Source organism: Paenibacillus sp. FSL R5-0407 (assembly GCF_038009185.1).
Taxonomy (GTDB): domain Bacteria; phylum Bacillota; class Bacilli; order Paenibacillales; family Paenibacillaceae; genus Fontibacillus; species Fontibacillus vini.
Genome location: NZ_JBBPAX010000001.1, coordinates 837,501 through 895,171 on the forward strand (window position 1 = coordinate 837,501; position 57,671 = coordinate 895,171).

Consider the following 57,671-nt stretch of genomic DNA (forward strand, 5'->3'; position numbering starts at 1 on the left):
TCTAGCCAGGTGAAGGTGCCCGTACCGCAAACCGACACAGGTAGGCGAGAAGAGAATTCTAAGGCGCGCGGAAGAACTCTCGTTAAGGAACTCGGCAAAATGACCCCGTAACTTCGGGAGAAGGGGTGCCCCGGTAGTGTGAATAGCACGAGGGGGCCGCAGTGAAAAGGCCCAAGCGACTGTTTAGCAAAAACACAGGTCTGTGCGAAGCCGCAAGGCGAAGTATACGGGCTGACGCCTGCCCGGTGCTGGAAGGTTAAGGGGAGTGGTTAGGGGTAACCCGAAGCTATGAACTGAAGCCCCAGTAAACGGCGGCCGTAACTATAACGGTCCTAAGGTAGCGAAATTCCTTGTCAGGTAAATTCTGACCCGCACGAATGGCGTAACGACTTGGGCGCTGTCTCAACGAGAGATCCGGTGAAATTTTAATACCTGTGAAGATGCAGGTTACCCGCGACAAGACGGAAAGACCCCATGGAGCTTTACTGCAGCTTGATATTGGACTTTGATACGATTTGTACAGGATAGGTGGGAGCCTAGGAAGCCGGAGCGCCAGCTTCGGTGGAGGCGCCGTTGGGATACCACCCTGATCGTATTGGAGTTCTAACCTGGTACCGTGATCCGGTACGGGGACAGTGTCAGGCGGGCAGTTTGACTGGGGCGGTCGCCTCCTAAAGAGTAACGGAGGCGCCCCAAGGTTCCCTCAGAATGGTTGGAAATCATTCGAAGAGTGCAAAGGCATAAGGGAGCTTGACTGCGAGACTGACAAGTCGAGCAGGGACGAAAGTCGGGCTTAGTGATCCGGTGGTACCGCATGGAAGGGCCATCGCTCAACGGATAAAAGCTACCCTGGGGATAACAGGCTTATCTCCCCCAAGAGTCCACATCGACGGGGAGGTTTGGCACCTCGATGTCGGCTCATCGCATCCTGGGGCTGAAGTAGGTCCCAAGGGTTGGGCTGTTCGCCCATTAAAGCGGTACGCGAGCTGGGTTCAGAACGTCGTGAGACAGTTCGGTCCCTATCTGTCGTGGGCGTAGGAAATTTGAGAGGAGCTGTCCTTAGTACGAGAGGACCGGGATGGACGCACCGCTGGTGCACCAGTTGTTCCGCCAGGAGCATAGCTGGGTAGCTACGTGCGGACGGGATAAGCGCTGAAAGCATCTAAGCGTGAAGCCCCCCTCAAGATGAGATTTCCCAACTAGTAAGACCCCTTGAAGACCACGAGGTTGATAGGCCTGAGGTGGAAGTGCAGCAATGTATGGAGCTGACAGGTACTAATCGGTCGAGGGCTTATCCAAAACAACTCCAAAAAGTGGCGTCAGGCTGAACAAGCCGATATGAGCACTTGAGGAGACTAACCGCAAATTCACGTTTCGTATCCAGTTTTCAAGCGATTAAGATGCTTGAACCGTTTGGTGGCGATGGCGGAGGGGTTCCACACGTACCCATCCCGAACACGACCGTTAAGCCCTCCAGCGCCGATGGTACTTGGACCGAAGGGTCCTGGGAGAGTAGGACGCCGCCAAGCAACGAAAAAAAGCACTGCCGATCATCTCGGTGGAGCTTTTTTTGTTGTTGGTGCTATCTAATCACCAACTTAACTGTAAAACCTGCAGTTATTTTCGCAAGATAAGCTCATTCTAGACAAATAACTGTAAAACCTACAGTTAATTCTGCGATTTTAGCTCGGAATGGCCCAAATCCTCCAAAATAGCTGTAGTTTTTGCAGTTAATTTAACCCGGGAAGCTGAGGAAGCAAAATTAGCTGTAGTAATTACAGTTAATTAAGCAGGGGGAAGGCGCTAAGTTGCTTAAGTGCTGGGCAACAGGGCTGCAAAGAAGCAAAGAAGCAAAGAAGCAAAGATGCAAAGATGCAAAGACGGTTAGCTGCTAAGACGCTAAGTATCTTAGCTGTTTAGACGCAAGCAGATTAGTTGACCTTAAGTACTCTGTCTACATGGGTTACTAGAACCGAATACATAAGGGTCCTGGGAGAGTAGGACGTAGCCAAGCAACGAAGAAAAGCACCGCCGAGATGATCGGCAGTGCTTTTTGCTATTCTATTAGTTAAGACGAAACACGCTGGCCCCGCTTAAAGCCTCAGCGCTGCAGTTGCCATGTTTACATCGTTACAAAGGAGTTGTTCTAAATTATACGCAGGATAGTAGCCCTTGGAGCACATAAAGTTAAATATCATGGCATGAAGATCGATAGCACAAATTAATTGCTTCTGGAAGGTTTCTCGCAAAATAGGGGTGGCCGTTTCGGTAATTGCAATCGAATAGTTGCGGACTGCCGTTTTGGCAAAGCCAAGCAGGCTGGCAGCATCAAAGGCGGTCATATCGGGCATATGGCTTCGATTCATCGTCGGTGCCAGTGGATAGAACTTAAGGAGTTCCTGCAGATTTTGCTCCAGCATGCAGATCGTTTCCTTGTAAAGCGAGCAAAGGACCGGGTCTTTGATGGTGGGCAGTTTTTGTTTAAATGCAACTAAATTTACGGATTGAAAAGCTACCAGTTCGTGAAGTTCCATCGTTTCATGCCAAGCCAAATGCTTCGGGCTACCTTGGTATAGGCTCACGTTGTCACACTCCAATAGAGAAATTTGATTCAATATATGCATTCGCCCAGATTTGGTGATTCCAGTAACTAGGAATTAAAAGTAAAAACTTACCTTTATCAGAAAACCTAATCGGTTCTATAAAATGATTCGAATTGACCAATTTCGCGAGCTATGATAAGTTCAAGTAAGTATAATTCTGATCATATTAGTAGGAATTGAATTTATGGAAGCTACGTGAGGTGGATATGTTGGAATTTCAAGTTACGAACAGTCCTTTTAATCAAGAGCAAGCGGAATTGTTGAACCGTCTGTTGCCTTCGCTGACGGATACGCAGCGCTTATGGCTTAGCGGGTATTTGGCTGCGGTGCAGGGAACGGCAGCAGCTGCAATCTCGGCTCCGGCTGGAGGAGCCCAAGGGTTAGCAACAGCAGGATCGACAGTAGACTCGGGTCCTGTGGTATCCAAAGAGGTCACGGTATTGTTTGGCTCGCAGACCGGAAACAGCAGTGGATTGGCCAAAAAGCTCGGCAAGCGTCTTGAAGAGCAAGGGTTTCAGGTAACGCTTAGCTCAATGGGCGACTTCAAACCTAATACCCTGAAGAAAATCGAGAATCTCTTAGTCCTGGTAAGCACGCATGGCGAAGGAGAACCGCCGGATAGCGCGATTGCCTTCTATGAGTTCTTGCATAGTAAAAGAGCACCGCAACTGGACAATTTGAGATATTCGGTGCTTGCACTCGGGGATACGTCTTACGAATTCTTCTGCCAGACCGGCAAAGATTTCGACAAACGTTTGGCGGAGCTCGGTGGTAAAGAGCTTGCTCCTAGAGTCGACTGTGACGTCGATTTTGCGGAGCCGGCTTCGGAATGGATGAATCAGGTGCTCGGCGCATTGGCTCAAGGCGCGGGGAACGGAGCGGGAGCGGTTGCTTCCGGTGCGGCACCAAGCTCTGTCGTAAGCGAAGCGGAATCGGAATACTCCCGGAGTAATCCTTTCCAGGCTGAAGTCTTGGAAAATCTCAATCTCAATGGTCGTGGGTCGGAAAGGGAAACACGTCATGTCGAAATCTCGCTGGAGGGCTCGAATCTTCAGTATGAGCCGGGCGACAGCCTGGGGATCTATCCGGAGAACCATCCGCGCCTGGCGGATGAATTGATCGAAGCGATGGGCTGGGATGGTAATGAATCCGTATCCGTCAACAAGCAAGGCGAAACGAGGTCCTTGCGGGAAGCGCTGCTGCGGTATTATGAAATTACGGTGCTGACCAAGCCGCTGCTAAATCAGTTGGCGGAACTGACCGGAAACTCCAGTTTAAAAGACTTGCTCGATCCCTCCAAAACAGAGGAATTAAGAACCTATCTGAGCGAACGGGATCTGCTCGATTTGGTGCAGGATTACTCTCTAAAAGGAATTCCGGCCGGACAGTTCGTATCGTTGTTGCGTAAGATTCCGCCGCGCTTATATTCGATTGCGAGCAGCCTGAAGGCCAGCCCGGATGAAGTCCATGTGACCGTTCGCGCAGTGCGTTATGAAAGCAACGGCCGCAACCGCTACGGCGTTTGCTCGGTGCAGTTGGCCGATCGCATTCAGCCGGGAGATTCCTTGCCGGTGTTCATTCAGCACAATCCGAATTTCAAGCTGCCGGACAATCCGGAAACGCCGGTTATTATGATCGGTCCCGGTACGGGAGTCGCTCCATTCCGAGCGTTCCTCAGCGAACGCGAAGAGACGGGAGCGCAGGGGAAAACCTGGCTGTTCTACGGGGATCAGCATTTTTCGACGGATTTCTTGTATCAGGTGGAATGGCAGCGCTGGTTGAAAGAAGGCGTGCTGACCCGGATGGATGTAGCTTTCTCCCGCGATACAGAGCAGAAAGTATACGTTCAGCACCGGATGCTGGAAAAGAGCCGCGAGCTCTACGAATGGTTGCAGGAAGGCGCAGTGATATACGTTTGCGGCGATGAGAAAAAGATGGCCCACGACGTGCACGCGGCGCTTGCCACGATTCTTGAGCAGGAAGGTCGGTTCAGCCCTGAGGAAGCATCGGAATATTTGACCCGGATGCAGCAGCAAAAACGTTATCAGCGGGATGTCTATTAATTCCCTGACCGTGAGAGGAGAAAGATCGAATGTCTGAGAACAATTTATTGTCGCCGAACAGTGCGCCGCACAGCGACGTGGAAGATATAAAAGTCAGAAGCAATTATTTGCGCGGCCAGCTGGAAGAGGTACTCGAGGACCGTATTACGGCCTCGATTCCGGAAGATGAAAACCGGTTGATGAAATTCCACGGCAGCTACATGCAGGACGACCGGGACCTGCGTAACGAGCGCAGCAAACAAAAGCTGGAACCGGCATACCAATTCATGCTGCGGGTACGGGCACCGGGCGGCGTGGTAACGCCGGAGCAATGGCTGATGATGGACCGGGTCGCTCAAGCATATTCCAGCGGGACGATTCGCTTAACGACGCGGCAATCGGTTCAATTGCACGGCATCCTGAAATGGAATATGAAAAAGACGATTCAGGAAGTGCATAACTCGATGCTGACCACTTTGGCGGCTTGCGGTGACGTCAACCGTAACGTAATGTGCAACCCGAATCCGAACCAATCGGATATTCACGCGGAAGTGTACCATTGGGCAAGCCGGCTTAGCGAGCACCTGGAACCGCAGACCAAAGCTTATCATGAGATTTGGCTGGACGGCGAAAAGGTATTGGACAGCCGGGACAACGGAACGGAAGAGGAGCAGGAGCCGATCTACGGCAAGGTCTACTTGCCGCGGAAATTCAAGATTGGCATTGCGGTACCGCCATCGAACGATGTGGATGTATTTTCCCAGGATTTGGGACTTATTGCGATCACCGAGAACGGCAAACTAAAAGGATTCAACGTCGCTGTCGGCGGCGGGATGGGCATGACGCACGGAGATGTGAAGACCTATCCTCAAGTGGCCCAGGTGATCGGCTTCTGTACGCCGGAGCAAGTCATCGATGTTGCGGAAAAGACCGTGACGATTCAGCGGGATTACGGAGACCGTTCCGTTCGGAAGCATGCCCGGTTCAAATATACGATTGACGACCGCGGCATCGATTGGTTCGTTGACGAGCTGACCCGCCGCCTGGGATGGACACTGGAAGCTGCGAAGCCTTATCAGTTCGACCATCATGGCGATCGCTACGGCTGGGTAAAAGGTAACGGCGGCAAATGGCATTTTACATTGTTTATCGAGAACGGCCGGATTAAAGATGAAGAAAACTACCTGCTGATGACCGGACTGCGGGAAATCGCCAAGCTGCATACCGGGGATTTCAGGCTGACGGCGAATCAGAATCTGATCATTTCAAATGTAACGACCGCAAAAAAGAAAAAGATCGATGAACTCATCGCTAAGTATGGAATTACGTCCGGCGAGCATTATACTGCGCTCAAACTCAATTCCATGGCTTGCGTGGCGCTTCCTACTTGCGGGCTGGCCATGGCCGAGTCGGAACGCTATCTGCCGACATTGTTGGGCAAGATGGAGCCGCTGCTGGAGGAGAACGGTCTGCGGGAGGATGAGATCGTCATCCGGATGACCGGATGCCCGAACGGGTGCGCGAGACCGGCGCTGGCTGAGCTTTCTTTTATCGGCAAAGCACCGGGCAAGTACAATATGTACCTCGGCGGCGGTTTTGCGGGAGAGAGACTGAACAAGCTCTACAAGGAAAACATCGGGGAGACGGAAATCTTGGATTCTCTGCGGGTTCTATTTGCCCATTATGCCAAGGAACGGCGTGAAGGAGAGCATTTCGGCGATTTCACGATTCGTGCCGGGTACGTCAAGGAAGTCCGTTCAGGTCAGGATTTTCATGCTTAATGAACATGACGAGTATAGCTTGCTAATATCATGAATTTTTAATTTTCCAAGGGAGTCTTTGCCGGGTTTTACGGCGGGGCTCTCTTTTTTATAGGCAGATGGTTTATCAGTCATTTATGAGGGTTTTATCATTGTCCGGCGATTTTGTTAAAATAGGAGATAAGCTAAGATAAACGAAGACAGGGAGTCTGGAGGGAAATAAACTGGAAACTTACGCATGTCTCTATATCATCCGCGGGGAGCCGTACCGTCCGGGTACCTGCCTCAATCTGAGCCAGCCGGAGACCGAAGTGGGCAGAGGCACTAAAGATAATGCGCCTGGGATCGCCTTTACGAATATTTTTGTATCCCGGCATCATTTGAGCATTCGGCAAGAGGGAGAGAAGGCGGTACTTTATGATTTGGGCAGCCGGCACGGGAGCGAGGTCAACGGAGTACCCGTAATTCCGCATGCACCTTATGTGCTGGAAAATAACGACCGGATTCAGTTGGCGCGTGGAACCATAATTATGCATTTTTCATATGCCTCAGCTGAACAGACGCTTGAGTTTGAATCTATCCGGGAAGTGCCTGAAGCGGAGGAACGTGAAATAGGCCAAGTATCCATCCTATGGGAAAAACGGGAGTGTCAGGTTGACGGACGCAAAATTCCGATGTCGGAAAAAGAATTTCTCTTGCTCCGCCTGCTCCATCAGCATATGAACCGGCTCGTGACCATCGCGGAAATCAAAAGCATCGTTTGGCATGACCGGACCTGGGGGACCGACGGATTGCCTGATGTGACGGCGGATGAAATCAATGCGCTCATGTACCGCATTCGGAAAAAATACGGTAAAGATACCTTTCAGATTACCTCTGTCCGCGGAAACGGCTATATTCTCGAAAGCGACCCGAACCATTAGGTCGAATTGGAGTAGTCGTTACGTGTTTCTATTTTGGAGGACACGAAAATGAACTTGTTAAAACGCTGGATCAGACGGAAGCGGTTTTGGATCGCAGTCGGATTGCTCCTGTTCATCTGGATCAATAATACTTCGCTGTTTATTGGAAATTATCATGAGGATGAGGGTCCCAAATTGCTGGCCCACCGTGGTTTGGCACAAACCTTTTCCATGGAAAATATTCAGAATGATACCTGCACGGCGGAACGGATTTATGAACCTGAGCATCCTTATCTGGAGAATACGATTTCTTCCATGAGAGCGGCGTTTCTGGCAGGTGCGGATATGGTGGAATTGGATGTTAAGCCGACAAAAGACGGCCAATTTGCGGTGTTTCATGATTGGACTCTGGAGTGCAGGACCAATGGGCAAGGAAAAACCGTGGATTATACAATGGCGGAACTGAAGCTTCTGGACATCGGGTACGGCTATACGGCAGACGGAGGTGCAACGTATCCGTTCCGGGGGAAGGGAACCAATTTGATGCCCTCTTTGACGGAAGTGCTGAGACAGTTTCCCGATCAGAACTTTTTGCTACATATCAAAAGCAATGATGCAGAAGAAGGAGTTCTGCTTGCGGAGTATTTTAGCGGGATGTCTCGGGAAAAGCTGGAGCGATATACCGTATATGGCGGTGACGAGCCGATCGCGGCCCTAAAGGAGAAATTACCCGATATGCGGGCGATGTCCAAGCAGACGCTCAAGGAATGCCTTATCTCCTACGAGGCTTCAGGCTGGACCGGTTATATTCCTTCGGCATGCCGGAATACGGAATTGCATATTTTCGAGAAGATCGCCCCGTGGATTTGGGGCTGGCCGGATAAGTTTCTTAGCCGGATGGAACGCGCGGATACGAGGGTTATCGTGGTGGGGGGAGACGGAAGCGACTTTTCCAGCGGTTTTGACAGTCTGGAGGATGTAAAGCGGCTTCCTTCCTCGTATAGCGGTTGGATCTGGACGAACCGGATTGATCGTCTGGCAGGCCTCAAGGCACATTAGACCAAGGAAAACGAATGCGCTCAAACCGCTGGTGCTGTTTCTACTTGACTAATTCGGACCGATCCTGTATTTTAACCAATAATAAACTCATATTGATTAAAATGCTTAGACCAAGGCCCCATCGTTTATCATTCGCGATAACAGAGAGGAATTCCGCAGGCTGAAAGGCTTCCCGCCGCGACCGGACGTTGACCCTACCTTGTGAGCAGTAACGGAGACTGGGGATTATACCAATTAGCCGTTGCCGGCAGCTGCCTTTATTTAATGAAGGACCGTTGCTATGCCGACGGTTAAACAAGGGTGGTACCACGACACATTCGTCCCTGACGAATGTGTCTTTTTATGTTGAAAGGGGAGTTTGATCATGCGCCAAAGCCAATTATTACTGAATACACTGCGGGAATCGCCGGGCGATGCGGAGGCTGTTAGCCACCAATTGCTGCTTCGCGCCGGTCTCATCCGACAGTTGGCCGCCGGGATTTACACGTATATGCCGCTTGGCAGACGGGTGCTGCGCAAAGCGGAGCAAATCGTACGGGAGGAAATGGACCGGGCCGGAGCACAGGAACTGCTGATGCCGGCCATGCAGCCTGCTGAACTATGGGAGGAATCCGGCCGTTATGAGGTATATGGTCCGGAGTTGATTCGTTTGAAGGACCGCCATGGACGGGAATTCGCATTGGGGCCGACTCATGAAGAGGTAATCACTTCGCTGGTCAAACAAGAAATAAGCTCATACCGGAGATTGGCTGTTACTTTGTATCAAATCCAGACTAAATATCGTGATGAGCGTCGCCCACGTTTCGGACTGCTGCGTGGCAGGGAGTTCCTGATGAAGGATGCGTATTCATTCGACCCGGACTGGGAAGGATTGGACCGTTCCTATTGGGAGATGTATCATGCCTATCATCGGATATTCGAGCGCTGCGGCTTGAACTTCCGCGCGGTGGAGGCGGATGCGGGAGCGATCGGGGGCGAAGGGGGAACCCATGAATTCATGGCTTTAGCCGATATCGGTGAGGATACGATTGCCACATGTACGTGCTGCGACTATGCCGCTAATCTCGAAAAGGCAGAATCGGGTTCTAACTTCAAAACTGTTATCGGAGCTGGAACTGAGGACTTAGGGCAGCCGGAAAAGTTCCATACACCGGCCATCAAAACGATCGATCAGCTTGTATCCTCGTTAGGAGTAAGGGCAGCGGAGATCATGAAAACGGTGCTTTTCGCGGTTGACGGAGAACCGGTAGCTGTAGTCGTGCGCGGGGATCAGGAAATCAATGAGCTGAAAGTAAAAAGTTTCCTGGGCGCCGAGATGATTGAAATCGCCGATCCGGAGTCGGTGCAGGCTTGGACTGGAGTTCAGGTAGGTTTCATCGGTCCCTACGGTTTGACTAATATCTCTGTTCTATTAGATCACTCAGCGGCAGAAATGGAACATGGAATTGCCGGGGCCAACGAGTTGGATTATCACTACCGGCAGCTTGTTCCTTCCAGGGATTTGACGCATTCCAAGGTGGGGGATTTTCGCACGGTACAGGAAGGCGAACCATGTCCTCGCTGCGCCGATGGAACCTTGAAATTCTACCGCGGCATTGAGGTGGGACATGTATTCAAGCTGGGGACCAAATACAGTGAAAAGCTGGGCGCGACGTTTCTTGACGCTTCGGGCAAGGCCCAAACGATGATTATGGGCTGCTACGGGATCGGGGTTTCCCGTATTTTGTCCGCTGTCATTGAGCAGAACCACGACGACAACGGGATCGTCTGGCCACTGGCATTGGCGCCATACCATGTGCACCTGGTGCCGGTTTCGGTGAAGGATGAAGAACAGGCTCGGCTCGCTGAAGAACTGTATCAACGCTTGCAATCGAAAGGTGTTGAAGTGCTGCTCGATGATCGCGATGAACGGGCCGGGGTTAAATTCAAGGATGCTGATCTGATCGGACTCCCGGTGCGAATCGTGATCGGCAAGGATGCCGTAGCAGGTCTGGTTGAATATGCGGAGCGTCATTCTCCTCGTGATAAAATGTCGCTTAGTGCCGATGACGCTGTGGAACGAATTCTGGGAATGCTTAATACGGCTAATATTGGACATTAGGATGAGCCTTTCCGGGCTGGCGCTTTTTTCTCAGCTGCTATATAATTTTAAGGCGATATGGATGGAGCCCGTCCATCGATCTTAAGTTTAGAGAGGTACTGCGAAGATGAATGCAATTGAAGTGAAGGATTTGCGCAAAACGTTCAAGGTTCAGAAGAACCGCGAAGGCTTGAAGGGCGCTTTTCAAGATTTGTTCAAGCGGCAGTACAATGAGGTCGCCGCTGTAAAAGATATTTCGTTCCAAATTCCTCAAGGAGAAATCTGCGGATATATCGGCGAGAACGGCGCCGGTAAGTCGACGACGATTAAAATGTTGACCGGAATTCTAGTTCCGACTTCCGGCCATCTATCGGTCGGCGGATTTGTTCCATATGAGGAGAGGGAGAAGTTCGTTCAGCATATCGGCGTGGTATTCGGACAGCGGAGTCAGCTGTGGTGGGATATCGGGGTGATCGAATCGTTCCAGCTACTTCGCAAGGTATATAAGGTGTCGGAACAGGATTTCAAGCGCCGGCTGGACGAATTGGTGGAACGGCTTCAGCTGCAGGATTTGCTAAACCGTCCCGTGCGTAAGCTCAGTCTCGGTCAGCGGATGCGCTGCGAGCTGGTGGCTGCACTGCTCCATAATCCGTCCATCGTGTTTTTGGACGAGCCGACGATCGGACTGGACATTGTGGTCAAATCGGAAATCCGCGAATTCCTGAAGGATATGAACCGTGAGCATGGCACAACGATTCTTCTTACGACCCACGATCTTCAGGACATCGAGGCGCTTTGCTCCCGAGTGATTATGCTGGATGATGGCCGGATCATTTATGACGGCGGGCTGGAAGAACTGAAAAACCGCTGGGGCACCGGGCGGGAAGTCCAATTCCAGTTCGGAACGGGAACGAAGCTGGCTCAGCTTCAGACCTGGACGGCAAGACTGCCTGTGGAATGGTCGGCGGAGAATGATTTAGGCGCCAAGGTCTGGATCCCGTTAGAAATCAATGTGTCCGACGTGCTCGGACAAGTCGTCGGGAAGGCGGACATTACCGACATCAAAATCGTCGAGACAAATACGGACGATATCGTTCGCAGCATTTATCAGTCCGGTTCCGCCGAGAAGAAAACGGACGCGAACGATGTGACCGAGGACGAGAGCGTGATGACTCATGTTTAGCGGAGCCAGCGCGTATATCGATTTTATCCGAATCCGGTTCTTGACGATGCTCGCGTATCGGGTCAATTACTATACCGGCATTCTGATTTATACGCTCAATATTGGAGTGTACTATTTTACCTGGAAAGCGATCTACGGAGGCGGCGGGGAGCTGGGCGGGTTCACCGCTTCGCAGATGACCACGTACTTGGCTGTTTCGTGGATGGCCCGCGCGTTTTATTTTAACAACCTGGACCGTGAAATCTCGACGGATATCCGGGACGGAAGCATCGCGATTCAGTTTATCCGGCCTTATAACTACATCATGGTTAAAATGATGCAAGGTTTTGGTGAAGGCTTGTTCCGGTTCATGCTGTTCATGATCCCGGGGATGGCGATCGCCATGCTGCTCTTTCCGGTGAAGCTTCCGACCGCGCCCGAGGCGTGGGCAGGGTTTCTTGTCATGCTGTTTTTCAGCTTTCTGATCAATTCTCAGCTTAATGTGATTACCGGACTGATGGCTTTTTTCGTGGAAAATAATGAGGGCTTTATGCGTATGAAACGGGTTGTCGTCGACCTGTTCTCCGGCCTGATCATTCCGATCAGTTTGTTCCCGGGCTGGCTTGCCGACATTATGGGATTTTTACCGTTCCAGGCGATAACTTACTTGCCGGGTTCCGTGTTTACCGGACGGATTCAAGGCGTAGGCATCTGGCATGTGCTAGGGATTCAGGTGCTCTGGTTCCTGATCTTGCTGATCCCGATGGTCTTGCTGTACCGGATGTCGCGGAAACGCCTGTTTGTGCAGGGAGGTTAAAGGAATATGTCATATTACTTAGGGCTCATCGTAGAGTATTTGAAAAACTATATCAAAACCCGGATGACTTACCGGGCGGATTTCTGGGTTGAAGTCATTTCTGATCTGCTGTTCCAGGCAACGAACCTGATCTTCATCTTTGTAATCTTTATGCATACCGACAGTCTTGGCGGCTGGAGCCAAGGTGAAGTTGTGTTCGTTTACGGATTTTTCATGGTGCCTTTTGGTGTGTTCAGCTGTTTCATCAATTTGTGGGGCTTCAGCGAACGCTATATTGTCAAAGGGGAAATGGACCGGGTCATGACTCGTCCGGCGCATAATCTGTTCCAGATCTTTTTGGAAAATGTCGATCCGCCTGCGCTGGTAGGCTCCATCATCGGGATCGTGATCATGGCGATCAGCGGATCGCAGTTGGGCCTGCCGTTTGAATGGTGGACCATTCCCGCCATGCTGGTGCTGACGATTAGCGCGGTAGCGATTTATACGGGGATTTACACGGCTCTGACGTCGCTGTCTTTCTACTCCGATGCACCGACCGGCATTCTGCCGTTGATGTTCAACGTTCAAGGTTACGGGCGTTACCCGGTAACCATTTACAACCGCGCCATTCAGGTGCTGCTTACCTGGATACTGCCGTTTGCCTTCGTCGGCGTCTACCCGGCGTCGTTATTTCTGGAGCGCGAGGAGATGAGGAACATGGCGTTTCTCACTCCGGTCGTGGGCGGGGTGTTCCTCGCCATCGGTTTGACTGCCTGGAACTATGGAGTTCGGCGGTATCGGGGCGCAGGGTCTTAATAAATGCAAACCCAAGAGGGGGAGATCCCTTCTTGGGTTTTTTTGTTGGAGGAATATGGATATAGATTGGCGAATTTAGAGGAGGTGCCAATAACTAGAAAGGACTTTATTCTATGCTAAAAAATCCATCAGGAATCATTTTAATCACAGGCATCATGGCTAGCGGAAAATCGACGGTTGCTGAGCTGCTTTCCGAGCGATTCGAAAAGTCGGTGCATGTCAGAGGAGATATTTTTCGGCGAATGGTCGTTAATGACAGAAGAGAAGTAAGCCCTGACGCGGAAAAAGACGAGCTGGAGCAGCTGCTGCTTCGATATCGCCTGGCTGCCCACACGGCGGATGCTTATTTCGATTCGGGATTTACGGTTGTCGTTCAGGATGTCGTCGTGGGTCCCATGTTAAACGACTTTATTTCATTTATACAGAAACGTCCTCTTTATGTGGTAGTTCTTTGCCCGGATGCTGGGATAGTTGCCAAGCGAGAAGCGGAACGGTCGAAAAAAGGATACGGAATCTGGACCGTGGAAGCGCTGGATCAGCTGTTGCGAAATGAGACTCCACCAATTGGTATGTGGCTGGATTCCTCGGAATTATCCACTGAAGAAACAGTGGATGAAATCTTGAAGCGATATCAAAGTGAAGCACTTGTGATGTAGCTAGCATGCATAATTCGTTATTAATATGAAAGGAAGTACGAACATGAATAAGGGATTTGTTTCTTGTTTGCAGATCTTTCCGACCCCTGATTTGCACAGAACTGCCGACTACTATCATCGCTTAGGTTTTAGGGCGGTTCCCTACTTGGATTCTGTCGAGCCGCATATTTGCCTGTATCGGGATGCCATAGAAATCGTGTTGACTCAATCTCCAAATCCTTCAATTACTCCGAACAGAACAATTCACGGATATGGTTATGATGCCTACTTTATTGCCGAAAACCAGGAAGAACTGGAGAAAGAGCTAATTGAATCGGGCGTCCAAATTGTCCGGCCTTTGGGTATCACGGATTATAGCAACAAGGAATTCGTTTTTGAGGATATAGACGGGCGGTGGATTGCCGTAGGAAACAAACAATAAAAAGGAGACGAGAAGATGGGTGCAATTGAATCAAAATTGGAGAGCTTAGGAATTGAACTTCCCCAAGCCAGCAGTCCGGCGGCAAAGTACGCTAATTACGTCATTGTAAATGGCTTGTTGTTTATGTCCGGAAAGGGCCCCGGCAGTCACGCCAAAGGTAAGCTTGGGCAAGAGTATACGACGGAGGAAGGCTATCAATTTGCACGGGACGTTGGATTAGAGGTGCTTGCTGTTTTGAAGGATGCCCTTGGCACATTGGACAAAGTAAAGAGAGTAGTGAAAGTGCAAGGATTCGTCAATGCGATACCATTATTCGAAGAGCATCATAAAGTGCTGAACGGATTTTCCGACTTAATGTTCGAAGTATTTGACGACAAAGGAAGTCATGCCAGATCCGTATTCGGTGCGGTTTCCGTGAGAGACAATCTGCCTATTATTGTTGACTCCATTTTCGAAGTCGAAGAGATCTAACCAAACGCTTAGCATTTGGAGGGGATAGTATGGCTACCTGGGTGACACATTTTAGAATCGCTGAGAAATTAATAGATTTAGGGCTTGATGTAAGCCCTGAAGAATTCCTGGTAGGAAATATCGGACCGGATTGCGGGCTTGCTAATGAGGAAGGAATATTTTATCCGCCAAAAGAAATCACTCACTTCGAAGTCGACGGCAAAATAAATGCGGACCTGTTTTATCAACAATACATATTGAACAAAGAGCGTGATTTATCCAAGGAACAGCTGTCATTCAACTTGGGTTATTATTTTCATTTACTGACCGATTTGGAGTGGAGTCGTTTCTATAAACAAAAAAAGATGGAGCCTGCCTATCAAGACATTTTGGGAACTCCTGAATATTGGTACCTGGTCAAAAGAGACTGGTACGTTGTAGATTTCAAATATTTAAAAATGAATGAGCACAGCCTCTTCTTCTCCATCTTTCAAAATATTAAGTCATTTCCGGACCTCCTGGATATTTTTCCGCAGGGCCAGATCAATGAGCAGGTAAGACGGATTACACAATTTTATTTGTATACCGAGGTTCCTGACGATTACGAACTGATATACCTGATGTTGAGTGACGTTGAAGATTTTGTTGAGTCTACCGTCACTGTGATCAAGGAAGTCTTAAATGCAAAGCAGGAGTTAATCCAGACGATTTTCCGTTAGTAAGGAGGAATAATGTGAATCAATCCTATGAAAAACAATCTATAGAAAATAACCCCATGGAGGCCTCGTACGATCGTCCCATGGGAGTGACCCTTTTAGCGATCTTGTTGGTATTCGGAGGTTTGGCAACGCTTGTTACCCAAATGATTGCATTTAATAATCTCAACGAAACAGCCTCTTTAATAGGCGTATCCGGGTATTTTTTTCAAGGAGCAATGGCTTTTTTAGGTCTGCTTGGCGTAACGGCCGGGGTAGGAACCTGGCTCGGGAAAAAGTGGGGCTGGTGGCTGGCACTATTCTATTTTGCCTATGCTGTAATTCGAAATATCAACGTCATCATTTCTATAACGAGTATGTTAGAGCTGTATGCAGGAGCCTATGACGTATTAATACCAGCTTATTTAAAATATGGAGTAAGAATTATATGGAATGGAGCGCTGCTCGTCTACTTGTGCGGAGAAACAGTTACCACCTTTTTTAAGAATGAGGCGGTTAAAAAGTGGAAGGCTCTGCTGATCGTCTTCGGTATTTGCATGTTCATTTACATTATTGGAACGGTATTCAATGGATTAGTAGTATGAAGAAAAGCAGATTAATCTCATTGGTGCTACTCATCGGTTATTCCTTTTTACTGACTTACTGGATGATTTGGGGTTTTGGAAGAGGCGTGCAAGCAGACTATATGTATAACTTGAGACCTTTCCTTACGATCGGCAGTTATTTAAGAATTGATGATGTGGGCACTAAAACCTGGGTTATCAATCTCATCGGAAATATAGGTGTGTTCGTTCCTTTCGGCGTTTTGATTCCGCTGATTTGGGGAGGACGCTTATTAAAAGGATGGGTCTTGTTTATCGTAGGGGTGTTTGTTTTGGAGATGACTCAGTTGCTATCAAGGAGAGGAAGCTTTGATATCGATGATTTTATTCTAAACTCCTTTGGATTTTTGATCGGATGTGGAGTATATGTTGTGTTGAAAAGGAGAGCGGAATGAGCGATTGTATCCATTTATGCTTAGTTCAAAGTAAATCCGATCTGTTGAAGTTTTGGGATTTATTCAATACTTACATCAATGAGCTGTCTCGTAACATTTCCATAGGAGATGAGTTTGACCGGGAATATTTTTATTCGGATGAATATAGGGATGCAGTGGAGCAGTTAAGAACAAGGGCTGTTAATCCTTTAAGGATATACCTCATAGAAACGAGTGGGATTGTTGGCTTCTGTATGTATGTTACCTATTTCGATGAGCAAGGAAAATGCTTTTTGATGGAATATTATATGGAGCCGGAATACCGTAATCTGGGGTTTGGCAAATTGGCTTATTCAGAAATTGAACAGTACATAAAAGAAGAGGGCGCTGCGTTCATTGAACTAACTCCGACGAATGAAGCAAATCTTAGATTTTGGAGCGGTTTAGGGTTCGAGATCACCGGGGAAATGGATGAAGACCATAAGTACTTTTATAGAAAAAATCTATGAATTTAACGATATTGAACTGTCTGAAATACGAACGAAATGAGTTGAAGACCCATGACGGATGATAGTTTCAAAGGTATTACCTGGAGGGGGAGATGCGGCGACTTCCATACTCTTATTTCGGAAGCGGAACTAAAACAAATATCTCCTATGCCGAGCGGTCTGGAGGCCGACGTATACAAGATCAGCACAACGACTGCTGATTTGGTGCTAAAGGTGTGGAACAGAGATTCTAAGCCGGATATTGCCAAGCAATATGAGCTGTTGCAAGGGTTATTTAATCAGGGAATTCCCCTTTCAGAGCCGCTAGGCTGGGGAATTGACGCCGATAATAACCAAGTGTTACTAACCGGTTACGGAGGCACACCTGTAGCTAAATTGAACAAATTGAAACTTGAAACGCTGGCTGACATTTTAACAGGAATTCATAGTGTCCCGATTGAGTCGCTACCTTCGCCGGAAGCATTACCGAAATATCATTTCGTAAGCTATTTCTTTCCTAGTATTGACGGACATGCAGATATAAAAGAAATATTACTTCCGTTAGTGGAGGATTCGCAAGTGGGCCAATATCGGCTCATTCATGGGGATTACAATTTGGGAAATATCCTTGAAATGAACGGAAGATTCACCATTATCGACTGGACAAATATTCAGCTCGGCGATCCGCGATATGATGCCGCCTGGTCGATTTTTTTGATGCGGATCTATGCGAGCGAGAGGAATGGCTCATTGTACCGATCCTTCCTTTTAGCAAAGAATACTTACTTGGGAGGTGACATGGAGAGATTCGAAGCTATAGCTTGCCTGCGATGGATCCTGCTGAACAGAATCGCGGGATTGCCGATGGGGAAGAATACGCTAGCCGTGGTAAGAGCTATTGTCAAGAACAATGTCTATTTGGATGAAAAGCTGCTCTGAGATTCTATATTGTAAGGAAGTGGCCGAAAGGAATGAAGATCATGCAAAGGTACAAATCTAAGCTAGGGGAAGAATTGATCTTTACAAGCTATGACAGGTTGCTGCTGACCTGGGGCGTTGATTATGATCAAAGAGATATCCATACCGTTTATGGAAGCACCCATGTCATCACGGCCGGTTCACCAAGTAATCCTGCGTTAGTGCTATTTCATGGGACGGCGGATAATTCGGCTATGATGTGGGTTTACAATGTTCGTGAGCTTGCGGAGAACTATTTTGTCATAGCAGTAGATGCGGTCGGAGGATCCGGCAAAAGTGAGCCTAACGATCTTTACTATCGGAAATTTGATCAGACGGCTTGGATCGATGAATTGTTAAAGGCTTTAGACCTGAAATTAGTCCATCTAGCCGGCGTTTCCTATGGAGCTTATTTGGCCTATCACTATGCCATAATGAGACCCGATAACGTGCAAAAGGTGGTGTGCATGGCGGGGAGAATTCCAGGGAGTCAGTTTGAAGTCATGAGCAAGATGATGATGGCGTTCATGCCGGAAGCGCTGTTTCCGTCGGAAGCGAATTGTAAGCGACTGCTAAGGAAATTGAGCGGACCTCATTATACCGTTTTTGAAAGTAACGAAGAGTTAATGAAACATTGGTATTATCTGCTCAAATATTTCAATAACAAATCAATGATGCAGCACGGGATAACGATCTTTGACGGAGAGCAAATGAATTTGATCCGGAAGAAAGCATTGTTTTTAATAGGAGATCAAGATATATTAAGCAATTATCCGAAGGCCATCCAAAGGCTGAACCAATATGAACTGAATTATAAAATTATTAAAGAAGCAGGTCACGCGATCAATCACGAGCAAGCGGAGTTAATAAACCGGGAGATTGTTCATCATCTTAACTAGTGGCTTTTAGATACATTAGTTTCAGTGAAGCCGAAGGTTGAGATCAGAAAGAGCGGCATACCGGTTGACGGAGTCTTCTGTAGAATATCGGAAGGCTATGAAGGCTACATTGAGGTTACCGGAGGTCAGCTATTTATGAGGAATACGTACGATTTCAATTTCCTAGTTCTGTATCGCTTAAAGTTCCTTGTGATACCCCGATTTGCTTAGTGAACCCAACTTGAGTCAGGTCAGCTTGTTTCCTTAAACTTCGAATATTTTCTCCGATTAGATTTATGTTCCACCTATATTCCGATTTAGGAAAGTGTCATTTTACATTCAACGCTCATGGATTGTGTCACTGTGAATTAGCACTTTCGGAATCGTGGAGATTTTGAATCTCAATAACTGCCAAACCCTCGATATATTTGCGTTTACCCGTATTTTGGTGAGGCTCTTACATAGCAATTCATTTTACTGGTAGTGACAATCGTACGTAGCACGTGTGACAATCCTTCAGTAGAAACTGTTCTGTCCATACATGACCGTTATGGGGTCACCTTAACTGGATTCTTAAGGGAACGGAGGAAGAACGAGCGGCACACTTAGAGTTAGCTTCTTCCTGAAAAGGCTTGTCAGAAGTTTGATTTCGAAAGTATAAATTAAAAAGTGACTAAGGATATATTGCGCCTTTGATTCCTCTGATACGGTAGATGAATCAAGGGCTTTTCTTTTTAAGTGAATCTTATATTCGATTGGTCAATCCGAAGCCTAAGAAGTCTCTAAGTCGATCTCATAATGATATAGCAGTAGTTCAAGAGTCAAATAAAGTTTCTCTAAATCCAGATCATAATCCCATCCTCAGCGTTAAGGTCGCCACGAAGGATACCGTTGATATGTTGCTGTAATCACCAATGTTTTTCTCACTTTTGTCAGCCTTATAAAATTAAAAAGGAATTCGTCTGATAAATGTTTCTTTGGAGACAGACCGATACACAAAGTGCCCGCAATGTTTGTAAAAATCCTTTGCAATTTCCCCTAAGTACGGGGAGATTTCTTCTCCGACAGTATCGTGACGCGATAAATATATCAAACACCTTGGCGAAAATGAAGACAGAATATAAAGAGTTGTATAGAAAGAATAGAACAGCCAGGCAGAAAGCTAAGAAGATGAATATGCAGGTTTCTATTGATTTCGAGCAGCCTAAGGCTAGTGGGTATTTAATCATGGTGGTGGCAAGAAAGCTCAGTTGCTCAATAATAGTGAAGTAGATTTACAGTAATCGACATTTTAATAATGTGGTTAAAAAGTTTTAGTCCTATGTGACTATATTACACTTTTCATTTTGCTATAATAGGAAGTAATTATAAACTGAGGATCTTTGTGGATAGAAGTCAGAGGTTATCAGGTCCTTTTCATTCAAATGGAAAAATATATTATAGTTAAAAAGGTGGATATCGATGTATTTAGACACGGTTAATATCTGGAATTGGAGAAAATTTGGAGAGCGCGATAGTGGGGAACCGGGGATGACGGTGACTTTCAATCCTCACTTAAATGTAATCGTTGGAGAAAATGATTCTGGTAAGACTACGATAATTGATGCTGTGAAATTAGGTTTAAATACGAACAGCCAAGATTCTTTGTGGATAAAAGAAACGGACTTCCACGATAGCGATAAGCCAATAAAGATAGAGTATGTATTTAAGAATCTGTCTGAAGATGAGGAGGCATTTTTCTTTGAATGGATTTATTTTAGAGAAGGCATTTCGTACTTGAGAATTTTCTTAATTGCAGAACAACAACTTGATGTTAATTTGAAATCTAAAATTACTAAAAGCATATCTGGTGGAGAAGAAGGAAGAGAACTTCCATTAAGCGATAGTGTCAAACAACTTTTGACTGTTACATATTTAAAACCATTACGAGATGCAGAATTAGAGTTGAGTCCTGGTAATCGGTCAAGATTTGCTCAAATACTTAAAAACCTTAGTTATTTTCGAAACGATTCTGGTGCTTCAAAAACAGAAATTGAAGGAATTCTATCCAGTGCTTTTAGTGATATTCAGTCTATTATAGACAAGCCTGTTTTAGAAAAAATGAACGAGATTATTAAAGCGTTTTTCGAAAAGAATAGAACGAAAAATCCAGAAATAAAACCTAAACATATGAAATTTGAAGAAGCATTAAGGAAGTTAGAATTGAATTTGGGGGATGTAGGTAGTGGACTTGGCAGCTCGAACTTGTTATTTATGGCCGCTGAATTGATTCTGTTAAGCGACAATACAATAGGAGCAAAAATTGCTTTAATTGAAGAGATCGAAGCGCATATCCATCCTCAAGCACAATTGAGGTTAATAAAGTATTTTGAAAGAAAAAGTAAAGAAGAAGGAATACAATACATCCTTACATCCCATAGTCCTATATTAGCTTCATCAATTTCTCTAGAACATCTCATTCTTATCTACAACAACATGGCATATCCCATGAGAGCTGGATTAACGCGCTTAGAGAACGGCGACTATAAGTTTCTTGAAAGATTTCTAGATGCAACAAAATCAAACATGTTTTTTGCTCAGGGCATTATTTTTGTGGAAGGCGATGCAGAAAACTTATTAATGCCAACATTAGCCGAAGTAATTGATAGACCGTTACATGATTATGGAGTATCTATTATAAATGTAGGTAACTTAGCCTTTAAAAGATACACATTAATTTTTCTTCGGAAATTCGAACCTAATCTTAACTTCCCAGTTTCGATAGTCACGGATTTAGACCTAAAGCCTGTGTCATATTATGGTGATGAAATATGTTACTTTGAAGTAGATCAGACAGATGAGCAGGAAATAAAAAAAATAATAGTTTTCGAAAGCGAAGAAACGCTTATTGGAATATACACTCGCTTCAATGTTCTAATCAAAAAGTTAAGCAGAATTTTAAAAAAAGATGTTAAACCTGATGAGATTGAGGCCCTGCATACTTATTTACAAAGGAAAGACAAGTTGAAATTCAATGATATGCTAAATAATAAAGAAAGCGCAATCCAGACAAATCTATTGCACACTATTGAGAAAACGAAAGTGTTTATTAGCAAACCGTGGACATTAGAATTTGCGATTGCTGAAAGTACATTGTCAGATTTATTACAAGAAGCAATCTTAGAGGCTAATTATAAAGAAGAAAAGAATCGAGAAACTGTAAAAAATGAATGGGCAAAAATTGAAAATGCTGAAGAGAGAGCCGTTCATATTTATCAGTTTATGTTAGATCTCGACATATCTAAAGCAGTAGTTTCACAATTGTTATCAGAAAAAATCATTAATAACAAGAGTGAACTGGCATTAACGATTGAAAATGATCCAAAATTAAAATACTTAATTGATGCTATTAAGCATGCAACAGGTGGTGTGTAAATGAGCTATAAAGTAGAAAGCTTTGACCTAGTTGAACAAGCCATTTTAAACAACAAGAAGTTCAATGATAATCAGAGGGAATTTATTGAACTCATGGAGACCAGCTATATAATAGCTGGTCCAGGTGTGGGAAAAACTACGTGTTTAGCTGCAAAAATAGTACTTCTTCTAATGGAAATAGCGAGTGAAAATTCAAAAGGTGCAATTTGTATTATTACTCATACAAATGTAGCTGTAGACGAGATAAATAAAATTTTGAGACGATTAGGACTTTCCCAAATAAATCATCCTCATTTTGTTGGAACGATCCATAATTTCTTCAATACATTCTTGTCGATTCCTTATATAAAGAAAGAGTTTAGTCCAACAAACATTAGATTTGATGATAGCAAAGAACATCTGGAGCTAATTACGACATTAGTTCATAAAAGCCCATACTTTGGTAAGTGGAGCAATAAGAGTGTTAGAGAATTTGTTGCAAAAACCATTAATCAAAGTGAGTTAGTTTATGACGAGGTCGACGATAAATTTATCTTATTAAATACAACTGGTTGGGATAAGTTTGAAAAACATTATGGTCCAATGTTAGAAATTAAGTTGCAGTTAAAGAGACTAGGATTCTTCTCTTATAATGATACTTTTTTATTTGCAAAAGTGGCGCTAGCAAGAGGAAAGATAGGGACTTTGTTAAGAAGAAGATTCAAGTATATATTTGTGGATGAGTTTCAAGACACTGATGTTAACAGTCTTGAAATTCTTAAAAAGTTATTTGCATGTGAAGGGAATATTCTGCAGTTTATTGGCGACCCAAATCAAACACTCGATTTTTACGGGCAAATGCCACGTATAGATGACTTTCCAAATTTCGAATTAAAGGTATGTAATAGATTTGGAAAACAGCTTGGAGATCATCTTTTAAATATTGTGAGTGGGGCAAGGATGGAATATGTTGCTGAAAAGATATCATTTAACCCCGTTCTAATTATTTACAATTCAAACGATCAATTAATTCCTTTCTATAAAGAGATTTTTTCAGAGTATTTTGCGAATGAGGATTCAGGAAACAACAAGATGAAAGATAGTATTTTATCAATTAGGAGAATAGCAATTGATGAATACCAAACTAGCAGTAAACACGGTCCCTCAAGAAATTTCATCAAAATCAATGAGTCTTTTACTTCACATTTAATTAAAGTAATCAATGAGTTCATTTTCATGAGAATTTCTAAAAGTGGTGAATTTCAGTATGATGTTAGAAAATGGATAAAAGAGCATCCTGTGCAGATCGATTTGAAAAAAAATCTAATTAGATGTATTAAGTCAGGTCAACTAAACAAAACTGACTTAGTAAAAACAATTAACTCAGTACTTTCAGAACAGGGAACATCACAAATTAATGCTTCTAATTCTATTTTTAATCAATTAGAAATGATAGTTAAGCTAGCCAACGATTCCGTTGTTCTTGAACATGAGAAAGAAGAAGATGAGTTTGTATTTGGGACAATACATTCTGCTAAAGGTGAAACGCATAGATCGGTTTTGCTAATCGATTCAAACGCGGCAGATATGATACATACGAAAATGCTTAAATCATTTTATTGTCTCGATCAGGAGAACTATGACAGTGAGTGGGTTGCTAGAAATTTACTATACGTAGCGATGAGTAGGCCTACTCATTTGTTTGCATTTGGCATGGACGCAAGACATATTAAGGCAGATGAGATTACTGTCTTTCAAGATAAAGGATGGGATATCAGATATGCTTTTAGTGATAAAATGCCAGAATTAAAATTGAGTTTTTGAGCTATCGAATCACGTATAAAATATAGCACTTTATTTAGTTAAGTAGTTGGTTATTAGGAGAGATTAAATTTGGAACTTACTTGCGACACCAGCAATCTTAACTGCAATTATTACTAGTATTGTTGCTTTATTAAGTCTAATTATAAAAAGTCGGATCCTTATGCAGGATTGAAACTTCATATCAGCTCTTCTGGAGATGAAAAGAAGAATAGACCTGTTGTTATCTTTTATCATGGAGCAGGGTTTTCCAATAATAAGGTAAATGCTCCTCAGTTCCAGCATCTTGCCGCTCATTTTACCTCGTTAGGGATGGTCTCTATTAGCGCCGAATATCGGCTGCTTGAAAAGGAGGGCTTGTTCTCCCCTATAGAAAGTTTGATAAATGCCAAATCGGCGATTCGCTGGGTTAGGGAGAAGGCTGACGAACTTGGAATAGATCCAAATAAGGTTATAGCTGCCGGTGCGTCTGCAGGAGGATATTTATGTCTGTGCTGCGCTCAGATTGAACACTTTAATGATCCAAATGACGATGTTCAAATCAGTTCTGTACCCGATGCGATGATCATTTTTAACGGAGGGGTCAATTCTAAACCGTTAATCGATCTTTTCCCGGAATTGGCGGATGAACTCTTGATTTCTTTACCGATTTATCATATCAAAGAAGGGCTGCCACCGAGCCTATTATTCCATGGAACGAATGATTTGAATATTCCGCTACAAGATATAATCGCTTTTACAGATACAAGCAAACGGATAGGCAACTCCATAAAGCTAGTTACATTTGAAGGAATGGGACACGGGTTTTTCAATTTCGGGGCCCATGATAACATACCCTATCATCGAACGTTATTAGAGATGGAAACATTCTTGAAGGATCTTGATTTTTGAAGTAAATACACATTTACAATAAAGATTCTGGAAGGGATTTGTATACATATGGGGCTCGATGCTTATGTGGAATGTAATTGCCTGAAGGAGGGAAAAGCAAAACCGCCCCCTTTTGATATTAGCTTAGTGGAATGGACGGATGAGGGGATCGATGTATCGCCTACAGTAGATGACGAAACTTATTACTTGTTTGTGAACTGGCGGAAGCATGCCTGTGAGCATGAGAATTTCAAGTATTATCATAACAGAGTGGCCAATATTGCAGGGAGCAACTTCTTGTTTGGTGCTATGCAGAGATTGGAACGCGAAGATTACCCACTGTTAAACTCGATATGGAATAAACCTGTGGATGCCGTTCAGGCGGGTAAGGCTCTTGAGGAATTGAATACTTTGGAATCAAGGATCAACGTACTTCAAGGGGTTTTTCTTGTTGAATCCCAATCGCAGAAGGAATATGTAAAGGCTCTGCCTGGCGATGACAGTTGGTTCTACGCCGCAGGCAGCGAGTATACTTACCGGTTGAATGAGAGAGGTTTCTACATCGTAGACCGGAATAGCCGTGAGTTATTTCGTTCAATGGCGTTCTCCCAGGATGTGATCGATTCTCAAGAGGAAGGTCGTGCGCACCCGCTGGTGAGGTTTCAAGATAACGTGACGGGATACATTCATGAAGCTTCACATCCCTTCAGCACAAAGACCTGGGGAGTGGACGAACTCTATTATCCCACCTCTCTGCAAGTCGTTATCAGGGAGCTTAGGAGCTCCGATCTTTCCTCGGTTGAAGTATTAAGAGAGCTGTTCGAAGCTTCCCTCACAACGGGAAATCCGATCATATGGACGTAAATAATTCAAACTAAAAACTGGAGGCGTACGTATTGATGAATATGGATCAAATCTATCTCATTACCGATATACCCGGGTATTCACCACAAATAAGTCGGTTGATATCTATGATGAATTATGCGAGACACACGACCCTTGCAGCGACCAAGGATTTAACCGTAGCTCAACTGGATTATTTGATGGATGCGGAGAGCAACTCGATCGGTTCATTACTGTTGCACTTTGCGGCTGTTGAATATGCCTATCAAGCTGAAACCTTTGAAGGAAGGGATCTAACGGAAGAAGAGTTAAGTGTATGGGGGCCGGCTTTAAGTTTGGGTGACGCAGGTCGGGAGCAGATCAAAGGGAATGACTTAAACTACTACTTACAACAAATGAATACGGTTCGAGCCAGAACCCTGGAATTATTCAAGACCGTAGGTGACGATTGGCTAAGCAAAGAAGAACCCTTCTGGCATGACAAGCCGGCAAACTACTATTTCATGTGGTTTCACGTCTTTGAAGATGAAATTAACCATAGAGGGCAAATCGCATTGATTAAAAAGAGATTTAAATAATAGTCGATAGAATTGAAGGTCGCTCTGAAACGTAAATATGCAAATGGGGCAGACAACATTAAAGAAGTTATAAAGATGTCATCTGCTCCCATTTGTAGATATGCTCGCCTTTCCGGCTACGGATCGCAGTCCGGTACATTGCTTCTGCAATTTTCCGTGCTTGGATAGGTTTGTATTGGTTTAACTTTCCGATAAAAAGAGGTGAGAATACCGGACTCAACACAGCCGAAACCTTCTCTCCAAAGCGGAATTCATTTCTTTTGCCAAGAATCAGAGAGGGCCGGAAAATATGTAAAGAGGGGAGCTGTAATTGGCTCAAGGCCGCTTCAATTTCTCCCTTGACCCGACTATAAAAAATAGAGGACCGGGGATCTGCTCCGATGGCAGACACAATTAGAAATTGCTGAGCTCCTTGCTTCGCGGACAATTTGGCCGTCTGAAGGGGATACTCAAAGTCAACTTTCCTAAAAGCCTCTTGCGAACCGGCCTTTTTTATCGTTGTCCCCAAGCAGCAGAACACATCATTTACCGCAAACTCATCCTCATAATTGTTCAATTCATCAAAATTCACCAGACATTGTGTAAGCTTGGGATGGTCGATGGATATTGGCGTACGAACCAACACCTTTACTTTCTCATATTCGTCGGACTCCAATAAAAGCTGCAAAAGCTCGTTTCCCACTAGTCCGGTTGCACCTACGATAAGTGCGCTGCGATTCTCCACATTCATTGTATATGCCGCCCCTACATCATATTTATTCAAGTATATCACAGTCTGAAATACACAGGATGTCTATGTGTCCGCCGCCGCCAATTCGAATGGAAAGACCGTCCTATTAGTTAAAATTTAAACTAATTACAAATAATAGTAGATTCAAGCCCGGAAAATGGTCGACATTTTTTGGGCTTTTTTGTGAACAGGGATTTTAAGGGGATCATGAGGGAATTCCCTTATGGGAAGTAAGGAAGAACACTTTCATACTGTAAGTAGAAGAATGAAGGCAATTGGATTCCCCTCTAATGAATTCATTCTAGGAAGAAGGAGTGATCACTTCGCATGAAAAAGAGATCAGGTCTAAAGTTTTTTAAACCTATTGAGAGTTATTCGGGAAACTGGTCGATTCTTGAAGAAAAAAGCCGGGAATGGGAGAACATGTACCGCGGCCGCTGGTCCCACGATAAAGTGGTGCGTACAACGCACGGCGTGAACTGTACCGGATCTTGCAGCTGGAAAGTGTTCGTTAAAAACGGAATTATAACTTGGGAAAATCAACAAATCGATTATCCGTCCTGCGGACCGGATATGCCGGAATTCGAACCTCGCGGTTGCCCGAGAGGAGCGTCGTTCTCCTGGTATGAATACAGTCCGCTTCGGGTGAAATACCCCTATATGCGCGGCCGTCTGTTGCGGCTGTGGAAAGATGCCTTGGCTAGACATGATAACCCGGTCGATGCTTGGGCAAGCATTGTCGAGGATCCTGAAGCCTCTAAATCGTATAAACAAGCTCGCGGTAAAGGCGGCCATGTCCGGGTGACTTGGGAAGTAGCATCCAAGTTAATCTCGGCGCAACTGATCTATACCATTAGAAAATATGGACCGGACCGTATTGCCGGATTTACACCGATCCCGGCTATGTCGATGATCAGCTACGCTTCGGGAGCACGCTTCATCTCCTTGCTGGGCGGCGAAATGCTGAGCTTCTACGACTGGTATGCGGATTTGCCGCCGGCTTCCCCGCAAATCTGGGGCGAACAAACCGATGTTCCGGAATCGTCCGACTGGTACAACTCGGGCTATCTGATCATGTGGGGCTCCAATGTTCCGCTGACCCGGACACCGGACGCGCACTTCATGACAGAGGTCCGTTACAAGGGGACGAAGGTCGTATCCGTTGCTCCTGACCATGCCGAGAACGTGAAGTTTGCGGACAACTGGCTTGCTCCTCACCCGGGAACCGATGCGGCGATCGCTCAAGCGATGACGCATGTCATTCTGGATGAGTTCTACATGCAGCGCCAGGAGTCGATGTTTATCGACTATGCCAAGCAGTATACCGATATGCCTTTCCTCATTATGCTGGAACCGCATGAAGGCAAATACAAGGCAGGCCGATTCCTGCGAGCGAGCGATCTGGGAAATACCTCTGAGCACGCAGAATGGAAGCCGGTTATCTATGATGAAGCGGCTGGAGAAGTGATCGTCCCTAACGGAACGATGGGCCAACGCTGGGAGAAAGACACGAAATGGAACCTGATCCTTGAACGGGAGGATGGAACCCCGATCAAGCCGGCTCTCTCCGTGGAACATCACGGTGCGGAATGGACAGAGATCGTGTTCCCTTATTTTGACGCCAACGGAAACGGGACGTTCAACCGTTCAATTCCGGTGAAGACGATCACTCTGGCTGACGGAAGCACCCGACTCGCGGCTACCGTATTCGATTTGATGCTCAGCCAATACGGCGTGAAGCGGATCGACAGCGGTTTGGAAGCGAAGGGGTACGACGATGCAGATTCCCATTACACGCCTGCTTGGCAGGAAAAAGTAACGGGTGTCAAGGCTTCGCTGGTCGTGCAAATCGCCCGCGAATTTGCCCAAAACTCGCTGGATACCGGCGGACGTTCGATGATCATCATGGGCGCGGGGATCAATCACTGGTTCAACAGCGATACCATCTACCGTTCCATCTTGAACCTGGTGGTATTGACGGCATCGCAAGGTGTGAATGGCGGCGGCTGGGCTCACTACGTAGGCCAGGAAAAATGCCGCCCGATCGAAGGCTGGTCCTCAATCGCGTTCGCTAAAGACTGGCAAGGTGCGCCGCGTCAGCAAAATGCGACCTCGTTCTTCTATTTTGCGACGGATCAATGGAAATACGAAGAAATGAACAATGAATCGCTCAAATCGCCTACAGGCGGTGAGATCAAATATAGCCATCCGGCGGATTACAACGTACTTGCGGCGCGGCTTGGCTGGTTGCCATCATACCCGCAGTTCAACAAGAGCAGCTTGGCATTTGCGGAAGAAGCAGCGGCCAAAGGTCAAACGACCAATGCCGAAATCATTCAGCATGCCTATGAGCAAGTCGTATCCGGCGAAACGAAATTTGCGGTAGAAGACCCGGATGCACCTGAGAACTTCCCGCGCTCCTTGTTCGTTTGGCGCTCGAATCTGATTTCGAGTTCGGCCAAAGGCCAAGAATTCTTCATGAAGCATCTGCTTGGAACTCATAACGGACTGTTATCGACGCCGAATGAGGAAGAGAAGCCGGAGGAATTGGTTTGGCGCGATGACGTGGAAGGGAAGCTGGATCTGTTAGTCGCTCTCGATTTCCGGATGACGGCTACCCCAATGTACGCCGATATCGTACTGCCGGCAGCAACTTGGTATGAAAAGGTGGATCTGTCCTCCACGGATATGCATCCATTCGTCCATCCATTTAACCCGGCGATCGATCCGCTGTGGGAATCCAGATCGGACTGGGATATCTACCGGACGCTGGCGCAAACCTTCTCGGAAATGGCGAAGGATCATTTGCCGGGCGTGTACAAGGACATTGTGTCTTCACCGCTGGGCCATGACTCTATCGCAGAAATTTCGCAACCGTTCGGCCAGGTCAAGGACTGGAAGAAGGGCGAAGTGGAGCCGGTCCTCGGTAAAACGATGCCGAACTTCTCCATTGTGGAGCGGGATTATAGTCAAATTTACAATAAATACGTAACACTCGGCCCGAACCTGGAAACCGGAAAAGTCGGTGCGCACGGCGTCTCGTTCCCGGTTCATGAAGAATACGAAGAGTTGAAAAAGATCAACGGCACGTATTTCGACGAATCGATTAAAAACGGACGTCCGAAGCTTCACACCGCGAAGCAAGCGGCCAATGCGGTACTGCATATTTCCTCGGCGACGAACGGTAAAGTATCGCAGCGGGCATGGGAAGCCGCCGAACAAGATACAGGCGTGGCGCTAAAAGACATTTCGGCCGATCGTGCCGCGGAACGGATTACATTCGCAAGCATTACGGCCCAGCCGCGCGAAGTCATCCCTACGCCGGTATTCAGCGGCTCCAATAAATCGGGACGCAGATATTCACCGTTCACGACGAATATCGAGCGGCTGGTACCGTTCAGAACCTTGACGGGTCGCCAGCATTTCTATCTGGATCATGAAATCTTTATGCAATACGGCGAGGCCCTGCCGGTGTATAAACCGACGTTGCCGCCAATGGTATTCGGTCCGCGCGACAAGCAGATTACCGGAGGCAAAGACACCTTGGTGCTTCGTTACCTGACGCCGCACGGCAAATGGAACATTCACAGCACGTACCAGGATAATCTGCACATGCTCACCTTGTTCCGGGGAGGCCCGACCGTCTGGATGAGTCCGGAGGATGCGGAACCGTATCAAATCAATGATAACGATTGGGTCGAAGTATATAACCGAAATGGCGTCGTAACCGCAAGAGCCGTAGTCAGCCACAAAATGCCAAAAGGAACCATGTTCATGTACCATGCTCAGGATAAACACATCAATGTTCCGGGCTCGGAAATTACGAAAGAACGCGGGGGCAGCCACAATGCTCCGACGAGAATCCATTTGAAACCGACGCAAATGGTCGGCGGTTATGCCCAGTTGAGTTACGGATTTAACTATTACGGCCCGATTGGCAACCAGAGAGACGTATACGTAGCCGTCCGCAAAATGAAGGAGGTCGACTGGCTTGAAGATTAAAGCACAAATCGCCATGGTGATGAACCTGGATAAATGCATCGGCTGCCATACTTGCAGCGTGACCTGCAAGAGCACCTGGACCAACCGCGAAGGCGCCGAATATATGTGGTTCAACAACGTAGAAACCAAGCCGGGGATCGGCTATCCGAAGCGCTGGGAGGACCAGGAGCAGTACAAAGGCGGATGGACGCTCCGCAAAGGGAAATTGGAGCTGAAGGCAGGGACCAAGCTGTCCAAAATCGCGCTCGGTAAAATTTTCTACAACCCGGATATGCCGGAAATGAAGGATTACTACGAGCCTTGGACTTATGACTATGAGAAGCTGACCAACTCCGGTGAGAAGAAGCATCAGCCTGTCGCCCGTCCTAAATCGGTCGTCAGCGGCGAGACGATGGATCTCGACTGGGGTCCAAACTGGGAAGATGATCTGGCCGGCGGACATATTACCGGTCCCAAGGATCCGAACATCGAGAAGATCGAAGAAGAGATCAAATTCAACTTTGAGCAATCCTTCATGATGTACCTGCCGCGTCTGTGCGAGCACTGCCTCAACCCGAGCTGCGTTGCTTCTTGTCCGTCGGGTGCCATGTACAAACGGGATGAGGACGGAATTGTCCTCGTCGACCAGGAAGCTTGCCGCGGATGGCGGTACTGCATGACCGGCTGCCCTTACAAGAAAGTTTATTTTAACTGGAAAACAAACAAAGCCGAGAAATGCACGTTCTGCTTCCCAAGAATCGAAGCAGGCTTGCCAACAGTTTGCTCCGAGACTTGCACAGGTAGAATCCGTTACCTGGGCGTGCTGCTCTATGATGCCGATAAGGTTCTCGATGCGGCTTCCACGCCGGACGAGAAAGATCTGTACAAGGCACAATGCGATCTCTTCCTGGATCCGAACGATCCGGCGGTCATCGAACAAGCGCGCAAAGACGGCCTTTCCGAAGAATGGATCGAAGCTGCTCAAAATTCGCCGGTATACAAACTCGCGATTGAGTATAAATTGGCTTTCCCGCTTCACCCGGAATACCGGACACTGCCTATGGTATGGTACGTACCGCCGCTTAGCCCGATCATGAGCCATTTTGAAGGCAAGGATTCCATCCAGAATCCGGACATGATCTTCCCGGCTATTGAGGAAATGAGAACACCGATCCAATACTTGGCCAACATGCTGACTGCAGGCGACACCAAGACGGTCAAGGAAGCTCTGCAACGTATGGCGATGATGCGTCAGTATCAGCGGGCTCAATTCTCGAAGAAGCCATTTGATGATAGCCGTTTGGAAAGAGTCGGCTTAACTGCGCATCAAATTGAAGAGATGTACCGTTTGCTCGCCATAGCCAAATACGAGGATCGCTTCGTAATCCCGACTTCGCATAAAGAAGGATATATGGATCCGTACCGTGCCCAAGGCATGGAAGGCTTCGGCATAGACTGCGATGGCTGCGGACCTGCTTCGCCGAAGCCAAGCGCCAAGAGCGGCAGAGAGCAGTACGAAGAAAACTTTTATGGAGGGATCTGGCGTGATTGATCTGGTAAAGCTTACCGAATACAAGGAAGCCTTCGGCTTTTTTGCACGGCAATTGGCCTATCCCGATAAACAAGCTTTTTCGGAAATGACAATGGATGGGGCATTAGCCCCTTCCATTGATTCTCTGATTGACACTTACCGGGAAGAAATGCAGAAGCTCAGTATGGATGAAATCGAGGAATTGTATGTGCAAACCTTCGATTTCCAGAAAGCGTCGACCTTATATATGACGTTTGCCAAATACGAGGACAGCAAAGAGCGGGGCAACATGCTAACTGCTCTGAAGGCGATCTATGAAATGTTCGGATTGAATATTTCGGATACGGAACTGCCGGATTATTTACCTTTGATGTGCGAGTTTCTGTATGCGGCGGAATGGCCGGATAACGAGCATGCCGAAGCGAGCATTAATACTTTGGTGAACATTGTGGAAGACGGAAGCTATGGTCTGATGAAATCTTTAGAGAAGTATAACAGCCCGTACTTTTACTTGGTAAAAGCATTAAGAGAAACGTTCAAACTATGTCTCCGGAAGGAGGTTGAAATTCATGAACATGATTGATCAATTTGCCTGGGTTATTTTCCCTTATTTATGCGTTGCCGTATTTATCGTGGGACACATCTTCAGATATCGTTACGATCAATTTAACTGGACCGCCAAATCCAGCGAATTTATTGAGAAGAAGCAGTTGATGTTAGGCAGCCTGCTGTTTCATATCGGCATTATTCCCGTCATCCTGGGTCATGTCGCCGGTTTAGGGATTCCGAAGGAATGGATGAACGCCATCGGGGTCAACGAGCATTTGTACCACCTTGGCGCGATGTACGGCGGAGGACTGTTCGGGGTGATCACGTTTGCGGGAATGCTGATCCTTACTTCGCGTCGAATTACGAAGCGGACCATCCGTAAATTAAGCTCGACATCCGATCTGATCGTGAATGCATTATTGTTGTTCATTGTGTTTATGGGGGTATATTCCACCTTTGTTACTAACAATGTTCAACCGGATTTCGATTACCGTGACACGATTTCTATCTGGTTCAGAAACCTGTTCCTGTTCAAACCTGAAGCTGCTTTGATGGTTGATGTTCCGCTAAGTTTTAAAATTCACATTATTACAGGATTTCTTATTTTTGCCTTTTGGCCGTTTACGCGCTTGGTTCATGTATGGAGTGTCCCCTTGAATTATGCCCGGAGAAGCTATATTCTTTATAGAAAGAATCGCGGACAATCAGCACGGCATTAAGGAGTTCAAGTTAGGGAGACATTAAAATGAGTCAATCTTCCAATCAATACCAGATGAAAATAGATCAATTGAGAGAACAACTGGGCTATGACTTCGTTTCGCTCGCTTTTGCACAATCTGCCAGCGATGGATTTGTCATTACGTGGCAGTTTGCTTCCGGCAACCTGAACAACCGGTATAAGCGGATTGTGCTCCAGTCGGGCAAAGGGATCGCAGGGATTGTTTTTAAAACGGGCAAACCTATGCTGGTATCCAATGTGAAGGAAGAGTTGAGTCCTCAAGATCTGTTCAACGACTATCCCATCATTATTTCGGAACGTTTGAACAGTCTTGCAGCCATTCCTTTGTATCAACTGGATCGGGTCGAGGGCGTGTTGCTGGCCGGATTCCGGGAAGGCAAGACCGTGACGAAGAATAATTTCCGGCAATTGTACGATTCCCTGAAGGGACAATTCGGAGATTTTCGGATAAAGGAGTCGACATTCCGATGATCCAGCCATCTGCCAAGGTCACGACCGAGCTTTTGCTGAAAATGTACGAGAAAAGCTCGGATGCGATCCTCTTTTTTGATGAAAACAATAACGTGATTGCAATGAACGAGGCGGCTTTAAGCATCATCGACCCGGGCATGCTGACACAAATCGGCTCCGGCGAGTCCAACTCCTTCTGTTTTACTTGCCGGGGCTATACTAGCGATGATGAGCTGATGTCTTGTCTGAATTGCTATTTGTCCAATTCAACGAAAGACTTCTCTTCTTTTCAGGTATTCCTGGAGACGAAGGATCGGGGAGTTATTCCGTATTCCGCTAACTTGCAAGAGATTGAAGTGGAATCGGGCATCCGGGTGCTCATGCTTCGCGACTTAACGAATCAGTTGCTGACCCAGGAAAGTTTAAACCGGAACACCATGATGAAGAGCATTATCAAAGCGCAGGAAGACGAGCGAAAACGTATTTCCCGCGAGCTGCATGACAGCGTCGCCCAGGAGATTCTCAGTTCGCTCGTGGATCTGCGCGTGCTTAAGTATTTGAATGTCCAGGACGATGCGCTTCAGAAGATTCAGCAAACCGAGGCTTCATTAACCCGGCTGCTTGATCAGATACGCAATCTGTCCGTGGAGCTTCGCCCGGCGTCCCTTGATGATTTGGGCTTGGAGGCCGCATTCCGGTCTCATTTTAAATGGGTACAGAAAAATTACGGGGTTATCGTCCACTTTACGGCGGAATTAAATGGGGTTCGCTTTAACAGCGAAATTGAAACCGTAGTTTATCGGATATGCCAGGAATCCTTATTGAACGCGTTGAAATATGCGGATGTTGACGAAGTTTCGGTGCGGTTATTCGAATCGGAGCAGATGCTGGAAATGCTAGTGATGGACCAGGGCGAAGGTTTTAATGTCACTATGCGGGATCCCAAAGGAACGGGGCTTGGCCTGTACGGAATGAAAGAGCGTGCCGAACTGGTAAACGGAGAGCTGACGATTACCTCTGAAATCGGCAAGGGCACGACCGTGCATTTGCAAATTCCGACCGGGACTGCGTCCTCGAATCGTAAATGGCAAGCGTCTGAATGAATCCGATAGATGGGGAGGATAACAAGTGAAAATCGTGATCGCAGATGATCATGCTGTGGTGAGAAGCGGCTTCGCCATGATTATTAACTTTCAGGATGATATGGAAGTCGTAGCCACTGCCGCGGATGGGATAGAAGCTTATAAGATGGTTTCAAAGCATAGGCCGGACATCCTTCTGATGGATTTAAGCATGCCTCCCGGAGAAAGCGGACTCATCGCTACCGCTAAAATTAACGAGGATTTCCCGGAAACGAAAATTCTGATCCTTACGATGTATGATGACGAAGAGTATTTATTTCATGTGCTTAAAAACGGGGCGCGTGGGTATGTCTTGAAAAATTCACCGGACGAACAGCTGGTTTCCGCCATCCGTATGGTTCACCAAGGCGGGATTTATATTCATCCCCAAATCGCGACCTCGCTTGTTCGGGAATTTATCAACAAGGATCAGCGGGTGGACGAGAGCAATCCTTACCAGCTTCTATCGACGCGCGAAATTGAAATTTTACCGTTGGTCGCCAAAGGATACGGGAACAAGGAAATCGCGGAGATGCTGCATATTTCCGTGAAGACTGTCGAAGCCCATAAAGCCAAACTGATGGATAAATTGAATCTGAAGACGAGACCTGAGCTCGTTGAATATGCACTCAAAAAAAAGCTGCTTGATTTTTAGCGGAAGAGGGTTACAGCAAACATGGAGAACGATAAGCTGATGAACTCAGTCCCTGCCATGCGCATTCTTGAAAATGAGCATCACTATTTGTCTCATTTAATGAATGAGTGGCATTCGATTGTGCTGAACATCCAAAATGACCGGTATACCGAGGAACAGGCCGGTCCGGAATTTGCAAGACTGCGCCAGCTCCTGACCGATTTTAAAGAGCCGTTGGCACAGCACACAAAGAAAGAAGAGACTTATTTCTTTCCTCTCTTAGGACGCCATATCGGTTATGAGCAAGGCCCTATTATGTCTATCGAGAACGAACACGAAGAAATTGTCGCCTACATTGATCACTTTCTTCACCATTCCGACGGTGAATTTTCGCTGGCCCAAATGAAGCAAATTACACGGGATGCAGGGGAAGCTTTTGAAATCCTGACCGTACACTTTGTGAAGGAAGAATCGGTCCTGTTCCCCATGACAGCGCGGGTTGTGAAGAAAGAAGAGCAGGAACGGCTGTTTGAGGAAATGCACACATTGATCGTGTAAACGAAGATAAATATGATTTGATAAGCCCTGGATCATCGGAGATGATTTGGGGCTTTTTTGTGACCATAGGGATTTCAGGAATCCGATTAGGGGAGTTCCCTATGCGGTTAGGGGGAATGTCTGCGATACAATACGGGTGGGGAATCTAGAATTGTGTCATTCATTAATATGGAAAAGAAAAGGTGATGTCGCTTGATTAAAAAAATGCAGTTACCATTACAAACCTTGAATCTTATTACAGGATTCGCAGTGTGGGTCATTATTTCATCACTGCTGCCTTTCATGAGCGAGGATATTCACATTCCTGCCAGCCAAACGGCCATCATCACGGCGATACCGGTCGTACTTGGTTCCGTGCTCCGTATCCCGCTCGGCTATCTTGCCAACATCATCGGCGCTCGTCTGGTATTTTTAATTAGCTTTATTCTGCTGTTGTTTCCTGTATATTATATTAGTGAAGCTAATTCATCCGTAGATTTGATTATCGGCGGTTTGTTCTTGGGGATCGGCGGAGCTATCTTCTCGGTAGGCGTTACTTCTTTGCCGAAGTATTACCCGAAGGAACATCATGGTTTGGTCAACGGGATTTATGGCTTGGGCAATATAGGGACTGCGGTAACCACTTTCTCCGCTCCCCTGATTGCCAATCATTTCGGTTGGGAGACCACGATTAAATTCTATCTCATTCTGCTAATCGTATTTGCCGCTTTGAACTTCTTGTGGGGTGACCGGAAAGAACCTAAAGTAAAAACCTCCATGATCGATCAAATCAAAGGCGTTTATAAAAATGAAAAATTGTGGCTATTCTCGCTGCTGTATTTTATAACATTCGGTTCGTTCGTGGCGTTTACGGTGTATTTGCCTAACTTCCTCGTTACGAACTTTGAACTCACTAAAGTTGACGCAGGCATTAGAACTGCCGGATTTATCGCACTTGCTACGTTCTTGCGTCCTGTTGGCGGATGGCTCGCCGACCGTTTTAATTCTTTATTCTTGCTTGTCGGCGTGTTCTCTCTGTTTACCGTCGCGGCAATCGTATTGGCCTTTTCACCGACAATCGCGCTTTATACTGTAGGATGCTTGGCGATTGCTGTCAGTGCCGGTATTGGCAATGGCGTCATTTTTAAACTGGTTCCGCAATATTTTAATAAACAGGCCGGGATTGTCAACGGGATCGTCTCGATGATGGGTGGGCTTGGCGGATTTTTCCCTCCGCTCATGCTCTCGCTGATTCACTCCATGACTGGACAATACTCGATCGGGTTCATGCTTCTGTCCCAAGTGGCGCTGGCGAGCTTGATCCTCGTCATCTGGATGGTGTATCAAGATAAACTGAGCATTTCCGCGGAAGTGTTCAACTGCACCGGACAAGGGATTCTGGTTACGGATCAAAAAGGAACGATTACGGCGATCAATCCTGCTTTTACGGCTTTGACCGGTTTTTCTGTAGAAGAAGCGATTGGACAAAAGCCGAACATTTTGAGAGCGAATAAACAGTCGGCCGATTTCTATAAAATCATGTGGAAGAGCATCAAAGAAAATGGCATGTGGCAGGGCGAAATTTGGAACCGCCGCAAAAATGGAGAGCTCTATCTGCAATGGCTTAACATTAGCGCAGTAAAAGACGAGACCGGTGAGGACGTCCGTTATGTAGGGGCATTTTCGGAATTGCCGGACAACCGGAGAAAAAGTGGTTAATAGATAAGATAAGTAATTCATCTTATATAGAACGGATAGGGGAAAAGTAAGGGATCACGCTAGCGAAAGGAACTATATATCATGATGACGTCGAAGACCAAGTTACTTGACCAACTTCAAAGACCTCTGCGCGATTTGCGGATCTCGGTTACGGACCGTTGCAACTTCCGGTGTACCTATTGTATGCCGAAGGAGATTTTCGGGGATGATTACGCGTTTCTGCCCAAAAATGAGCTGTTATCTTACGAGGAGATCAGCCGGATGGTTGAAATCTTCGTCTCGTTGGGTGTGAAAAAAATCAGGCTGACGGGCGGAGAACCGTTATTGCGCAGTGATCTGCGGGAACTTGTCAAAAAGATCGCCTCGATCGACGGGGTCGAGGACTTGGCGTTGACGACGAACGGCTTACTGCTGCATCGGTACGGAAAAGAACTGTTCGATGCGGGTTTAAGACGGCTGAATATTAGCCTGGATGCACTTGATCCCAAGCTGTTTGGAACGATGAACGGAAGAGGAATCGAGCCTGCCAGAATCCTTGAAAATATTGATTATGCGGCTCGCCTCGGTTTTGAAGTGAAGGTGAATATGGTCGTGCAAAAAGGGATGAATGATCAAGAGATCATTCCTATGGCCGAATATTTTAAAGACCGGAATATTACGCTCCGTATGATCGAATTCATGGACGTGGGTAATGACAACGGTTGGAGCTATGACAAGGTCGTAACGAAAAAAGAGATGTTACAAAATCTTGGCGAAATCTACGAGTTAAAGCCGGTTGATCAAGCTTATTTCGGAGAAGTGGCCAAATACTACCGGTATGATGACAGCACGGCCAAGCTGGGCTTCATCACCTCGGTGTCCGAGTCATTCTGCTCCAGCTGTACCCGGGCTAGATTGTCCTCGGAAGGAAAGCTGTTCACTTGTCTTTTTGCAACTGAAGGCTTTGATCTGCGGGCGCTGCTGCGCAGCGGGGCAACCAATGAAGAGATTACGGATGCGATCAGAAACGTGTGGGAGCGCCGAACCGACCGGTATTCGGATGAGCGGACGGAATACACCGCGAAGCATCGCAATAAAATCGGGATGTCCTATATAGGCGGTTAAACCCGATAACGAAAGGAAGATCAGGATGGCAGTCGGACCTTCGCTACGGCAATTACATGCCCATAAGGCTATTCATAACGGAGGAATGGCGGGTGCGGTATCGAAAACGGATCAAGTTCTTGAATGTCTGGAGAATGGCGATACCGAGCTTGCAAATGCACTTGCGGATGACCTGCTCCAATATTGGGAGAATCGAATTATCGGTCATGCCGATGCGGAAGAGGAAGGGTTTTACCGGGAGATTGTTAAGGGAAATGCCTCAATGCAGGAGACGATTACAAAACTGAGCCGAGATCATGACTTGCTCCGAATTATCGTTGCGGATATTCATCAGCTGCGGCAATCGGAGGGACTAAGCTCGGAAGTGCTGCATAAGCTCCAGTCGCTGATCGTGGTGAATGAGATTCATAGCCGGGATGAGGAGCGTTTACTGTTTTAAGTCCGATATAATAACTTGCACTAACTTAAAAGGTTCCTACCTTGCATCTAAGATGCTGGATAGGAACCTTTTTTTGTTGCGTAGATCTGTAGATTAGAAGACGGACAAGGCCGTGATGGCCATGATTAAGGAAAAGGCGATTTCGAGCATACCGCTTCTCTTGACGGTAATTTTAGTCCGCGGAAACCATATAGCTCTAAGTAGCAGCAAGAATAGCGGAATTAAGATTCCCGGAGGAAACAGGATGAGAGCAATAGCCATGGATACAACATGATAACCGATAGAGAATCGGTAAAAGGCTACGTTGTTTTTTTCGCGGATAATCGTTTTTACATAAAAAATGGTGCCGGTAAAATATAGAATGCTAAGCCCGAACAATTCAGTGGCCAGTGTCCAGTTGTCGCCACCGCCGACATGATAAGCGACAAACACGATGAGACTGAACTGGATGACGGCCGCTAGATCGTTCAGAAAAGCGCGTTCGCGCTTCTTTTTCGCATAGTAGCAGTTTACGGTGAAGAGCGGAATGAACCAGGGGATCCATTTCCATAGCTCCGGCCGGGCCAGAAGCAAACCTACCGCAACCGGGATCAGCAATCCTCCGTAAAGCAGCATGGGCTTGCCGTATACCTGCCATTTCTGGGTCCGGATCCATTGCAGGAACGGGAATGAGAACAAGTACACAAGCAGCCAGCCTAGAAACAATAATCCATGCACCCAGTTCGGTTTGGCCGCAAACATACCGAACAGGAAAGGAATCAAAAGCATAGCCCATGCCCCGTGCTGGTTGGGAATATAGCCTTTTTTCATCGGGAAAATCCTCACTTTCGCACTTTGAACATACATCTATAATTTTACCTTGCCAGATAAGCTAACCCTAGTGATGGTGGTCACTCCAAAAGGATTTGTTTATAATTAGCATAGAGATAAATAGGAGGGCTACTGCATGTCCAAGCTGCTACACCACATCATGTCAAAGGAACAAAAGGACGTGATTCAACCTGAGACACTTGCGAATCTGACCGTAGTAACGGGTGAACTTATTGCGTGCGATCCTTTGGTTCCGCATACTAAGTCTTTTTCCAGAACTATTTCTCCGGGGGTGTACCCCGTTGTGGCCTGGTGGCATCAAGAAGAGCAAGCTATCGCTGCCGTTGAATTAAGACTGTCGGAGACGCGGCCTGTTCGCTGGGAGATGGCAACCCGTCCGGGTCAGGACATTGGCGATTTGGAGGATGGATACATATTCGGATATCCGGTAGATACAGGGCTGGGATGCTTTGCCGATGCGAAAGCCATAGCCCAAATGGAAGAATTAGAGGAACGATTGGCTCGTGAGTTGGGCGATCAGTTTATCAGCTTTTACGATAACAAAGTGGAATTTATACTGGAGGAGAATGACGATAACTGGGGTGACCTCGTCTTGAATGCCGAGGAAGGATTGAATGTGGTGATGTTTCGTTCCGGGTTTGGAGACGGTTATTATGCATCTTATTGGGGATTCAGCGCGGAAGGAGAGGTTGTATCGCTGGTTACCGACTTTGGCCTCTTCCCGGTTCTTTAAGTGTAATCTTGGAAACTACATATTTTCCCGGGTTCAGTAGTTTTTTCATCGGGCGATATGGTGCTATAATAGATAACGTAAATTTTATAAAGAAAGCAGGTACACCATGGGTCGTAAATGGAACAATATTAAAGAAAAGAAAGCTTCGAAAGATGCGAATACTAGCCGGATCTATGCTAAATTCGGCGTGGAAATTTATGTAGCGGCCAAAAAAGGCGAGCCGGATCCCGAGTCCAACCGCGCTTTGAAAGTCGTGCTTGAGCGTGCCAAGACCTATAATGTGCCAAAAGCGATTATCGACCGTGCTTTGGACAAGGCTAAGGGCAGCGCGGAAGAAACTTACGAAGAACTTCGTTACGAAGGCTTCGGACCGAACGGTTCCATGGTTATTGTCGATACTTTGACGAATAACGTCAACCGTACAGCCTCTGCTGTCCGCTCCGCATTCAACAAGAATGGCGGTAATATGGGCGTGAGCGGTTCTGTGGCGTACATGTTCGATGCGACGGCAGTCATCGGCGTAGCGAACAAGACGCTGGATGAAGTGTTCGAACTCATGATGGAATCGGATGTTGAAGTCCGCGATATCGTGGAAGAAGAAGAGAACATCATCGTCTATGCAGAGCCGGATCAATTCCATGAGGTTCAGGAAGCTTTCAAACAAGCGGGGATCACGGAGTTTACCGTTGCCGAATTGACGATGCTTGCCCAGAACTACATCGCACTTCCGGAGGATTCCGTGCCGCAGTTCGAGAAGCTGATCGATGCGCTCGAGGACCTGGAGGATGTGCAGCAAGTGTATCATAATGTGGAGTTTGAAGAAGAATAATAATATAAATACTATTGAGTGATTTATTTAACGTGGGAGCCGCAGAAATGCGGCTTTTTTGTTTGTCTTGAGGAATAGTGGACAGGAATAAATAAGAGGAAGGTGTAGGCATAAAACCTAATAAAATGAAAAAGACTGTTCTTAGGATCATATCCAGGAACAGTCTTGTTATGCAATAGTATACACCTATTTGTTTTAATTTTAAATACTTTAATATTAAAATATATAGGATTATAATAGATTCGAAGGAGATGTGCACAATGACAAAACTCACAAACAAAGTAGCCTTAATTACCGGGGGGGCTTCCGGAATCGGAAAAGGAATGGCGATGGCGTTCGTCAAAGAGGGCGCCACGGTTGCGATCGCGGATTTAAATGAAGAAGTGGGCCAGCAGACATTGAAGGAGCTTCAGCAATATGCTCCTGATTCCATGTTTATTCCGGCTAACTTGGCGGAACGCGATAAACTGGCCGGTATTGTGCAACAGGTTGTAGACCGCCTTGGCAAGCTCGATATTCTGGTCAATAATGCGCACGCTTCTAGAATGGTCTCAATTGCCGAGATGACACAGGAGCATCTGGATCTTTCCTTTAATACCGGGTTCTACCCGACACTATACTTGATGCAGGCAGCATTGCCTTATTTGAAAGAAACCAAAGGCAACATCATCAACTTTGCTTCCGGCGCGGGAATTAACGGGGATGTCAACCAGGGTAGCTATGCGGCGGCCAAAGAGGCGATCCGGGGGATTACCCGGGTCGCTGCCAATGAATTTGGCGAGTTTGGAATTAACGTCAATATCATTTCCCCGATTGCTAATTCGCCTGGCATTCAACAGTGGGGCGCAGAGCATCCCGAAGAATATCAAGCGATGCTGAATCGTATCCCGCTCAGACGTTTGGGCGAACTGGAAGGGGATATTGGACGGGTTGCGGTATTCCTTGCCAGCGAGGATTCGGCGTATATTACCGGTCAAACCATCATGGTGGATGGCGGAGCGACCAAACTCAGATAATCGGTAATGAGATGGGAGGACGATCTTGGAGCAAGCCGATCTTTTTAAGTTGATTCACATTGGAGAGCTGTTTACGAACGAAGCAATCATCCGGTGGATGAAATCATTTCCTCATAATATAGGGATTTCTCCAATCATTGTGCTAGGCGAGTTGAAGGCAAATGGCCCGCAAAAGCATACGATTTTGGCGAAAAAGTTAGGCTATACTCCGGGGGCGATGACGAACATCGCCAACCGGCTCATTAGGCTAGGGCTCGCGGAGCGCCAGTATAACGAGAGCGACCGGAGAAGCGTCTTTCTGGCGATTACCGAACCCGGCCGGGAAATGTTTGATGAAGCACACCGAAGAGGGCAGGAGCTGAGATCCGAGCTGTTTCAGGTGCTTACTGATGAAGAGGTGCGGCAGTATTTGGCGATTCACGAGAAGTTGCTGGATAACCTGCAGCGCTTACAGTCGCAAGAAGAAAATCTGGAATAGAAAACGTAGCAGAAAGGATGACTATCAGGTATGGGACGAGTACAGGGCAAGGTAGCATTAATTACGGGAGGGGCTTCCGGTATCGGCTTATCGGCGGCAACGCTGTTGGCCAAAGAAGGAGCCAAAGTTGTCATCGCGGACTTTAATACGGCGGGAGCCGAGGAAGCGGCCGCAGAGATTCAAAAAGCAGGAGGCGAAGCGACCGGCATTTTTTTGGATGCTTCCAAAGAAGAATCGATCCGGGATGCCGTTGAATTTACGGTTAACCGATACGGATTGCTAAACGTGCTTTACAACAATGTTGGGGTTACGAACTTACAAAAAGATCTTGATGTCGTTAATATCGACCTGGATGAATGGGACCGTTTGATGAACGTGAATACCAAAAGTGTTCTGCTCGGAAGCCGGTTCGCGATTCCTCATATGATTAAGGCGGGGGGCGGTTCGATTATCAATACCGCATCCATGGCGGCATTTGCCGGAGACGCTTTGCGCTCCGCCTATGGCGCCTCGAAAGCTGCCGTTGTCAACTTGACCCGCTACATTGCCGCGCAGTACGGCAAAGACCGGATCCGCTGCAACGGAGTGGCACCAGGGCTCGTGTTGACGCCTGCAGCCAAAAACAATATGCCTCCGGCCGTACTTGATATCTTCGAAAAGTTCAACGCTCTTCCTTATCATGGAGAACCGGACGACATCGGCTATACCGTTTTGTTCCTGGCGTCGGACGAATCCAAATTTATTACCGGGCAAACCTTCCAGGTGGAAGGCGGCCATTATATGGCGAATCCGAGCATCGCCGATTTCAATGCTTATATGGCTCAAGTCCAGTTTAAGTAAACTTGAATGGAAGCCGCAGAAATGCGGCTTTTTTTGTTGGTTAATATTTCAAAATTTTAATTCCAAAATATTGCATTGTGTGATAGGATATTTACGAACCTTTGTTCTCTATGACTCGTCGCGGACAAAGATTAAAACATCATGAACAGTCATACTGGCTCTATCTATCCCATTCCAAGATAAGGTGGTATTCCGATGGCAGTTCAACTGAACCAGATCTTTGTCAATTTGCCAGTGAAAAACTTAGAAACAACGAAAAAGTTTTTTAACGAGATCGGATTTCAATATTAACGCTCAATTCACGAACGAAGATGGGGCTTGTCTCGTGATCAGCGAGCATATCTATGCTATGCTGCTGACTGAACAGCATTTCAAGACTTTTATAAACAAGGAAATTAGTGATTCATCCAGACACGCCGAAGTGATTCTTGCCTTATCTGCAGAGAGCAGGGAGCAAGTAGACGAAATCGTAAACCGGGCTTTGGCGGCCGGGGGAACAAAGTATAATGATCCGGTGGATCATGGCTTTATGTACAGCTGGAGCTTCCAGGACCCTGACGGACATCTGTGGGAAGTGTTTTACATGGATCCCGCCACGATTGAGTAATGATAGTACAGACCATCGCCCTGGGGCGGTGGTTTTTTTACTTGGACATCTTTAAACCCGTCGAAAGAGTTGCTGAATTAAATTCACTATAAGTTTGGTTGATACGTACAGGAATCTGGATTATGCTAATAATGTTGTACTTAAATCATATTTTTACTAGTTCTGCTTATATAGCATAATGTCAATAGAATGGAGTTAATCCCGTATGTATCGCAATATGGAAGAATGTGTACTCGATCTGGAAAAACACGGCCACCTGGTCCGGATTCAAGAAGAGGTGGACCCTTATCTTGAAATGGCTGCGATTCATCTTAGAGTATATGAGGCAGGCGGTCCGGCCTTATTGTTCGAACGTGTAAAAGGCTCCAGATTCCGCGCGGTGTCCAACCTATTCGGCACGATGGAGCGCAGCCAGTTTATATTCCGGAAGACCTGGAATAACACGCAAAACATTATCGCCCTGCGCAATAATCCGTTATCTGCACTTAAAAACCCGTTTAAAAGCGTAGGCACCGGATTGGCGGCTTTAAAAGCGCTGCCTATGAAAGGGTTCAGCCGCCGTCCGGTGACAGCCCAGGAAATACATATATCCGACTTGCCGCAGATACAGCATTGGCCGATGGATGGCGGAGCCTTCATCACGCTTCCGCAGGTGTATACCGAGGATCCGGACAAGCCGGGAATCATGAATTCTAATCTGGGCATGTACCGTATCCAGCTCAGCGGAAATTCGTACGATCAGGACCGAGAGATCGGAGTCCATTACCAGATTCACCGCGGCATCGGAATCCATCAGGATAAGGCGAACAAGAGAGGGGAGCCGTTAAAGGTGAGCTGCTTCGTCGGCGGCCCGCCGGCGCATACGCTGTCCGCCGTAATGCCGCTGCCGGAAGGTCTTAGCGAACTGACGGTCGCAGGAATGCTGAGCGGGCGTAGATTCCGCTACAGTTACCTGGACGGTTATTGCATCAGCCATGAAGCGGATTTTGTCATTACGGGCGAAATCCACCCGGGTGAGACCAAACCGGAAGGACCTTTCGGCGATCATCTGGGCTACTATAGCCTGGTTCACCAATTCCCGGTCATGAAGGTACACAAAGTGTACGCCAGACCGAACGCGATTTGGCCGTTTACCGTTGTCGGACGGCCTCCGCAGGAAGATACCGCCTTCGGTGAGCTCATTCATGAGCTGACAGGCGATGCCGTCCGGCAGGAAATTCCGGGCGTAAAAGAGGTTCACGCGGTCGATGCCGCGGGCGTGCATCCGCTTCTGTTCGCCATCGGAAGTGAACGCTATACCCCGTTCCAGAAGGTGAAGCGGCCCGCAGAATTGTTGACGATCGCCAACCGGATTCTCGGTACAGGCCAACTCAGTCTGGCGAAATATTTGTTCATCACTGCCGATGAGAACATTCCGCTGGATACGCATCGGGAAATTGATTTCTTGACTTACATCCTGGAACGGATCGATCTTCACCGGGACATTCATTTTCAAACCCATACTACGATCGACACGCTTGACTATTCCGGTACCGGCCTGAACAGCGGCAGTAAAGTTGTGTTTGCAGCATATGGCGACAAGAGAAGGGAACTGTGTCGGGAAACTCCCGTGGAACTGCATGACATTCGTGAATTCGTAAATCCGAAGCTTGTTATGCCTGGAGTCGTTGCGGTTCAAGGGCCGAAATTTGAATCCTACATGCAATCCAAACAGGAAATGGAAGACTTCGGTAAGGCGATTCAAGAAAAAGGCGGATTGGACTCCTGCCCGATGATTATTGTTTGCGATGACAGTTCATTTGTGAGCGAGACGCTGCGGAACTTCCTTTGGGTTACTTTTACGCGAAGCAACCCGTCGCATGACATCTATGGTGTAAACAGCTATTATCAGGACAAGCACTGGGGCTGCGATAGCATGATTATCGATGCCCGGTCCAAACCGCACCAAGCGCCACCGTTGATTCCGGATCCAAGCGTAGAGAAAAGCATTGACCGGCTGTTTGCCAAAGGCGGCAGCCTGAGCAGTATCAAGTTGTAGTGACGAAACGCCCTTCATTGGGCGTTTTTTCATGTAATTTTAACATCGTAAGTACTATAGTCCGCAGTATGTGGGATTTCGTTTGTCGCCAATAAACCGCTATGGTAAAATTTACTGAATACGAAGTTAGACAAATAAGAGGGTTGGGAGTGATGAGCTTGCAGCTGAAATACGATTTTGATAAGGAAGAGATATTGATCCTTGAAACTGAGGGCGACTCGGATGTGGAATTTGAAATCAAATTTATCGGGGAACAACCATTAGCTTTGAGATTGAAGGAAGTGCAGAAGAAATTCGCCGAGAACGACGTGTATACGGATGCACTATTCTACATGTACGAGGATCAGCGCCATAAAATCATAGTCCGTAAGGAATATTATATTGATTTTATTATGGCCCTGATGAAGTATCAGCTTTTGACCCGGGTTCAATGGATATAGTAACAAATCGAAGAGGGGGAAACGTGCTCCCCCTCTTCTGCATTGTAGTTCATCCCTTGACCGCACCTTCGGTCAAGCCTTTTTGAATAAACTTGGATATAAATAAGTAAATTATCAGCACCGGGATGACGGTTAGGGAGACGGCTGCGGCCATCAGGCCGAAATCCGTGCCGTATTGTGAACTGATTTCATTCAGCAAGGCGACGATCGGACGGACATTTTCTTTGTTGACGAAGATAAAAGCCGAGAATAAGTCGTTATACGACCACAGAAAGACAAATATACTGGCCGATGCAAATACAGGTCTCGAAATGGGCATGAATACCTTGGTAAACATTTGCATACGGTTAGCTCCGTCTATGAAAGACGCTTCTTCCAGCTCTTTTGGGATCGTCGACATGTAACCGGCCATAACGAGAATGGCGAACGTCAAATTTCCTGCCGTATGGGGGAAGATGAGCCCCCAGTACGTATTCACCATGGTGGTCTTAATCAGAAGTTCGTACACCGGAACCACTGTTGCGAAAGTAGGGATCAGCAGGGTGGCGTATAAAAGGGAATAGATAGCGCGTTTCCCCGCAAAGGTGAACCTGGATAGTACATAAGCTGCCAAACCGCCGAAAATTAACACCAGCAGTACCGTGCTCCCCGACATGATCAAACTGTTGATATAGCTTTTGCCGATATTGATACGGTCAAAAGCATTCGTATAATTGACAAGGTCTACGTTCCAGGCGATGCCGAACGAGTTGTTCATGACATCTCTGGACACCTTGAAGGAGTTGTTGACGATCCAGAATAACGGGTAAATCGTAGTCATGGCCCAGGCCGACAATACAAAGTAGATCAAGGCCTTGCCGATTCTAAATCGCCTGAATTCACCCCGCTGGACATTGCGTTCCGCAGAAATCGTTGGCTGCATAACTGTACACCCCTATAAGGTTAGTAAGTAATCTCTTCTCTTTTCAACAAACGATTGGCAAGTAAAGCCAGAAGTACACCGAATACGACCATATAAATGGCAATCGTCGATCCATATCCAAAGTTTTGGTCGACCATCGCTTTTTTGTACATATAAGTGCCAAGCACTTCCGTGCCGTTTTGTCCGCTCGTAATAACCCACACGAATTCAAACACTTTAAGCGTACCCGTAATGGCCAGCGTGATAACAACCTTGATGTCGCTCATGATCAGCGGAATCGTGAGCATGGTCGTCCGCTTAAAGGCGTTAATGCCTTCCAGCTTGGCCGCTTCGTAATAATCGGAGGGGATTTTTGACATCGCGGTAAGAAACAAAATGAAGTAAAAGCCGACATAATGCCATACCGTAGGGATGGATACCGCCGCGAGTGCATTTGATTCGCTCAGCCACAGTACCTTTTCGATGCCGAAATTAGCCAGTATGCCGTTCAAAAGACCAAAATTATAGTTGTAAAACAGAACGAACAGGAGAGAGATGGCCGTTCCGGAAATGACAACAGGGAAAAAGAAGACACTGCGGTAAAAGTTCTGCAATCGGCCGATGCTTTCCACCAGGACGGCGAGAACCAGGGCAATTCCGACCTGAAATACGATTACAAATAGCATGATTTCCAACGTATGTAGCGTCGCCGCGCCCAACAATTTATCCGAGAATAAGCGGCTGTAGTTATCCCAGCCGATAAACTTCTTGTCAAAGAAGCCCTTTGTCCGATAGAAGCTCAAGTACAAGCTCTTGAAGAACGGATAATATAGAAAGACAGCCATTAACACCGCGGACGGAAGGAGAAACATGAAGATATACTTACGATCACCCTTCATAATCATCACCTTTGTTGTGAATTTGTGACTTTGGCGGATAAACGGCTACGCCGCCCGAAGAAATCTTTCGGTGCGGCGCTGATCCGTTTATGAGTTCTGCCTTCAAAAATGAGATTACTTCTTGTTGGCATCCTCGACTTTTTTGGCGCTCTCGATCGCTTGAGTCGGCGTTTTCTTGCCGGTGACCACCTGTTGAACGCTAGCGCGAAGATCGGAGAAGGTTTCAGGAGCAACCTTGCTGTCAACCGGAGCGCTGATTACGTTTGCTTTGGCAGCCATTGCGAATCCGTCAAGAGCAACTTGTGCAAGCCCTGTAACTTCAACGTCCGCGGCAGGAGTACCGCCGTTGGCGCTGGCGATCTTTTGGATGCTGGCAGGTGACGTCATATGTTTCAACAGTTCAACTACCGTATCTTTTTTAGCAGCGTTGTCATATGCAGCTTTAGAGAGATAGAAGCCGGATCCGAAGCCGCCAATGATGTCGTTACCGCTTCCCACACCGCCAGGGACAGTCGGGAACGGAATTACCGTCGAATTGTTACGAGTTTCCTCGGTCCAGCTTCCAACTGCCCAGGAGCCTTCGAGGGTCATTGCGGCGAGACCTTCACTGTAGTAGTTTCCGGACATACCCAGGTCAATCGTAGCTGCATCTTTCGGGAAAGCTCCGAGGTCATACAGTTCCTTCATAGCGGCATAAGCTTTTTCCCAATTCGGATCGATGCCGTCAAGCAGGCCTTTGTTCTGACCTTCCGGGCCGGCAGCCGATAGAATCGTATGCTCAATCAGGTAATGCGATTGGTCGAAAGGTACGGAGAGCGGGATGATCCCTTTCGCTGAGAGCGTTTTCACAGCAGTCTTCAGCTTATCCCAATCTGTTGGAAGCTCCAGGCCGTTATCTTCGAAAATTTTCTTGTTTACGAATAATCCTTCATAGTATCCAGTAAGCGGAGCAGCGTAGATGTTGCCGTCTTTTTGTGTAGCCAATTTCAGAGCATCCGGAATAAATCCGTTCTTCCATTCTGCATTGGCATCCAGAATTTCGTTCAATGGAACTACTTTACCGGCATTCACGAAGCCTTCCGCATCCGTTCCGATAAAGTAAAACAGCAGATCGGGCTCGTTACCGCTTGTCATATCGGTGTTGACTTTGGTACGGAATCCGTCGTCGTTGGCCGACAACGTGTCATTCTCAACGGTGACGTGAGGGTACTTGGCGGTAAACTCGTCGATTACACCTTGGAACGCCTCACGAGCAGCATCCGTGCCGCCGAACGTCGAGAACACGCGAAGCTTGACCGGATCAGGTGCTTTAGTTTCCTCAGGCTGCGGTTCAGTTGTGGCCGCGGAATTGTTTGTAGGTTCGGCCGGCGCTGGATTGTTAGCGCTTTTATTTCCGCACGCGGCAAGAAACATGGAGAATACTAACATGATACTGAGCAGTACTAATGAAGACCTTTTCAATTCAAATCCCCCCAGCGAAATATTAATAATTTGTGTAATTCTGGTTGGTTACTAAAAGATTAATCTACGTTTCCAAATCCAGACAGGGGGATAATTCTATAATTCAGGGATAAAATTTTACAATTTGGATGTACTGGTACAATTTACAACATTTATCGACAAAATGGAACAAGATCTCCTCGGTCACAGATTGCAATCTGGATAAGCTGCCTACATAATATACATTGTTGTATGTTAATGGAGGCATTTATTGTTTGCGCCTAGCATCAGGAAGGAGTTTCAAATGACATCTATGGAACTTGCATGTATTCAAAAGGACCAGCCCTTATCCCGATATTCAACCTATGAGATAGGCGGTAATGCAAGGTTTTTGGCATTGCCCCGTAAGGATACCGATGTGCTGGAAGTGTTGGAAGCCGCATGGAGACATGGTCTGAATCCGTTGTTTTTCGGAATGGGGTCCAATTTGCTGTTTCCCGACCACCCCAACCCGGATACCTTATTTATATCCACACGTTCCCATATAGAAATCACTCTGAATCAGGACCGGCTCCATGTAGCTGCGGGGACGCCTATGTCTTTATTGGCCCTGATGGGCGCAGTCGTCGGGACATCCGACTTTGATTTCTGTTTCTTGCTCCCCGGAACCTTAGGCGGCGGGATATATATGAATGCGAAATATTTCAGCAGCCATATCAGCGATTATATAGATAGGGTTTATTATGTGGATCTTGACGATCCCCGGCAAGGGATCAGAACGATAAGCGTAGAGCAGTGCGAATTTGCCTATAAGCGATCGATTTTTCAAAGAAAAAACTGGTTCATCGTGAGCGCCGATTTGAAATTGAAGCAGTTTCCGGTCCGCCCGGAAGCTCTCCAACCGTTTCTGGCCGAATTGGATAGCGGAATTCTCGAGAATTCCAGTTTGCAAGTATTCTCTAACTTTTATATGAGATGTTTAAATCGGCTTAAGCAGGAGGACGATCCGACAGCGACTCCAATGCGAGGCATCATTGCTGACCGGACCGGGAAAATGCATTTTGAATATCCTTCATGCGGGTCGGTCTTCAAAAACAATTATTCCATTGGCGAACCCATCGGAAAGTTGGCGGATCGATTGAATCTTCGAGGCACGCAGCATGGCAACGCCATGATTTCACCTGTTCACGGCAATGTTATCCAAAACCGAGGAGGAGCCAAGGCGGAGGATGTCATTTACCTAATTCGGATAGTGCAGGAATCGATAGACAAGCATTTCGGCTTTGTTCCGGAAGCGGAAGTAGTCATTGTGTCATAAAATTCATCGGGATAATAAGCGAGCCTGGATCAACTGTGCTGATCCGGGCTTTTCTGTTATAGGAGAACAGGAGAATTCCTTGGAATATGAATGAATCATATATACGGTACGGGGGTTTCGTAAATTAGTGTTGACGAATTATAGGGTAGGGGGGTATACTATGAACAAGAAATGAATGGAAGCCAGAATAAAGTCCAACATTAGAAATAAAACAATAACCCTTAGGATTAGGAGGAAGTGACGTGAACGATAGCACTGCAAATACAGCGAATCCCAGTAAGCAGGCCAATTTTCAAATTACAGGTATGACCTGCGCCGCTTGTGCCAACCGGATTGAGAAAGGTCTGAACAAACTGGAGGGAGTATCGGCGGCCAATGTCAACTTTGCTTTAGAGAAAGCAAGCGTATCTTTTGACCCGGCCATCGTTGATATAAACCGGATGGAGGAAACGATCAAAAAGCTGGGTTACGGGACAGCGAAAGAAGCCGTCGACTTTAAACTGGAGGGCATGACCTGCGCCGCTTGTGCGAACCGGATCGAAAAAGGGTTGCAGAAGCTTCCGGGAGTAACCGGAGCCTCCGTCAACTTCGCCCTGGAAACCGCGCGTGTGGAGTATTCACCTGGTGAAATCTCCGTTACGGATATGCAGAACAAAGTCAAACAGCTCGGTTATAAGGCAATAACGAAACAGGAAAACGAAGAGAAGGGCGACCGGCGCGGAAAGGAAGTGCGGCGTCAGAAGCTGAAATTGCTCATTTCTGCGATCCTCTCTTTCCCGTTGTTGTGGACGATGGTCGGCCATTTCTCGTTCACTTCCTGGATTTACACGCCAGAAATCTTCATGAATCCATGGTTCCAGTTGATTCTGGCCACGCCTGTTCAGTTCATCATCGGAAGAACGTTCTATATAGGCGCTTATAAAGCGCTCCGTAACGGCAGCGCCAATATGGATGTGCTGGTATCTCTCGGCACCTCGGCCGCCTACTTCTACAGCTTATACCTCACGATCGTCTGGGCCGCTGAAGGGGGCGGTATGCATCACGGACCTTCGTTGTATTACGAAACGAGCGCAGTGCTGATTACCCTGGTCATCATGGGGAAGTTGTTCGAATCGCTGGCGAAAGGGCGCACTTCCGAAGCGATCAAATCGCTGATGGGCCTTCAAGCCAAGACCGCTTTGGTTGTACGTGACGGCCAGGAGCTTACGTTACCGGTGGAAGAAGTTGTAGCCGGTGATATCGTCCTTGTTCGGCCCGGCGAGAAAATTCCGGTGGACGGTCAGGTGCTGGAAGGTTTGTCGTCCGTAGATGAATCGATGCTGACCGGCGAAAGCCTTCCCGTAGAAAAGAAACCGGGCGACACCGTCATTGGTGCGACCATTAACAAGAACGGGATGCTGCGAGTTCAAGCAACGAGAGTTGGCAAAGAAACGGCCCTGGCCCAAATTATCAAAGTTGTAGAGGAAGCCCAAGGCTCGAAGGCTCCGATCCAACGTGTGGCAGACGTAATTTCCGGAATTTTCGTGCCGATTGTTGTAGGCATCGCCGTAGCTGCTTTCTTAGTGTGGTACTTCCTGGTAACGCCAGGGAACTTTGCGGAAGCACTGGAAAAAGCGATAGCCGTGCTCGTTATCGCCTGTCCTTGTGCGCTTGGCTTGGCTACGCCAACCTCCATTATGGCGGGATCCGGTCGGGCTGCCGAACTCGGAATCCTGTTCAAAGGCGGCGAGCATCTGGAGCAAACCCACAAAATCGATACCATCATTCTCGACAAAACCGGTACGGTAACGAACGGGAAACCGGAGCTTACGGATGTATTGCCGGAAGGCGACGAGCAGGAATTCCTTGCTCTGGTCGGTGCGGCCGAGAAAAATTCGGAGCATCCGCTTGCCGAAGCGATCGTAGCGGGAATCCGGGAGAAAAATATTGAATTAGCAGAAACGGTCACTTTTGAAGCGATTCCGGGTTACGGCATTCAGGCGACCGCAAACGGAAAAACCATCCTTGTAGGGACTCGCAAACTGATGGAGAAACATGGAGTAGACGCCAAACAGGCTTATGACACCATGTCCCGGTTGGAGGAGGACGGTAAGACCGCCATGCTGGTCGCGTTCGATAACCGTTATGCAGGTATGGTAGCCGTCGCGGACACGATCAAGGAAACATCCAAAGCCGCGGTAAGCCGTTTGAAAGAGATGGGTATTCAGGTCATCATGATTACGGGAGATAATGAGCGGACAGCCAAATCCATCGCCGCGCAAGTAGGTATCGATCATGTCCGCGCGGAAGTGCTGCCCGAAGGCAAAGCGGAAGAAGTTAAGAAGCTCCAGGAGCAAGGAAAGATCGTTGCCATGGTGGGAGACGGCATTAATGATGCGCCGGCACTGGCGACGGCAGATATTGGGATGGCCATCGGAACCGGTACAGACGTGGCTATGGAAGCTGCGGATGTGACTCTGATGCGCGGTGATCTGTCCAGCATTCCTGACGCGATCTATATGAGCCGTAAAACCATGACAAACATTAAGCAAAACTTGTTCTGGGCACTTGGTTATAACACGCTGGGTATCCCTGTTGCAGCCATCGGTCTGCTTGCCCCTTGGGTTGCAGGCGCGGCAATGGCGCTCAGCTCAGTATCCGTTGTACTGAATGCACTCCGCCTGCAACGTGTCAAAATTCGATAATTAATGCAGTTAATTAATGTGATGAATTAATATGATTAACTATTTGTTTTAAGATCAATCTAGGAGGCGCATATGGGAGATCACACAAGGATTGCAGTGGCTCCGGCAGTTCAATTAGGCGGCAGCCTGTTTACCCCGGAGCAACTGATGAAGATCAGTAGAGTTGCAGAACCTGATGCCATGATCGAAATGACTAATTTCAGACAGATCTATATCGAAATCGCCGAAAATGACATGGGGACCATCGAGGAGGAGCTTCAGCAATCTGGTCTTGAAGTTTACCCTGCCGGTTTTGTAAGCAAGAGCCTGATTGCATGTCAATTTTGCAGAGGGGCGGAGGAGGCCGGGCTGGATACGGCCCGGACTTTAAATGAAGTTATCGCGGGAATCGAGACTCCGGCGCCGCTCAAAATTGGTTACGCCGGCTGTGCGCTCGGAACTAGCGAACCATTGCTCAAAGATATCGGCGTAGTGAAGATGAGAGATACCTTCGACATTTATGTTGGCGGAGATCCTAAAGGAATCAAACCGAAGTTCGCCAGCAAGCTTATGACCGGCCTATCCGCAAATCAACTCATTCCGGTCGTTAGTGCCCTCATCTATTTTTATAAAGAGCAAGCGAAGCCGAAAGAGAAATTCAGTAGATTTGTCGACCGCATCTCGCTGGAGGAATTGCGGCAAGCTGCAGCGTAATTCAGAAATGATCCAAGAAAGGGGATATTCGTAATGACCAAACCGGTGAAGATTTATACGATTCCGACTTGCAGTGATTGTAATAACGCCAAACGTTTTTTTAAAGAACAGCAGGTGCCTTTTGAGGAATTCAATTGTGAGGAAAACGAGGAGTATCCGAAAATCGTTTGGGAACTGACGGGTAAACAGATCGTACCAACCATCGTGATCGGCGATCAGGTATTCGTCGGGTTTGCGGATCATTTCTCCGAAATTCGTGAATTGGTAAGCCAGCAATAATATGAATATCATTACTCTTATTAACCCGGATCGGTTTCGATCCGGGTTATAGTATGTTCAATCAATTCTAATAGTTTACATAATAATTATTTTGTAACTAAATTAAGCTCCTTACAAAGTTCAATCAGTTGATGTAGGCCCAAATATTGTTGTCTGTTGCGCTCATTTATTGAGGAGATAGCCTGCTCGGTAATTTTTTTGGCCTTGTCTATGGACTGGTTTTCTACTGCCTGAACGATTTCCTTCATGCTTTTCAGGAAGTAAACCGTACCTCTCAGTGTTCGAATGAGCAAAATTTTACGCGCGTCTACCGGCGAGAAGAGACGATACCCGTTTTCAGGATCACGTTCGGGTGATATTAATCCTTCCTTTTCCCAGTGGCGAATCGCAGACGGGGCTGAACCGGTAAATGCAGCAATTTCTCCGATCGTCATGCGCTGCTTCAATCTCCTGTTCGGCAAAGGAGGGAGTTCCAGTGTATCCAGCATGGCCAGCGTCTGGTCGGCGGCGGCTTTTTCATGATGGAGAATAGCCTGCTCCTTGTTGACCAGCCAGAAGGCCGCATCGATATCACTCTTCTGGATGAGACGAAGCACTTCACAAGTCACTTGCACTCCAAACCCCGGAAACATCGCACGGAGACACCGAAAATAGGCCAGATGGATTCCGGTATAAAGCCGATAACCGTTTGCAGCACGTTCGGGGGCCGGAACAACGCCCCAGGATTCGTAATGGCGGAGTGCGCTCGTACTAATCTGAAGTTCCCGGGCAATCTCGACGGGCTTGTAGTAATCCACGTTTCGCACCTCCCTTCCTGGCATCCTCTTGTCTGTCTGATCATGCTCACTATATCAAAAGCATCAATCCGGGACAAACATTCACAAAGAACCTTCAAGAAACATGATAAGGTTGCTCTAAATCTAGTTCAGCTTTCCGATACTCTCAGGCTCAAATCTTCGCACTTGCATGAATGTTGTATATTCGTGGTATAACCTGGCCCAAAAGGAGAGATTCAAGATGAAGAACACATTTCATGAAACACCGACAGTAAAAGAATATCAGGAATTACGTCAGGAAGCCGGTCTTACTTCCCCGGTTGAAGAATTTGCAGCTACGGCCTTGTCGAATTCACTATTTTGCGTGACACTTCGAGGAGAAGACTCTGAAATTATCGGGATGGGAAGAGTGATAGGAGACGGTGCCTGCTACTTTCAAATTGTGGACGTGCTCATTAAACCGGCATTCAAGGAAACAGATGCAGGTGATTTGCTGATGCTTGAAATTTTGGATTACCTTTATCAAAACGCTCCCCTGGAGGCGCATATCTTAACAGTTTCGGATGTTCCAGGCCTTAAGTTGTATCAAAAACATGGATTTAAGCTGATTTATCCTGACTTCTACGGTATGTCTCTGACTCGATGACTCCTTAAAAAGAGTATCTTTAACTCTGGTTCAGCCATATTTTCAAACCCGGGAACCACGCCTCCGTCAAAAACGGAGCACCGTGGTTCTTTTCATATCTTCCCCGAATGTGTCATGATGTTGTTGGAGGGAGTGCTGTTATGTTTAACGACTTCGAAATTCTGGAGGAGGACGTTCCGGTCCATCTTCAGGTTAAGCAATATATAAAAAGATTAATCCTTAAAGGCGCACTGCACGGAGACCAGAAGCTCGCGTCCACGCGCGAGATGGGCCAGTTGCTCGGCGTAAGCCGCAACACGGTCATTGCCGCTTATGAGGGCTTGGAAGAGGAAGGCTTCGTATATACCCTTCAGGGGAAAGGCAGCTACGTGGCGCCCTTGTCTGCGGCAACCGGCGATGCCGTTCCTCCCTGGAAGACCGAT

At 46.9% G+C, this 57,671-nt stretch carries 53 protein-coding genes, 2 rRNA genes and 1 pseudogene (2 of these 56 cut by a window edge); 49 read left to right on the forward strand and 7 right to left on the reverse strand.

The window, feature by feature from the left end; genetic code table 11:
* A 23S ribosomal RNA gene (locus tag NYE70_RS04040) occupies positions 1–1,299 on the forward strand (it extends 1,750 nt beyond the left edge of the window).
* Between the two features lie 113 nt (positions 1,300–1,412).
* Positions 1,413–1,529: ribosomal RNA gene (rrf, locus tag NYE70_RS04045) — 5S ribosomal RNA — on the forward strand.
* 564 nt (positions 1,530–2,093) lie between these two features.
* Here rrf and NYE70_RS04050 read toward each other — a convergent pair.
* Positions 2,094–2,534 (reverse strand): spore coat protein, encoded by a 441-nt coding sequence (locus tag NYE70_RS04050; protein ID WP_247681603.1) that lies wholly within the window; start codon positions 2,532–2,534, stop codon positions 2,094–2,096.
* Between the two features lie 278 nt (positions 2,535–2,812).
* On the opposite strand from NYE70_RS04050, the gene NYE70_RS04055 reads away from it, so the two are divergent.
* The 22 genes from NYE70_RS04055 (at position 2,813) to NYE70_RS04160 (ending at position 26,267) form a co-directional block, all read left to right on the forward strand.
* Positions 2,813–4,666 carry an assimilatory sulfite reductase (NADPH) flavoprotein subunit gene (locus tag NYE70_RS04055; protein ID WP_341047507.1) on the forward strand — a complete coding sequence of 618 codons (1,854 nt, stop codon included), beginning with the start codon at positions 2,813–2,815 and terminating at the stop codon, positions 4,664–4,666.
* Between the two features lie 29 nt (positions 4,667–4,695).
* Positions 4,696–6,426 (forward strand): assimilatory sulfite reductase (NADPH) hemoprotein subunit, encoded by a 1,731-nt coding sequence (gene cysI, locus NYE70_RS04060; protein ID WP_211020274.1) that lies wholly within the window; start codon positions 4,696–4,698, stop codon positions 6,424–6,426.
* A 290-nt stretch (positions 6,427–6,716) separates the two neighbouring features.
* The gene (locus NYE70_RS04065) at positions 6,717–7,328 is read left to right on the forward strand and encodes an FHA domain-containing protein (RefSeq protein ID WP_244861707.1); all 612 of its coding nucleotides are present in this window, start codon (positions 6,717–6,719) and stop codon (positions 7,326–7,328) included.
* Between the two features lie 48 nt (positions 7,329–7,376).
* Positions 7,377–8,366, forward strand: coding sequence for a glycerophosphodiester phosphodiesterase family protein (locus tag NYE70_RS04070; RefSeq protein WP_341045071.1), 990 nt, complete (start codon positions 7,377–7,379; stop codon positions 8,364–8,366).
* Between the two features lie 364 nt (positions 8,367–8,730).
* Positions 8,731–10,467: a proline--tRNA ligase gene (locus tag NYE70_RS04075; protein ID WP_341045072.1), complete on the forward strand. Its 1,737-nt coding sequence runs from the start codon at positions 8,731–8,733 to the stop codon at positions 10,465–10,467.
* Between the two features lie 106 nt (positions 10,468–10,573).
* Positions 10,574–11,629: an ABC transporter ATP-binding protein gene (locus NYE70_RS04080; protein ID WP_341045073.1), complete on the forward strand. Its 1,056-nt coding sequence runs from the start codon at positions 10,574–10,576 to the stop codon at positions 11,627–11,629.
* On the forward strand, positions 11,622–12,425 hold the full coding sequence (locus NYE70_RS04085; protein WP_341045074.1) for an ABC transporter permease: 804 nt from the start codon (positions 11,622–11,624) through the stop codon (positions 12,423–12,425). The genes NYE70_RS04080 and NYE70_RS04085 overlap by 8 nt, the downstream gene beginning before the upstream one ends.
* A 6-nt stretch (positions 12,426–12,431) precedes the next feature.
* A complete protein-coding gene (locus NYE70_RS04090; protein ID WP_211020281.1) occupies positions 12,432–13,220 on the forward strand; it encodes an ABC transporter permease in 789 nt (262 codons plus the stop codon).
* A 113-nt stretch (positions 13,221–13,333) separates the two neighbouring features.
* Positions 13,334–13,876, forward strand: coding sequence for an AAA family ATPase (locus NYE70_RS04095; protein ID WP_341045076.1), 543 nt, complete (start codon positions 13,334–13,336; stop codon positions 13,874–13,876).
* 43 nt (positions 13,877–13,919) lie between these two features.
* A complete protein-coding gene (locus tag NYE70_RS04100; protein WP_341045077.1) occupies positions 13,920–14,297 on the forward strand; it encodes a VOC family protein in 378 nt (125 codons plus the stop codon).
* A 15-nt stretch (positions 14,298–14,312) separates the two neighbouring features.
* Positions 14,313–14,768 (forward strand): RidA family protein, encoded by a 456-nt coding sequence (locus NYE70_RS04105; RefSeq protein ID WP_341045079.1) that lies wholly within the window; start codon positions 14,313–14,315, stop codon positions 14,766–14,768.
* A gap of 29 nt (positions 14,769–14,797) precedes the next feature.
* Positions 14,798–15,466, forward strand: coding sequence for a hypothetical protein (locus NYE70_RS04110; protein ID WP_341045081.1), 669 nt, complete (start codon positions 14,798–14,800; stop codon positions 15,464–15,466).
* 14 nt (positions 15,467–15,480) lie between these two features.
* Positions 15,481–16,047 (forward strand): hypothetical protein, encoded by a 567-nt coding sequence (locus tag NYE70_RS04115; RefSeq protein WP_341045082.1) that lies wholly within the window; start codon positions 15,481–15,483, stop codon positions 16,045–16,047.
* Positions 16,044–16,460, forward strand: a complete 417-nt coding sequence (locus NYE70_RS04120) for a VanZ family protein (RefSeq protein WP_341045083.1) — start codon at positions 16,044–16,046, stop codon at positions 16,458–16,460. The genes NYE70_RS04115 and NYE70_RS04120 overlap by 4 nt, the downstream gene beginning before the upstream one ends.
* The gene (locus NYE70_RS04125; RefSeq protein WP_341045085.1) at positions 16,457–16,948 is read left to right on the forward strand and encodes a GNAT family N-acetyltransferase; all 492 of its coding nucleotides are present in this window, start codon (positions 16,457–16,459) and stop codon (positions 16,946–16,948) included. Before NYE70_RS04120 ends, NYE70_RS04125 begins: the two co-directional genes overlap by 4 nt.
* A gap of 51 nt (positions 16,949–16,999) precedes the next feature.
* A complete protein-coding gene (locus NYE70_RS04130) occupies positions 17,000–17,866 on the forward strand; it encodes an aminoglycoside phosphotransferase family protein (RefSeq protein WP_341045086.1) in 867 nt (288 codons plus the stop codon).
* Between the two features lie 41 nt (positions 17,867–17,907).
* Entirely contained in the window at positions 17,908–18,783 is an 876-nt protein-coding gene (locus NYE70_RS04135; protein ID WP_341045087.1) for an alpha/beta fold hydrolase, read from the forward strand.
* Between the two features lie 1,440 nt (positions 18,784–20,223).
* Positions 20,224–22,176: an ATP-dependent nuclease gene (locus tag NYE70_RS04140; RefSeq protein ID WP_341045088.1), complete on the forward strand. Its 1,953-nt coding sequence runs from the start codon at positions 20,224–20,226 to the stop codon at positions 22,174–22,176.
* Positions 22,177–23,979, forward strand: a complete 1,803-nt coding sequence (locus NYE70_RS04145) for a UvrD-helicase domain-containing protein (RefSeq protein WP_341045089.1) — start codon at positions 22,177–22,179, stop codon at positions 23,977–23,979.
* 168 nt (positions 23,980–24,147) lie between these two features.
* Positions 24,148–24,867, forward strand: coding sequence for an alpha/beta hydrolase (locus tag NYE70_RS04150; RefSeq protein ID WP_341045090.1), 720 nt, complete (start codon positions 24,148–24,150; stop codon positions 24,865–24,867).
* A 126-nt stretch (positions 24,868–24,993) separates the two neighbouring features.
* On the forward strand, positions 24,994–25,710 hold the full coding sequence (locus NYE70_RS04155; RefSeq protein ID WP_341045091.1) for a hypothetical protein: 717 nt from the start codon (positions 24,994–24,996) through the stop codon (positions 25,708–25,710).
* A 35-nt stretch (positions 25,711–25,745) separates the two neighbouring features.
* A complete protein-coding gene (locus tag NYE70_RS04160) occupies positions 25,746–26,267 on the forward strand; it encodes a DinB family protein (protein ID WP_445323828.1) in 522 nt (173 codons plus the stop codon).
* A gap of 67 nt (positions 26,268–26,334) precedes the next feature.
* On the opposite strand, the gene NYE70_RS04165 is transcribed toward NYE70_RS04160, so the two are convergent.
* The gene (locus NYE70_RS04165; RefSeq protein ID WP_341045092.1) at positions 26,335–26,997 is read right to left on the reverse strand and encodes an oxidoreductase; all 663 of its coding nucleotides are present in this window, start codon (positions 26,995–26,997) and stop codon (positions 26,335–26,337) included.
* A gap of 327 nt (positions 26,998–27,324) precedes the next feature.
* Between NYE70_RS04165 and NYE70_RS04170 the strand changes: the two genes are divergently transcribed.
* From NYE70_RS04170 to NYE70_RS04220, 11 genes are all read left to right on the forward strand, one after another.
* Positions 27,325–30,999: a nitrate reductase subunit alpha gene (locus NYE70_RS04170; protein ID WP_211020305.1), complete on the forward strand. Its 3,675-nt coding sequence runs from the start codon at positions 27,325–27,327 to the stop codon at positions 30,997–30,999.
* Positions 30,989–32,530, forward strand: coding sequence for a nitrate reductase subunit beta (narH, locus tag NYE70_RS04175; RefSeq protein ID WP_341045093.1), 1,542 nt, complete (start codon positions 30,989–30,991; stop codon positions 32,528–32,530). Before NYE70_RS04170 ends, narH begins: the two co-directional genes overlap by 11 nt.
* The gene (gene narJ, locus NYE70_RS04180; RefSeq protein ID WP_211020307.1) at positions 32,523–33,092 is read left to right on the forward strand and encodes a nitrate reductase molybdenum cofactor assembly chaperone; all 570 of its coding nucleotides are present in this window, start codon (positions 32,523–32,525) and stop codon (positions 33,090–33,092) included. Before narH ends, narJ begins: the two co-directional genes overlap by 8 nt.
* Positions 33,079–33,777 (forward strand): respiratory nitrate reductase subunit gamma, encoded by a 699-nt coding sequence (narI, locus tag NYE70_RS04185; RefSeq protein ID WP_290408546.1) that lies wholly within the window; start codon positions 33,079–33,081, stop codon positions 33,775–33,777. The genes narJ and narI overlap by 14 nt, the downstream gene beginning before the upstream one ends.
* 26 nt (positions 33,778–33,803) lie before the next feature.
* Positions 33,804–34,268 carry a GAF domain-containing protein gene (locus NYE70_RS04190; protein WP_341045094.1) on the forward strand — a complete coding sequence of 155 codons (465 nt, stop codon included), beginning with the start codon at positions 33,804–33,806 and terminating at the stop codon, positions 34,266–34,268.
* Positions 34,265–35,350 (forward strand): sensor histidine kinase, encoded by a 1,086-nt coding sequence (locus NYE70_RS04195; RefSeq protein WP_290408548.1) that lies wholly within the window; start codon positions 34,265–34,267, stop codon positions 35,348–35,350. Before NYE70_RS04190 ends, NYE70_RS04195 begins: the two co-directional genes overlap by 4 nt.
* A gap of 25 nt (positions 35,351–35,375) precedes the next feature.
* The gene (locus tag NYE70_RS04200) at positions 35,376–36,023 is read left to right on the forward strand and encodes a response regulator (RefSeq protein WP_211020312.1); all 648 of its coding nucleotides are present in this window, start codon (positions 35,376–35,378) and stop codon (positions 36,021–36,023) included.
* Between the two features lie 21 nt (positions 36,024–36,044).
* A complete protein-coding gene (locus NYE70_RS04205) occupies positions 36,045–36,560 on the forward strand; it encodes a hemerythrin domain-containing protein (protein WP_211020314.1) in 516 nt (171 codons plus the stop codon).
* A gap of 192 nt (positions 36,561–36,752) precedes the next feature.
* Positions 36,753–38,258: a nitrate/nitrite transporter gene (locus NYE70_RS04210; protein ID WP_341045095.1), complete on the forward strand. Its 1,506-nt coding sequence runs from the start codon at positions 36,753–36,755 to the stop codon at positions 38,256–38,258.
* An 84-nt stretch (positions 38,259–38,342) separates the two neighbouring features.
* Positions 38,343–39,362 (forward strand): GTP 3',8-cyclase MoaA, encoded by a 1,020-nt coding sequence (gene moaA / locus NYE70_RS04215; protein ID WP_290408559.1) that lies wholly within the window; start codon positions 38,343–38,345, stop codon positions 39,360–39,362.
* Between the two features lie 25 nt (positions 39,363–39,387).
* The gene (locus tag NYE70_RS04220; RefSeq protein WP_290408551.1) at positions 39,388–39,801 is read left to right on the forward strand and encodes a hemerythrin domain-containing protein; all 414 of its coding nucleotides are present in this window, start codon (positions 39,388–39,390) and stop codon (positions 39,799–39,801) included.
* A gap of 93 nt (positions 39,802–39,894) precedes the next feature.
* Here the strand turns inward: NYE70_RS04220 and NYE70_RS04225 are convergent, their stop codons facing one another.
* The gene (locus NYE70_RS04225; protein WP_341045096.1) at positions 39,895–40,611 is read right to left on the reverse strand and encodes a YwiC-like family protein; all 717 of its coding nucleotides are present in this window, start codon (positions 40,609–40,611) and stop codon (positions 39,895–39,897) included.
* Positions 40,612–40,747: 136 nt separating this feature from the next.
* Here NYE70_RS04225 and NYE70_RS04230 point away from each other — a divergent pair, with 136 nt between their 5' ends.
* The 8 genes and pseudogenes from NYE70_RS04230 (at position 40,748) to NYE70_RS04265 (ending at position 47,613) form a co-directional block, all read left to right on the forward strand.
* Positions 40,748–41,365 (forward strand): DUF4241 domain-containing protein, encoded by a 618-nt coding sequence (locus NYE70_RS04230; RefSeq protein ID WP_341045098.1) that lies wholly within the window; start codon positions 40,748–40,750, stop codon positions 41,363–41,365.
* A gap of 106 nt (positions 41,366–41,471) precedes the next feature.
* Positions 41,472–42,194 (forward strand): YebC/PmpR family DNA-binding transcriptional regulator, encoded by a 723-nt coding sequence (locus NYE70_RS04235; RefSeq protein WP_211020325.1) that lies wholly within the window; start codon positions 41,472–41,474, stop codon positions 42,192–42,194.
* Between the two features lie 260 nt (positions 42,195–42,454).
* Positions 42,455–43,210: an SDR family NAD(P)-dependent oxidoreductase gene (locus NYE70_RS04240; RefSeq protein ID WP_211020327.1), complete on the forward strand. Its 756-nt coding sequence runs from the start codon at positions 42,455–42,457 to the stop codon at positions 43,208–43,210.
* Between the two features lie 25 nt (positions 43,211–43,235).
* Positions 43,236–43,688, forward strand: a complete 453-nt coding sequence (locus NYE70_RS04245; protein ID WP_341045099.1) for a MarR family winged helix-turn-helix transcriptional regulator — start codon at positions 43,236–43,238, stop codon at positions 43,686–43,688.
* Between the two features lie 30 nt (positions 43,689–43,718).
* The gene (locus NYE70_RS04250; protein ID WP_341045101.1) at positions 43,719–44,528 is read left to right on the forward strand and encodes an SDR family NAD(P)-dependent oxidoreductase; all 810 of its coding nucleotides are present in this window, start codon (positions 43,719–43,721) and stop codon (positions 44,526–44,528) included.
* A gap of 195 nt (positions 44,529–44,723) precedes the next feature.
* Positions 44,724–45,135, forward strand: a pseudogene (locus tag NYE70_RS04255) (VOC family protein).
* Between the two features lie 205 nt (positions 45,136–45,340).
* Positions 45,341–47,173 (forward strand): UbiD family decarboxylase, encoded by a 1,833-nt coding sequence (locus NYE70_RS04260; protein WP_341045102.1) that lies wholly within the window; start codon positions 45,341–45,343, stop codon positions 47,171–47,173.
* A gap of 152 nt (positions 47,174–47,325) precedes the next feature.
* Positions 47,326–47,613 (forward strand): hypothetical protein, encoded by a 288-nt coding sequence (locus NYE70_RS04265; protein WP_341045103.1) that lies wholly within the window; start codon positions 47,326–47,328, stop codon positions 47,611–47,613.
* 49 nt (positions 47,614–47,662) lie between these two features.
* Here the strand turns inward: NYE70_RS04265 and NYE70_RS04270 are convergent, their stop codons facing one another.
* The 3 genes from NYE70_RS04270 to NYE70_RS04280 form a co-directional block, all read right to left on the reverse strand.
* Positions 47,663–48,535 (reverse strand): carbohydrate ABC transporter permease, encoded by an 873-nt coding sequence (locus tag NYE70_RS04270; RefSeq protein WP_213655340.1) that lies wholly within the window; start codon positions 48,533–48,535, stop codon positions 47,663–47,665.
* Positions 48,536–48,555: 20 nt separating this feature from the next.
* On the reverse strand, positions 48,556–49,413 hold the full coding sequence (locus NYE70_RS04275) for a carbohydrate ABC transporter permease (RefSeq protein WP_290407059.1): 858 nt from the start codon (positions 49,411–49,413) through the stop codon (positions 48,556–48,558).
* Positions 49,414–49,527: 114 nt separating this feature from the next.
* Positions 49,528–50,874, reverse strand: coding sequence for an ABC transporter substrate-binding protein (locus NYE70_RS04280; RefSeq protein ID WP_341045104.1), 1,347 nt, complete (start codon positions 50,872–50,874; stop codon positions 49,528–49,530).
* A 283-nt stretch (positions 50,875–51,157) separates the two neighbouring features.
* On the opposite strand from NYE70_RS04280, the gene NYE70_RS04285 reads away from it, so the two are divergent.
* The 4 genes from NYE70_RS04285 to NYE70_RS04300 all read left to right on the forward strand — a co-directional run bounded on the left by NYE70_RS04285 (position 51,158) and on the right by NYE70_RS04300 (position 55,827).
* A complete protein-coding gene (locus NYE70_RS04285) occupies positions 51,158–52,171 on the forward strand; it encodes a UDP-N-acetylmuramate dehydrogenase (RefSeq protein WP_211020346.1) in 1,014 nt (337 codons plus the stop codon).
* Positions 52,172–52,413: 242 nt separating this feature from the next.
* Entirely contained in the window at positions 52,414–54,855 is a 2,442-nt protein-coding gene (locus tag NYE70_RS04290) for a heavy metal translocating P-type ATPase (protein ID WP_341045107.1), read from the forward strand.
* Between the two features lie 72 nt (positions 54,856–54,927).
* On the forward strand, positions 54,928–55,548 hold the full coding sequence (locus NYE70_RS04295; RefSeq protein ID WP_341045108.1) for a nitrite reductase: 621 nt from the start codon (positions 54,928–54,930) through the stop codon (positions 55,546–55,548).
* Between the two features lie 33 nt (positions 55,549–55,581).
* On the forward strand, positions 55,582–55,827 hold the full coding sequence (locus tag NYE70_RS04300; protein ID WP_290407064.1) for a glutaredoxin family protein: 246 nt from the start codon (positions 55,582–55,584) through the stop codon (positions 55,825–55,827).
* Positions 55,828–55,913: 86 nt separating this feature from the next.
* On the opposite strand, the gene NYE70_RS04305 is transcribed toward NYE70_RS04300, so the two are convergent.
* On the reverse strand, positions 55,914–56,624 hold the full coding sequence (locus NYE70_RS04305) for a TioE family transcriptional regulator (protein WP_341045109.1): 711 nt from the start codon (positions 56,622–56,624) through the stop codon (positions 55,914–55,916).
* A 220-nt stretch (positions 56,625–56,844) separates the two neighbouring features.
* Here NYE70_RS04305 and NYE70_RS04310 point away from each other — a divergent pair, with 220 nt between their 5' ends.
* Together NYE70_RS04310 and NYE70_RS04315 are read left to right on the forward strand one after the other, a co-directional pair.
* A complete protein-coding gene (locus NYE70_RS04310) occupies positions 56,845–57,249 on the forward strand; it encodes a GNAT family N-acetyltransferase (RefSeq protein ID WP_341045110.1) in 405 nt (134 codons plus the stop codon).
* 140 nt (positions 57,250–57,389) lie between these two features.
* On the forward strand, positions 57,390–57,671 hold the start of the coding sequence (locus tag NYE70_RS04315) for an aminotransferase-like domain-containing protein (protein WP_341045111.1). It continues 1,182 nt past the right edge of the window; only the first 282 of its 1,464 coding nucleotides appear in the window; the start codon lies at positions 57,390–57,392; its stop codon lies beyond the right edge, outside the window.

Coding starts and splice junctions, on each gene's coding strand:
- NYE70_RS04050 (WP_247681603.1), bottom strand. CDS start 2,534: ATGGAACTTCACGAACTGGTAGCTTTTCAATCCGTAAATTTAGTTGCA.
- cysI (WP_211020274.1), top strand. CDS start 4,696: ATGTCTGAGAACAATTTATTGTCGCCGAACAGTGCGCCGCACAGCGAC.
- NYE70_RS04070 (WP_341045071.1), top strand. CDS start 7,377: ATGAACTTGTTAAAACGCTGGATCAGACGGAAGCGGTTTTGGATCGCA.
- NYE70_RS04075 (WP_341045072.1), top strand. CDS start 8,731: ATGCGCCAAAGCCAATTATTACTGAATACACTGCGGGAATCGCCGGGC.
- NYE70_RS04080 (WP_341045073.1), top strand. CDS start 10,574: ATGAATGCAATTGAAGTGAAGGATTTGCGCAAAACGTTCAAGGTTCAG.
- NYE70_RS04085 (WP_341045074.1), top strand. CDS start 11,622: ATGTTTAGCGGAGCCAGCGCGTATATCGATTTTATCCGAATCCGGTTC.
- NYE70_RS04090 (WP_211020281.1), top strand. CDS start 12,432: ATGTCATATTACTTAGGGCTCATCGTAGAGTATTTGAAAAACTATATC.
- NYE70_RS04095 (WP_341045076.1), top strand. CDS start 13,334: ATGCTAAAAAATCCATCAGGAATCATTTTAATCACAGGCATCATGGCT.
- NYE70_RS04100 (WP_341045077.1), top strand. CDS start 13,920: ATGAATAAGGGATTTGTTTCTTGTTTGCAGATCTTTCCGACCCCTGAT.
- NYE70_RS04105 (WP_341045079.1), top strand. CDS start 14,313: ATGGGTGCAATTGAATCAAAATTGGAGAGCTTAGGAATTGAACTTCCC.
- NYE70_RS04110 (WP_341045081.1), top strand. CDS start 14,798: ATGGCTACCTGGGTGACACATTTTAGAATCGCTGAGAAATTAATAGAT.
- NYE70_RS04120 (WP_341045083.1), top strand. CDS start 16,044: ATGAAGAAAAGCAGATTAATCTCATTGGTGCTACTCATCGGTTATTCC.
- NYE70_RS04125 (WP_341045085.1), top strand. CDS start 16,457: ATGAGCGATTGTATCCATTTATGCTTAGTTCAAAGTAAATCCGATCTG.
- NYE70_RS04130 (WP_341045086.1), top strand. CDS start 17,000: ATGACGGATGATAGTTTCAAAGGTATTACCTGGAGGGGGAGATGCGGC.
- NYE70_RS04135 (WP_341045087.1), top strand. CDS start 17,908: ATGCAAAGGTACAAATCTAAGCTAGGGGAAGAATTGATCTTTACAAGC.
- NYE70_RS04140 (WP_341045088.1), top strand. CDS start 20,224: ATGTATTTAGACACGGTTAATATCTGGAATTGGAGAAAATTTGGAGAG.
- NYE70_RS04145 (WP_341045089.1), top strand. CDS start 22,177: ATGAGCTATAAAGTAGAAAGCTTTGACCTAGTTGAACAAGCCATTTTA.
- NYE70_RS04160 (WP_445323828.1), top strand. CDS start 25,746: ATGAATATGGATCAAATCTATCTCATTACCGATATACCCGGGTATTCA.
- NYE70_RS04165 (WP_341045092.1), bottom strand. CDS start 26,997: ATGAATGTGGAGAATCGCAGCGCACTTATCGTAGGTGCAACCGGACTA.
- NYE70_RS04170 (WP_211020305.1), top strand. CDS start 27,325: ATGAAAAAGAGATCAGGTCTAAAGTTTTTTAAACCTATTGAGAGTTAT.
- narI (WP_290408546.1), top strand. CDS start 33,079: ATGAACATGATTGATCAATTTGCCTGGGTTATTTTCCCTTATTTATGC.
- NYE70_RS04190 (WP_341045094.1), top strand. CDS start 33,804: ATGAGTCAATCTTCCAATCAATACCAGATGAAAATAGATCAATTGAGA.
- NYE70_RS04195 (WP_290408548.1), top strand. CDS start 34,265: ATGATCCAGCCATCTGCCAAGGTCACGACCGAGCTTTTGCTGAAAATG.
- NYE70_RS04205 (WP_211020314.1), top strand. CDS start 36,045: ATGGAGAACGATAAGCTGATGAACTCAGTCCCTGCCATGCGCATTCTT.
- moaA (WP_290408559.1), top strand. CDS start 38,343: ATGACGTCGAAGACCAAGTTACTTGACCAACTTCAAAGACCTCTGCGC.
- NYE70_RS04220 (WP_290408551.1), top strand. CDS start 39,388: ATGGCAGTCGGACCTTCGCTACGGCAATTACATGCCCATAAGGCTATT.
- NYE70_RS04225 (WP_341045096.1), bottom strand. CDS start 40,611: ATGAAAAAAGGCTATATTCCCAACCAGCACGGGGCATGGGCTATGCTT.
- NYE70_RS04230 (WP_341045098.1), top strand. CDS start 40,748: ATGTCCAAGCTGCTACACCACATCATGTCAAAGGAACAAAAGGACGTG.
- NYE70_RS04235 (WP_211020325.1), top strand. CDS start 41,472: ATGGGTCGTAAATGGAACAATATTAAAGAAAAGAAAGCTTCGAAAGAT.
- NYE70_RS04240 (WP_211020327.1), top strand. CDS start 42,455: ATGACAAAACTCACAAACAAAGTAGCCTTAATTACCGGGGGGGCTTCC.
- NYE70_RS04250 (WP_341045101.1), top strand. CDS start 43,719: ATGGGACGAGTACAGGGCAAGGTAGCATTAATTACGGGAGGGGCTTCC.
- NYE70_RS04260 (WP_341045102.1), top strand. CDS start 45,341: ATGTATCGCAATATGGAAGAATGTGTACTCGATCTGGAAAAACACGGC.
- NYE70_RS04265 (WP_341045103.1), top strand. CDS start 47,326: ATGAGCTTGCAGCTGAAATACGATTTTGATAAGGAAGAGATATTGATC.
- NYE70_RS04270 (WP_213655340.1), bottom strand. CDS start 48,535: ATGCAGCCAACGATTTCTGCGGAACGCAATGTCCAGCGGGGTGAATTC.
- NYE70_RS04275 (WP_290407059.1), bottom strand. CDS start 49,413: ATGAAGGGTGATCGTAAGTATATCTTCATGTTTCTCCTTCCGTCCGCG.
- NYE70_RS04285 (WP_211020346.1), top strand. CDS start 51,158: ATGACATCTATGGAACTTGCATGTATTCAAAAGGACCAGCCCTTATCC.
- NYE70_RS04295 (WP_341045108.1), top strand. CDS start 54,928: ATGGGAGATCACACAAGGATTGCAGTGGCTCCGGCAGTTCAATTAGGC.
- NYE70_RS04300 (WP_290407064.1), top strand. CDS start 55,582: ATGACCAAACCGGTGAAGATTTATACGATTCCGACTTGCAGTGATTGT.
- NYE70_RS04310 (WP_341045110.1), top strand. CDS start 56,845: ATGAAGAACACATTTCATGAAACACCGACAGTAAAAGAATATCAGGAA.